General features: G+C 41.6%; 35 protein-coding genes (2 of these 35 only partly in view). 20 read left to right on the top strand and 15 right to left on the bottom strand.

The features are described from left to right. From KF820_07980 to KF820_07965, 4 genes are all read right to left on the bottom strand, one after another. On the bottom strand, window positions 1-293 hold the 5' end (the start) of the coding sequence (locus tag KF820_07980) for a pyridoxal phosphate-dependent aminotransferase (protein ID MBX3458276.1). 910 nt of this gene lie to the left of the window's left edge; 293 of the gene's 1203 nt are visible here — the first part of the coding sequence; its start codon is at window positions 291-293; the stop codon falls past the left edge of the window. A 78-nt stretch (window positions 294-371) separates the two neighbouring features. Continuing rightward, window positions 372-1526 carry an isovaleryl-CoA dehydrogenase gene (locus tag KF820_07975; protein ID MBX3458275.1) on the bottom strand — a complete coding sequence of 385 codons (1155 nt, stop codon included), beginning with the start codon at window positions 1524-1526 and terminating at the stop codon, window positions 372-374. 36 nt (window positions 1527-1562) lie between these two features. Further along, a complete protein-coding gene (locus tag KF820_07970) occupies window positions 1563-2456 on the bottom strand; it encodes a cell division protein FtsQ/DivIB (protein ID MBX3458274.1) in 894 nt (297 codons plus the stop codon). Then, on the bottom strand, window positions 2444-3355 hold the full coding sequence (locus KF820_07965; GenBank protein MBX3458273.1) for a D-alanine--D-alanine ligase: 912 nt from the start codon (window positions 3353-3355) through the stop codon (window positions 2444-2446). The genes KF820_07970 and KF820_07965 overlap by 13 nt, the downstream gene beginning before the upstream one ends. A gap of 143 nt (window positions 3356-3498) precedes the next feature. On the opposite strand from KF820_07965, the gene KF820_07960 reads away from it, so the two are divergent. Both KF820_07960 and KF820_07955 read left to right on the top strand, forming a co-directional pair. Continuing rightward, window positions 3499-4677 carry an efflux RND transporter periplasmic adaptor subunit gene (locus tag KF820_07960; protein MBX3458272.1) on the top strand — a complete coding sequence of 393 codons (1179 nt, stop codon included), beginning with the start codon at window positions 3499-3501 and terminating at the stop codon, window positions 4675-4677. 9 nt (window positions 4678-4686) lie between these two features. Next, the gene (locus KF820_07955) at window positions 4687-7899 is read left to right on the top strand and encodes a CusA/CzcA family heavy metal efflux RND transporter (protein ID MBX3458271.1); all 3213 of its coding nucleotides are present in this window, start codon (window positions 4687-4689) and stop codon (window positions 7897-7899) included. A 118-nt stretch (window positions 7900-8017) separates the two neighbouring features. On the opposite strand, the gene KF820_07950 is transcribed toward KF820_07955, so the two are convergent. After that, window positions 8018-9490 carry a phosphoenolpyruvate carboxykinase (ATP) gene (locus tag KF820_07950; GenBank protein ID MBX3458270.1) on the bottom strand — a complete coding sequence of 491 codons (1473 nt, stop codon included), beginning with the start codon at window positions 9488-9490 and terminating at the stop codon, window positions 8018-8020. A gap of 313 nt (window positions 9491-9803) precedes the next feature. Then, window positions 9804-11627 carry a hypothetical protein gene (locus KF820_07945; GenBank protein MBX3458269.1) on the bottom strand — a complete coding sequence of 608 codons (1824 nt, stop codon included), beginning with the start codon at window positions 11625-11627 and terminating at the stop codon, window positions 9804-9806. Window positions 11628-11816: 189 nt separating this feature from the next. Here KF820_07945 and mltG point away from each other — a divergent pair, with 189 nt between their 5' ends. Next, window positions 11817-12776 (top strand): endolytic transglycosylase MltG, encoded by a 960-nt coding sequence (mltG, locus tag KF820_07940; GenBank protein MBX3458268.1) that lies wholly within the window; start codon window positions 11817-11819, stop codon window positions 12774-12776. 40 nt (window positions 12777-12816) lie between these two features. On the opposite strand, the gene KF820_07935 is transcribed toward mltG, so the two are convergent. The 4 genes from KF820_07935 to KF820_07920 form a co-directional block, all read right to left on the bottom strand. Beyond that, entirely contained in the window at window positions 12817-13083 is a 267-nt protein-coding gene (locus tag KF820_07935) for a hypothetical protein (GenBank protein MBX3458267.1), read from the bottom strand. Further along, window positions 13067-13243, bottom strand: coding sequence for a zinc-finger domain-containing protein (locus KF820_07930; protein MBX3458266.1), 177 nt, complete (start codon window positions 13241-13243; stop codon window positions 13067-13069). The genes KF820_07935 and KF820_07930 overlap by 17 nt, the downstream gene beginning before the upstream one ends. 66 nt (window positions 13244-13309) lie before the next feature. Continuing rightward, complete coding sequence (locus tag KF820_07925) at window positions 13310-14137, bottom strand: phosphatidylcholine/phosphatidylserine synthase (protein MBX3458265.1); 828 nt, start codon at window positions 14135-14137, stop codon at window positions 13310-13312. A gap of 2 nt (window positions 14138-14139) precedes the next feature. Next, window positions 14140-14820 (bottom strand): phosphatidylserine decarboxylase, encoded by a 681-nt coding sequence (locus KF820_07920; GenBank protein ID MBX3458264.1) that lies wholly within the window; start codon window positions 14818-14820, stop codon window positions 14140-14142. Between the two features lie 595 nt (window positions 14821-15415). Here KF820_07920 and KF820_07915 point away from each other — a divergent pair. From KF820_07915 to KF820_07835, 17 genes are all read left to right on the top strand, one after another. After that, the gene (locus KF820_07915) at window positions 15416-17539 is read left to right on the top strand and encodes a hypothetical protein (protein ID MBX3458263.1); all 2124 of its coding nucleotides are present in this window, start codon (window positions 15416-15418) and stop codon (window positions 17537-17539) included. A gap of 111 nt (window positions 17540-17650) precedes the next feature. Then, on the top strand, window positions 17651-20311 hold the full coding sequence (locus tag KF820_07910; protein MBX3458262.1) for a valine--tRNA ligase: 2661 nt from the start codon (window positions 17651-17653) through the stop codon (window positions 20309-20311). Between the two features lie 12 nt (window positions 20312-20323). Beyond that, on the top strand, window positions 20324-22231 hold the full coding sequence (dxs, locus tag KF820_07905) for a 1-deoxy-D-xylulose-5-phosphate synthase (protein MBX3458261.1): 1908 nt from the start codon (window positions 20324-20326) through the stop codon (window positions 22229-22231). 18 nt (window positions 22232-22249) lie between these two features. Then, a complete protein-coding gene (locus KF820_07900) occupies window positions 22250-22549 on the top strand; it encodes a YggT family protein (protein ID MBX3458260.1) in 300 nt (99 codons plus the stop codon). 85 nt (window positions 22550-22634) lie between these two features. Continuing rightward, on the top strand, window positions 22635-23156 hold the full coding sequence (locus tag KF820_07895) for a hypothetical protein (protein MBX3458259.1): 522 nt from the start codon (window positions 22635-22637) through the stop codon (window positions 23154-23156). Between the two features lie 280 nt (window positions 23157-23436). Next, a complete protein-coding gene (locus KF820_07890; protein ID MBX3458258.1) occupies window positions 23437-24093 on the top strand; it encodes a hypothetical protein in 657 nt (218 codons plus the stop codon). A gap of 106 nt (window positions 24094-24199) precedes the next feature. Further along, complete coding sequence (locus KF820_07885) at window positions 24200-25351, top strand: efflux RND transporter periplasmic adaptor subunit (protein MBX3458257.1); 1152 nt, start codon at window positions 24200-24202, stop codon at window positions 25349-25351. An 8-nt stretch (window positions 25352-25359) separates the two neighbouring features. Continuing rightward, the gene (locus KF820_07880; protein ID MBX3458256.1) at window positions 25360-28413 is read left to right on the top strand and encodes an efflux RND transporter permease subunit; all 3054 of its coding nucleotides are present in this window, start codon (window positions 25360-25362) and stop codon (window positions 28411-28413) included. 125 nt (window positions 28414-28538) lie between these two features. After that, window positions 28539-30221 (top strand): methionine--tRNA ligase, encoded by a 1683-nt coding sequence (gene metG, locus KF820_07875; protein MBX3458255.1) that lies wholly within the window; start codon window positions 28539-28541, stop codon window positions 30219-30221. A 100-nt stretch (window positions 30222-30321) separates the two neighbouring features. Continuing rightward, window positions 30322-31647, top strand: a complete 1326-nt coding sequence (locus tag KF820_07870) for a hypothetical protein (protein MBX3458254.1) — start codon at window positions 30322-30324, stop codon at window positions 31645-31647. 67 nt (window positions 31648-31714) lie between these two features. Beyond that, complete coding sequence (gene miaB, locus KF820_07865) at window positions 31715-33094, top strand: tRNA (N6-isopentenyl adenosine(37)-C2)-methylthiotransferase MiaB (protein MBX3458253.1); 1380 nt, start codon at window positions 31715-31717, stop codon at window positions 33092-33094. Between the two features lie 21 nt (window positions 33095-33115). Then, on the top strand, window positions 33116-34132 hold the full coding sequence (locus KF820_07860) for a PhoH family protein (protein MBX3458252.1): 1017 nt from the start codon (window positions 33116-33118) through the stop codon (window positions 34130-34132). Beyond that, complete coding sequence (gene ybeY, locus KF820_07855) at window positions 34116-34619, top strand: rRNA maturation RNase YbeY (GenBank protein ID MBX3458251.1); 504 nt, start codon at window positions 34116-34118, stop codon at window positions 34617-34619. Before KF820_07860 ends, ybeY begins: the two co-directional genes overlap by 17 nt. Before the next feature lie 2 nt (window positions 34620-34621). Continuing rightward, window positions 34622-35506, top strand: coding sequence for an HlyC/CorC family transporter (locus tag KF820_07850; protein MBX3458250.1), 885 nt, complete (start codon window positions 34622-34624; stop codon window positions 35504-35506). 1597 nt (window positions 35507-37103) lie between these two features. Then, complete coding sequence (ppa, locus tag KF820_07845; GenBank protein MBX3458249.1) at window positions 37104-37637, top strand: inorganic diphosphatase; 534 nt, start codon at window positions 37104-37106, stop codon at window positions 37635-37637. Window positions 37638-37647: 10 nt separating this feature from the next. After that, window positions 37648-38610 (top strand): zinc ABC transporter substrate-binding protein, encoded by a 963-nt coding sequence (locus tag KF820_07840; protein ID MBX3458248.1) that lies wholly within the window; start codon window positions 37648-37650, stop codon window positions 38608-38610. Between the two features lie 9 nt (window positions 38611-38619). After that, the gene (locus KF820_07835) at window positions 38620-39588 is read left to right on the top strand and encodes an aminoglycoside phosphotransferase family protein (protein ID MBX3458247.1); all 969 of its coding nucleotides are present in this window, start codon (window positions 38620-38622) and stop codon (window positions 39586-39588) included. A gap of 271 nt (window positions 39589-39859) precedes the next feature. Here the strand turns inward: KF820_07835 and hfq are convergent, their stop codons facing one another. From hfq to pheT, 5 genes are all read right to left on the bottom strand, one after another. Continuing rightward, window positions 39860-40123, bottom strand: coding sequence for an RNA chaperone Hfq (gene hfq, locus KF820_07830; GenBank protein ID MBX3458246.1), 264 nt, complete (start codon window positions 40121-40123; stop codon window positions 39860-39862). A gap of 59 nt (window positions 40124-40182) precedes the next feature. Beyond that, window positions 40183-40848: an HAD family hydrolase gene (locus KF820_07825; protein MBX3458245.1), complete on the bottom strand. Its 666-nt coding sequence runs from the start codon at window positions 40846-40848 to the stop codon at window positions 40183-40185. Between the two features lie 12 nt (window positions 40849-40860). Next, the gene (gene gap, locus KF820_07820; GenBank protein ID MBX3458244.1) at window positions 40861-41862 is read right to left on the bottom strand and encodes a type I glyceraldehyde-3-phosphate dehydrogenase; all 1002 of its coding nucleotides are present in this window, start codon (window positions 41860-41862) and stop codon (window positions 40861-40863) included. Window positions 41863-41924: 62 nt separating this feature from the next. Then, on the bottom strand, window positions 41925-43916 hold the full coding sequence (tkt, locus tag KF820_07815; GenBank protein MBX3458243.1) for a transketolase: 1992 nt from the start codon (window positions 43914-43916) through the stop codon (window positions 41925-41927). A gap of 456 nt (window positions 43917-44372) precedes the next feature. Beyond that, window positions 44373-44658, bottom strand: partial view of a phenylalanine--tRNA ligase subunit beta gene (gene pheT / locus KF820_07810; GenBank protein MBX3458242.1) — the final stretch only. The gene runs 2087 nt beyond the window's last position; 286 of the gene's 2373 nt are visible here — the last part of the coding sequence; its start codon lies off the right edge, out of view; it ends in the stop codon at window positions 44373-44375.

The following is a 44658-nucleotide window of genomic DNA, read 5'->3' as shown; positions in this document are numbered from 1 at the left end:
GTGCCCGCCATAATTTGATCCAAATCATAGGACAAGCTATTATCTTTAGCGAGCTTTGCCTGAATCGCTTTTTTAAGAATAGGCAACCCGTCAACAGGGGTATATTTCGTCATGCCTTTGTCCAAAGCAAGCTTCGCAGCATCCTTGACGAAATCAGGAGTATCAAAGTCAGGTTCACCCGCACTAAGAGCAATTACATCAATACCCTCGGCTCTCATTTGCGCTGCTTTGGCAGTCATTGCTAGTGTTGGTGATGGTTGAATTAGAGAGAGTCGGGTTGATAAATAAGACATTTGTTCGCTCTTAGTTTTGTAAAATATTGCTTTTGTATTCTAACAGATTTTTAGATTGGTTGATAAATAATATCGACATCATCCAGCAGAAAACAGCTCACGACCGATTAACATTCTGCGAATTTCAGATGTCCCGGCGCCAATCTCATAAAGTTTAGCATCGCGGAGCAAACGGCCTGTCGGAGTTTCATTAATATACCCCATGCCACCAAAGATTTGAATGGCATCAAGGGATACTTTCGTTGCATTTTCTGCTGCAAGCAAAATAGTGGCAGCAGCATCCTGCCGTGTAACTTTTTTCTTATCGCAGGCTTTTGCAACCGCATAAACATAAGCACGACTAGAATTCAGCGTTGTATACATATCTGCAATTTTTCCTTGGATCAGCTGGAATTCACCAATTGCTTTACCGAACTGGTTACGTTCACGAACATACGGCAAGCAATAATCCAAAGCCGCCGCCATAATCCCTAAAGGACCAGCAGCCAAGACAGCGCGCTCATAGTCAAGACCACTCATCAAGACTTTGACGCCGCGATTAAGCTCACCCAAAATATTTTCTTCAGGGACAAAACAATCTTCAAAAACCAATTCACACGTATTGGATCCTCGCATCCCAAGTTTATCTAGTTTTTGAGCTGTCGAAAACCCCTTATAGCCCTTCTCCACTAAAAATGCTGTAATCCCTTTTGACCCGGCTGATGCGTCTGTTTTGGCATAAACAACCAAAGTTTCAGCATCAGGGCCATTGGTAATCCACATCTTATTACCATTCAAAACATAACCATCATCAACCTTGTCAGCCTTTAGTCGCATACTGACAACATCTGACCCTGCGCCCGGTTCACTCATAGCCAAAGCACCAACATGCTCGCCGCTAATAAGTTTAGGTAAATATTTACGTTTTTGCTCAACTGTCCCATTCAAGGAGATTTGATTAACACATAAGTTCGAATGCGCTCCGTAACTTAACCCCACAGATGCAGAAGCCCGTGAGATTTCTTCCATAGCAATAACATGTTCTAGGTATCCCATACCTGAACCACCAAACTCCTCGGAAACCGTAATACCTAGTAATCCTAATTGACCAAGCTCCGGCCATAAGTCCCGTGGAAACTCATTTGTTTCATCAATTGCTGCCGCACGTGGCGCAATCCGTTCTGCTGCAAATTGGCGAACCATATCGCGTACACTGCTCGCGATTTCACCCAAATCAAAATCAAATTCGTGCATTTTATTCCCTCATTCCTCGATCGTCAGCATCCTAACTTAGGTTGCCGTCCCTTTTTCCTTTAGGTGAATCTCACCTGCATTTGTCATTCTTAGAGATACCTGAGTCCCATGGCGCAAATCAATAGATTTAACCTGACTAAAATCAATTTTAGGATTTCCCAAAACTTTAATGAGGCGTTTCAACGCTCCTTCCGGATCTTTCTCAGGAAGTTTTGCCTCGATAGTTTTATCTACCAATAGGTTCCAACGGCGTTCACCAACCCACGTTATAGCAGCCACACGTTTTTTTAAATCAGGAACCTGATCTAGCAATGATAATAGTTTTGGCGCATGACGCGGCGCATCGCTACCTACAACAACAGGAAGATGCACATAAGCCTGAATATTTTTATCAGATATAATAACCCCATCTGCATCCACTAAATAGTGCTTTTGGCGATGCTGCCACAAGGCAATTGGAACTCGCTCTTCAATCGAAATATAAAGAGAATCTGGCAGCTTTCGTTGTACAGTTACATCTCGAACCCATGAAATTTGCTTAATATGATCTCGAATCTCATCCGGTGAAAACTTAAGGATTGAATCCCCTTTTTTCAACTGAATCTGCTCTAACAACCGCTGTGATTCAGTATTGTTACGACCGTATACATAAACTTCAGATAATGTAAAACCAACCCGCCCTGCTTTTTCAGCCACAGATGATGCAAAAGAATCCCACCAAATGCCGGGATATCCCGCCAAGATAATGTAACCAACGGTCGTGATCGCAGCAGACGCCGATGCAATAGCAAGTCGGCGTTTCAAAACTGTTGCTCCGTTCCGTAATTTTTTTGGATTCTGCCACAAAGATTGTACAGAAGTAATAAAGCTACCAAAAGATAGCTTTGTTGATTTCCGACGAACAGGGCGAGCTCGTTTTACTGGTGGCATTTGGCATTCTCCACAATCCAGTCGACAAGCTGATTAAATGACATGCCACTATGAGCAGCAATCTCTGGCAATAGCGACAACGGGGTCATTCCAGGATGCGTATTAATTTCTAACAAATAAAATTGATTTTTCTTTTCATCATACATCAGATCAGATCGAGACACTCCATGGCAGTCTAGTGCAAGATGGGCCTTTAACCCAATATCTAACGCCGTGGCATAAGCAGGTTCACTCAACGGGGCAGGCATTTTATGGACAGCTTTGCCATCAGTATATTTTGCTTCATAGTCGTAAAACCCCTGAACAGGACAAATCTCAATCGCCCCAATTGCTTTGTCTCCAACAACACCAACTTGGATTTCACGGCCATCAATAAACTCTTCGATCAAAATCATCTTGGAATCAGGCCAATTTGGATCAAAAGCAACAGGTTCACTCAAATCACGAATAATATAAACCCCTCGGCTTGATCCTTCAGCAATTGGTTTTACCACATAAGGAACAGACATCGGATGCCCCTTTTTCAGATCAGAAACGCTGATGACCTTACTAACAGGTGTTGGCAGCCCTGCACAATCAAAAATCTTGCGAGACATCATTTTATCCATACCAATGGCCGATGCCGTCACACCCGAATGTGTGTATGGAATGTGCATTGTCTCAAGAACCCCTTGAATAACACCATCTTCGCCCCCCGTTCCATGCAACGCAATAAAAGCAACGTCCGGCTTAGGGGTTAGATCTTGGGTTAATTTGATAATATCGCGGGTTACATCAACTTCCTTAACGGTATGTCCATTATCGCGCAAAGCCTTGGCTATGGCTCCACCCGATGTCAAAGATACCTCACGTTCATTGGACCATCCCCCCATAAGCACTGCGATTGTTTTTTTGGACATTTCTTCACCGATGTAATACAGATTCTGCACCTAGTTTAACATAGTCCAGTTCTGGTCTCTACCGGTTTTTAATTAAGGATATTTACAAAAAATTAAAAAAATAGACCCTAATATGAATTAATAACGCTTATGAAAATTTAATTATGTTTTTTAAAAGAAGTATTTACTCGGCAGTTGCTATAACACTTGTTATTCTTGTTTATCTTTTTTTCTCCCAGAATAATATAAATTCAGAAGAAGTTGATGAAAAACCAGCGATTAAACCCATCAACATCATTAGACTCAACGATGAAGAAATTAATCGCTTTTCAATAAAAACCCAGATCATTAAAGAAAAAGATATTAAAAACAAACTCATCATCCCAGGCGAAGTTGGATTAAATGAAAATACACTTCTCCATGTCATTTCCCCTGTTAACGGTGTCGTTCGTAAAGTTTTCTCAAACCTCGGGGACTCTGTTACCCCTCAAACAGAATTAGCAATTATTGAAAGTCGTGATATGGCTGAGGCCAAGTCTACTTATATCGCTGCATATAAGGATACAATATTAAAGAAAGATCTTGCTGAACGAGAAGAACGGTTAATGAAAAATAAAATAAAAGCCGAAACGGAATATCTTAAAACGCGTAATGCTTACGAAACATCTAAAATCGATCTGGATCAAAAACGTCAAAAATTATTAGCCTTAAACATGACAGAAGATGAAATTAACAATCTTCCCACCACAACAAAACCCCTAAACATCTATTCCATTAAATCACCGATAAAAGGTAAAATTCTTGAAAGACATATATCACTGGGTGAATTCATAACACCTGAAAATCAGGTTTTTATTATTGCTGATACAAACAAAGTCTGGATTAACCTTTCAATCCCTGCGCAAGACCTAGCTATATTGAAAAAGGGGCAAAATGTTGATATTTTCCCTAGTTCAGAATCAACACCAACAACGTCAACAATAATCTTCCTCAGTCCCGTAATTAATGAAGCAACACGTACAGGCAGAGCTATTGTTGAATTAGATAATCCGAATAACGACTGGCACCCCGGAGATTTTATCACAGCTCAAGTAACTACTGAAGAAAGTGCGAATTACATTACAATCCCAGCAACGGCATTACAAAAGATAAACGGCCAATCAATTGCCTTTATAAAAAACAAAGATGGTTTCACAGCTCAAAACATTATTATCCATGGATCAGATAAGGGTGATTTTATCAGAGTTAAATCAGGGCTAAAAATTGGTGATGAAATTGCAGTTAAAAACACATTTCTTTTAAAAGCTGAACTTGGGAAAGAAACAGCTGAACACGGACATTAGAGACATAATATGCTAGAATCGATTGTAAAGTTTGCAACTCATAACAGATACACAGTCATTGCTCTTGTTACCATGACTATCATTCTAGGGATAAACCTGGGGCAACATCTGCCAGTTGATGCAGTTCCTGATATAACGAATACCCAAGTCCAAATCAATACATTAGCTCCCGGGTTTTCACCTTTTGAAGTTGAAAATCAAGTAACATTTCCAATAGAAACGGCATTGTCTGGTATTCCCGGACTAGAAACAACAAGATCATTATCACGGAATGGATTCTCACAAGTTACAGCAATTTTCACAGACTCAACAGATATATATTTTGCACGACAACAGGTCACAGAAAAGCTTAATGAAGCTAAAGAAATACTCCCCAACAATGTAGACCCCAAAATGGGGCCAATCTCTACTGGACTTGGGGAAATATATATGTGGACATTGCAGTATGACACAGCTCAACAATCCTCTGATAGCCAAATTGGGTTCCAAAAAAACGGTGATTATATAACACCTGAAGGAACCATTCTTAAAACCACCATCGAGAAACTAAGTTATCTGCGCACTCTGCAAGACTGGTTGATTAAGCCACAAATGCGAGCTATAACCGGCATTGCTGGGATTGATTCAATAGGTGGTTATGTTAAGCAATTTCATGTCCAACCAAACCCAGAGAAATTAATCGCTCTTGGATTGAGTTTTGAAGACATAACACAAGTCATCGAACAAAACAACGTAAGCATTGGCGCAGGATACATCGAAAGAAACGGAGAATCACTTAATGTACGCTCAGATGGAAGAATTGAAAACATTCCTCAACTAGAAAACATTGTTGTTGCAACTCGTGACGGAACCCCGATTTATCTGAAAGATGTAGCAACCATAGAAATAGGTAAAGAGCTAAGAACAGGCAGCGCAAGTAAAAATGGCCAAGAAGTTGTCGTCGGTACAGCCTTAATGCTTATTGGCGCCAACAGTCGAGACGTAGCAACAGCTGCACATGAAAAATTTCAGAGTATTAAAAATAATCTTCCCACCGGTATAAAGGCCGAGGTCGTTTTAAATAGAACAAAACTTGTCAACGCAACACTGAATACAGTTGCAAAAAATTTAGCTGAAGGTGCACTTCTTGTTATTATTGTTCTTTTTTTGATGCTTAAAAACATACGCGCTGCACTGATCACTGCATCAATTATTCCCATGACAATGATCTTTACATCTATGGGAATGATTGCGACAAAAACTAGCGCGAATCTTATGAGCTTAGGTGCCCTAGATTTTGGCCTTCTCGTTGACGGAACTGTAATTATCATTGAAAATTATATTCGTCGCTTACAAAGCTACTCCCATATATTAACAACAAAAGAACGTCTCAAAGAGGTCATAGAATCAACTAAAGAAATGAGCAAACCAACTTTATTTGGGCAGATGATTTTAATTCTAGTTTACGTCCCGCTTCTTACGTTTACTGGTATTGAGGGCAAGATGTTTTATCCTATGGCAATTACCGTTATCATTGCCTTACTATCAGCCTTTGTTTTATCAATAACATTTGTTCCCGCTATGGCAGCACTTTTCATTAAATCAACATCAGCACACAATAACCACGGTTTCCTTGAAAAGCTTGATAGGTTATATTTATCTATATTAAAAAAATCGCTGCAGATCCCTAAAATAATAATCTTAGCCGCAAGTAGTTTCTTTATTATATCGTTTATTCTCTTTACACACTTAGGGCAAGAATTCATACCAACACTTGATGAGCAAGATCTTGCCGTGCATGCAGTCAGAATTCCAAGTACGTCCCTAACTCAATCACAAGATATGCAATTTAATGTTGAAAAGACTCTTAAATCATTCGATGAAGTTGATTATGTTTTCTCAAAAACAGGAACAGCAGAAGTCGCATCCGATCCTATGCCACCGAACACATCAGATACGTTTGTTATATTGAAACCCAAAGGTCAATGGCCAGACCCTACTATTTCAAAAGTTCAACTTATTGATAAGTTTGAAGAAAGACTACACTCTCTTATTGGCAACGTCTATGAATTTACACAGCCAATACAGATGCGTTTCAATGAACTTATTGCAGGAGTTAGGGCTGACATTGCCGTCAAAATATATGGCGATAATTTCGCGCAACTCAATAAAATTGCAACAGACATTGCAGAAATTTTACAAAAAACAAAAGGTGGAACTGATGTCAAAGTAGAGCAAACAACTGGGCTCCCAATGCTCAACATAAAACTGAATTATGATAAAATGGCGAGATTAGGGTTAAATGTCAGCACTGTCTTAAACACAATAAGCATTGCAATTGGCGGGAAACCATCAGGACTTGTGTTCGAGGGGGACAAACGCTTTGATATTATCGTTAAACTAAATGAATCTTATCGAGAAAATTTAGTGATGATTGATAATTTACCCATATTCCTTAAAGATCCAATCAAGAAATTAACGCCGACACTAACGAAATCAGAGGAAAAATTCACATCAATTCCACTACGAGAAATTGCGTCTGTAGTTATTGAAGACGGTCCCTACCAAATAAGCAGAGAAAACGGAAAAAGACGTATTACTGTTCAAGCAAACATCCGTGGATCTGACACGAATACCTTTGTCCAACAAGCGCAAAATAAGCTAGCTAATATTAAACTACCCACAGGATATTGGATTGAGTGGGGCGGGCAATTTAAAAATTTAGCGCAAGCAAAAGAAAGACTGTTGTGGATTATCCCACTGTGTTTTCTTGCTATCTTTTTAATTCTTTTTTCAGCGCTTAATTCAATTTTAGGTGCATCGTTTATCTTTACAGCTATTCCCCTAGCACTAACCGGCGGTGTCTTAAGTCTATTTTTACGGGGAATTCCCTTTTCGATATCAGCTGCAGTTGGTTTTATTGCCCTATCGGGTATAGCTGTTCTCAATGGATTAGTGATGGTAACGACAATAAATAAAGAGTTTCAACAAAACTCAACAACACCAATTGACGCAATAATCAAAGGAGCAACAACCCGACTTCGCCCTGTTCTTATGACAGCACTTGTTGCCTCACTTGGTTTTATTCCTATGGCTCTTGCAACCGGTACGGGAGCAGAAGTTCAAAAGCCTTTAGCAACAGTTGTCATTGGAGGATTAATCACATCCACCCTTCTAACTCTTATCATTATTCCAGTGTTGTATCTGTTATTTCCACCAAAATCAGTTAATACCAATTCTTAGAAATAGCCCTACGGCGCATTTTGTGGAACATTGGTTTTGCACACCTACTATATGTAGGCTTGCTTAGCCTCGTCCTTGAATCCATCCGCAAGGCTATTTCTGAGAATAGGTATAACGATTAACCTTTATGGTGCATAAAAAGGTCTAAAAGCTTATCCGCAGCTTCTTGGTATTTTTCTGTATTCCATACAAGCCTTGGATTCAGGGTCGATGAAGAAATATCCCCTAACGCTGTTGGTATATCCAGATTAAATGGCTGAAGTTTTTCATAATGACAGTTACGAATCTCACCGCTGGTAATTGCTGAGATAATACGACGTGTTACTTTTAATGGAAAACGTTCCCCCCCTTCTCCGTAAGAACCACCGCCCCAGCCTGTATTCACAAGATAAACCTCTGCCCCTGTCTCCTTTAGGCGTTTGACCAATAATGCAGCATATTCTTGCGGTGGGCGCGCAAAAAATGGCGCTCCAAAACAAGCAGAAAACGTTGTTTTGATTCCCTTGCCTGCCCCAAACTCTGTACTTCCTACTAAGGCTGTATACCCCGTCAAAAAATAGTCAATAACCTGATCATGATTAAGCCGCGCAACAGGTGGCAATACACCAAATAAGTCACACGTCAAAAATACAACACTATTGGGATGTCCATGCACAAGTTCAGTTGCTCGTCCCGGAATAAAATCTAACGGGTAAACAACGCGCGTGTTCTCCGTTATCGAAGCATCATCATAATCAGGCACACCATTGGCATCCAAGACAACATTTTCCATGATTGATCCCTGACGAATCGCATCCCAGATCAGCGGCTCACCTTCCTTAGACAACCGAATGCACTTAGCATAACACCCACCCTCAAAATTAAAGATGCCATCCGATGACCAGCCATGCTCATCATCGCCAATCAGTTGCCGGTCAGGATCCGCCGACAACGTTGTTTTGCCTGTTCCAGATAAACCAAAGAACAGTGTTGTCTTGCCATCAGCGCCTTTATTAGCCGCACAATGCATCGGCAAAACGTCTTGATCCGGCAAAAGAAAGTTCAAGACAGAGAACATGGCTTTTTTCATCTCGCCTGCATAATGAGTCCCACAAATAAGGACGCGCTTGTGGGTAAAATCAAGAACCACAGCAGCATGGCCATTCAAGCCGTATTTACTGGCATCAGGTGTATAATAAGTAGCATTGATTAGGTGCCATTCGGTTTTTGCCAATGGTACTTCCGGAACAATAAACAGATCCTGACAAAATAATGTATGCCAAGCAAAGTTACATTGAACATGAACCGTTGTGTGATAACTGGGGTGCGACCCCACCTGCAATCGATCTTCATAGATTGGATGAGCATAAAGAGAACTATGCGCCTCTTGCCAGATTTGCTCAAAAGTTTCAGGCGAAATCTCTTGATTCATCCCACCCCAAGCAACCTTTGATTCCGTCACTGAGTCTCGAACAATATATTTGTCTTTAGGAGATCGCCCTGTACGCTGCCCCGTCAGAACACGAAGCGCCCCATTTGAGGCTAATACACCCTCATTATTCTCTAAAGCTCTAGCAAATAAATCCTGAGAACTGATCACTTGTGGCTGCATATTGGCCTCTCCCATACAGAATATACCAATAGGATAGCAAACCCTACAAACAAGACAACAGAGATTTTTAAATTATCTACACTCATCTTAGTTGAAGGTGAAAGATAGCAGACTCTCTCTGCGAAGGGCAACCAGAAAATTGAGACCAAAGATACGCAGGTATAGTCGTTTGAGTTGATTTCCCGACAAGGAATCAGGAGCGACGTATACACCTAGCACACGAGCAACGCAGTGAGATAGTCGGGGAGTCAAATGGAATGACTAGAGAATTCCGTATCTTTAGCTAAGTTGAGTATAAATGGTTTTACCACGCTTAGCTCATATCAAAAATAAATCGGCCTGTCTCAGGATCACGTTTAATATATCCACGATATAGATTCCATTTATTAAACGTTACGAGCGACTTACGAGCAGTTTTTTCAGCTTTTGTCACATACTCCAGGCTATCTCTCAAGTTTGCTAATAGACTATCTTGATCTGGCTGAGGATACTGTGATCTATAAACAAGGTTAATCTCAATCTGAGGAGGGTCAAATACTGCTCCCACATAACTATAATTAATAAAACGAATTATTCCCGTTTCCTTTAAGAATTCCGCATACCTCGTGATATTAGAACCACCTATAGTGAGTTGTTTAAACTGTATTGCATCCAAAGAAATCCCAAAGTTTGAACTCTGTTCAGAAATTTCTTTTGGAAAAAGAATCAAGACATCTTCAGGTTTCGCGAAACAATCAACCAGAGTTATGGTATTTATGGTTCTAGAACGCATCTTAACAATATTTTTCCAATCTTCTTTCGACAATTGAACACCATTTATATTGATCTCTCTGATAATTGATTGTTTCTCACGCAGAGCAACCAAAATTGATGAAATAAACTCAGGAGTATAATGATCATCTGATGTAATATTTAATTGTCCATTAAAATTCTTAACATAGGTCACAACCTCCTGAGATGGAGCAAACTTCAGTCCCTGAGTTGCTAAGTCACCCAAGCGAATAACATCCCAATAGAGAGCCAATTCTGAGCGATGCAATGGATCTGCCCCCAAAGTCACATTTTCCTTAACTTTAATACTAGTATCAGGCCCCCCAAAATAGCGATAATAAAGGTCATAAGTTAAATGATCTAACCAATCATCCGACGCATTTTCTGGTTTTTTCAACTTATAAGTCTGCCCTTCAGATTCGCCTAGAGACAGGTCCAAAACTTTTTGGTTATTATATTTTAGAACCACTCTTTCTGTGCGCCCATTTGTTTTTGATGCAGAAGTTAAATCCCTTGAAGGAATAATATGCAAAACTTCCCCTTGCGCCGGAACAGGTCCCAGTGCCTCGAGACGCATTGCAATTTCATCTTTCTTGTTCTTTAACCACTCCAATATGTCATAGTGACCATACAGATTCTCAAGCTCTTTAAAATTAATCGTTCTAATCTTATTTAATAAGGTCGTCAGAGTTTTACGCACTTCATCTCGATTCTTAGCAGTGACTTGTTGGTTTAGAGCTGATTCCACAGTGGACATACCCTGTTTCGCAAGCTCCCGTGCTTTCATGAACATATCAAAGGATGGCGATGCCTTCACATCAACAGTGATGTATTGACGGAACGCTGGCCAACTAACGACTTGAGCACCTACCTTATAACCACGATCATCTCTAAAACCAGGAATATCAACATAGAATTGCGCCTTATCTGCGTCCCATTTGATATTAGAGTCATCTGTCTCTGGCAGACGATAGTCCGGATTTTGCAAAAGCTGAATAATCACATTCTGATATCTATTCTGAAATGCCGTAGCTCCCAACAATCTAACAAATAAATCTTTAGGTATTCCCTGACCAAAAGAATCCGCTAATTTCACAACAACTACTGAATCATCCCGTAATGTCTTTACAGCCTCAGGTTGAAATTTGGGGAAAGAATTACCATTTTCCACAAAAAATGTCTTCAAGAAACCTGAGAATGTGTTCAGCCCAAGCTCACCTTCGAACGGATGAATAACCCAATTATTTTGCTGCGCTTGCTGATGCGAGGCTGATGACGCCCCCGCCGGATCCATTGCATTCAGCGAGGTTATTGCCGTGGACGACAACAAGGTTATGAACAGGATTGATTTGATTTTGTTCTGCATGAACATGCTTCTTCATCTTGAATATTTGGTATGACTATATATCAAATTCATTAATTTTTGGTAAATAAATCATCACTCTTACTCACCTCAAAAATGAATTAAACCAAATATTCCGTGCATTTTGCTAGAGTGATCCTTATATTTAATGAACATGAGCAGAAAAATTATCACAGATATAAGGAAGTTTGTATGTTCAAGAAACTTGTAATTGTTTTGTTTTTTATTCTTTCTACAGCTATGGGCTGGCTCTTTTATGGCCCAGGCGGCGTCTATACTCAAGTGACCCATGAAAAAGACGAAGCTGTTATCATTGAAAAAGGGATGGGGATGGATGATGTTGCCGAGCTCCTTCTGTCAAAAAAACTGATCAGCAATCGCTACGCATTTTATTTAGCTGCAGCTCTTGATCGACAATGGGGCAAACTTAAGGCCGGTGAATTTTTAATTCCTAACCACGCGCGCCCTACAGAAATTGTTCGTATTTTATGCTGTGGTAAAGTTATTGTTCACAAAATTACCTTTCCTGAAGGCTCAACAGCCCACGAGATTATAGATACAATCAATAAAATAGACCTTTTGAAGGGCGAAATACTCCACGTTCCAGCCGAAGGGTTCATGCTTCCAGATACATATACGTATGTCTATGGTGATACAAAACAAAGTCTCGTCAATCGCATGGAAGCAGCAATGATTCTAGTTTTAGCTGAAACTTGGAACAAACGCAAAACCGACGTGCCCTATGAAAACTCCTTAGAGGCACTCACAATGGCCTCGATTGTTGAAAAAGAAACAGGGCGTAAAGACGAACGTAAACGCATTGCCGGTGTTTTTACGAATCGTCTGAAAAGGGGCATGCGTTTACAAGCTGACCCGACTGTTATTTACGGAATCACCCTTGGCAAAAGCAAACTCGGACGTAAAATTACAAAGAACGATTTAAAATCAGAAACGATTTATAATACGTATTTGATCGAAGGATTACCACCCCGCCCTATTTGTTGCCCCGGCAAAGCAGCCATTGAAGCTGCCCTGCAACCCATGACAACCAAAGATCTATTCTTTGTCGCCAATGGTGCAGGTGGACATAATTTTAGCTCATCCCTAGGGCAACACAATACTTTCGTTAATCAGTACCGCGCTGCGGCTTAAAGGAAAACTCACCCCCCACAAGGGGAGAGGTGAAATTGCCTTAATTATGCTCTTCGCTCCAACCAAAAGATAAATATTGCTCCCTATCATCAGGTTCCTCAGCCGGCGCAACACAGCAACAAAAACATGAAAGGATGGACAAGCAGAGATCGTCACAAATAAAACCAACAGGTGAATAGGATACTCTTGTCACATCAGGTGTAGACTTAAGCAAATAGGATTGTTCACTTACAACATCCTGAGAAAATGAGAATGCACTAGTCAACATAATAATTGGCAGATATGTCACCCTAATGATGATCGTCACCAGTCCCCTCATAGATAAAAAGCCGACTGCAATAAGGACACTCAACCTTCCCCTCTTTCCCGACGTTCAGATAGACACTGGGGTGCCCCAGACCATCAGCAGATCCATTGCCATCACAGTTAACAACTTTTGTATCAACGTACCGAATATCTTCTGTCATATAATCCCCCTATAAATGACATCTCATACTAAATCCTAAAAACAAGCACTACACTCGCTGTCGCAGTTATTTATCATGATTGGCAGACGAACTAATCTTTGTAAAAACTCGATAGCTAATCGGAATACTTAGAACATAAGCGAACATGACAACGGACAAAGTAATCCATGGTGTTGTAAATAAGGCACCAGCTAGGAATGTTAAACCGACTAAAACAAGGGGGAAGAACTTACGATCAATATTAACTTTCTTAAAAGAAAACATTGGAACGACGCTGATCGCTAAAGACCCGACAAAAAACAGAACAATAGCATTCAACCAAGCAGAGGACCACAATGACCAATCAGAAAATTCAATACTTAACATGGTCGGGATCAAAGCCAATATAGCAGACGCTGGTGCCGGGCATCCCATAAAGAAATTCTCAGATCCAGAAGCTTCACGACCTTCGATACTAATGGTATTAAAACGAGCCAGACGCAATCCCAAACACACGGCAAAGTACAAGGTAAATAACCACCCTGCTCCTTGCCATTCATGGAGAGATCGAAGGTAAATAACAATAGCCGGACTAACACCAAAGCTAATAAAATCAGATAACGAATCTAACTCTGCTCCAAATCGGCTTGTTGCATTCAACATGCGTGCAATACGCCCATCCATTGCATCGAATAACGCTGCCAGAAAGATTGCACCAACGGCAAATTCCCAACGTGATTGCAAAGCAAATCTGACCGCACTTAAGCCCATACACAATGCCATAACCGTTGTCATGTTTGGCAGGAACATAATCAAGTTAACATTAGACATCCGATCACGCGTTGCCCGAATCCGTTCGGGCAGCTTTCGTCTTAAGTTTTCAATACGTGCTGGTTTCTTTTTGCGATCAGTCATTCTTAGCTTTGAACTCCTTCACGAGCTGTTTCTTTAGATTGCATATCAGCCATAACAGTTTCACCACCAATCATGCGTTGACCAACACAGACCAACGGTACGACCCCCTTTGGCAAGTAAACATCAACGCGGCTACCGAAACGAATAAGGCCATAAAGCTCACCAATTGACATGGAGCGCCCCTCTGATGTCTGACATAGGATACGACGGGCAATTAGGCCTGCAATCTGTGTGCAAGCAATCTTAACCTTACCATTATTGATCACGATTGTCTGACGTTCATTGTCTTCGCTGGCTTTATCCAACGAAGCATTCAAGAACTTACCGGGGTGGTAAATAATTTTTTCAATGGATCCAGCAATTGGAGTACGCTGAACGTGAACATCAAAAACATTCAAGAAGATACTAACCCGAGTAAGTTTGTCTTCACCCAAACCATAATCTTTTGGCGGGACCACATCCGTAATTAAGCTGACCATACCATCCGCAGGAGAAACGATTAACCCCTCACGAGTCGGCGTTACGCGCTCTGGCATACGAAAGAAATAAACACACCACGCGGTTAGAATAAAACCAATGACACCAAGCGTATGAGACAAGGCATACAACAGCATTGAAATAATAAAGAAAATAAGAACAAACTTAACGCCATCCTTATGAATGGGAGCAAAAACTGAGGCCATGAACTATTCCTGTTATATATTAAATGTAATTACATATAAATTGCCCGATTTTGATAAAAATAGCAAGTAGGGGAAGATTCTATATCTTTATGATGAAGAACTGACTGCTCTCAAACACACCCTCATTAAGTGTTCAGATTTATCCGGAGAGACAACCTTTAACACTAAATCCTCGGGCTTTTTTCCAGTCAGCGTAAGACTCGCAACATCGCTTAAGGAAAAAAGATAAAAGCGCTAACATATTTCGTCTCATCAAAACTACGATAGACTTATGCTAACATAATCCCAACCGTTTACAACTTTTCAAAAATACGGCCTCCTGAGTGTGGGCAAAAAAATTCGAGTTTTCATAAATATTTAATGAATTTGCTGTATTCTTTTATTGAGCGTCAGTTCGACATAAGAGACATCAGGCACGCCCGTCATCCTCGGCTAGCAAAGCTAGGGTTTCACCAGAAAGCCATAGCTTTGATTGATCGGGGATCCAGCATTTTCTAATATAACCTGGATCCCCGATCAAGAAATTCTTAGCGTTTTCTGGTGAAAACTTAGATTTTCTAATCGAGGATGACGGAGTCTATCCAAGGAATAATTTATGCCAAAACTTATCTTATCACTTTTGACCATGATCTCTCTTGTCTTTGCGACTGACATGAGCCTATCCCAACACGCACAAGTGATGGGGGAGATAAAGTCACGCGCTCAAAAAGATAAAGATCAGCGATTACCAGAAATTGGCCAAATAACAGCAACTGAATATTTCTTGAGCCACATTCTGGCACCCGGATACGAAAACACAATCCCCGGAATGGTCGCTGCGTTCTTTGACAAGTACCCTGACGCCACAATAACTGACTTTGAAAAGCATCAGTTCGCACGAATGATGGAGGCAGAACGAACCTTTAACGGTTGGTACGTGTTCTATCACGCGGCTGTTGGTGAAATTGGATTGTTTTACGATGTGATCAGTGAGTACCGGGCCCGCCTTGCCATGCATCACAGTGATGATGTGACTGTCCTGCGAGCCCTGGACAATAAGTTTAAAGACATTCCAAGCGTGACTGAGTTTATGAAAAAGTTTGAGATTATACAAGAAAAGGCAGAAACTGAGGCGAGCGATCACGGTAAAATAGACGGCACAAAATACTCTGAACTGGGCTTATCCGTAAATCCATTCTTATTCGGGAATCTTGATGATGAAGGAGAATCTAGCTACATGTTTTTTAGCAAAAATAAATCAGTAAACCCCCCTCACATAGAATCTGCATTAAACGAATTTTTGGATAAAATTGGCCTGAACCTAACTTGGGCTGATTTTGAACATCTAACACAATCCTATCAGATTAACAGCGCTCGAATGTTCCAGTTTTTTATTGCACCAGACATTCTTGATGAGGTTGGATATGCCTCTGGCTCATATGGTCGCAAGTTTGATTATGAATTTAATGGTAAAATAACTCATTCGATAAAAGATCTATTGACTACCCTAAGAAACAAACAATCACAACCAGTTAATCTAGATCTCAAATTCTTACAAGCACGTCTTTTTCTAAAACCAGAAATTTTCCATGACCCTAGCAAAGTTAAGGTTCTTCAATATCAGTACAACCCTATCCCCGCAAGTACAATGAAGAAATATAAAGAAGAACTAAGAAAGATGATCGACAAGGATTTAGATCAATGGCTTTCCAAACAGATTAGTATAGATGGACTATTAGCAGGAAACGGGCCTAACAACCTTCAACGTCTCCATGGATATATTAACGGAGGGGATTCTAAATTAAGAAGTCAGGACAATTTTCTTGCTCAAGATCTCTACAACCTTTTGGATACAGATAAAATTGATGAGGCTATCGAATTTGTTAAAAACCACCCAGAGATTGACTATAAGAAACCAAGAACATTGGATCCTTACATTGAAGCACAAAGTTTAGCCCAAAAGGTTGCTCTGCTCCCCCCCTTATCAGACAAGAAATTTGAACTTATTCGTCTAATGGATAAAGATTTTGACCAGAACAATGCATGGTTTTGGGAAACGGTATTATCATCTGAACAAGGAACGAACTCTGAAGCAGAAAAACTTCTCGATATGTATACAAGCAGCAAAATAAAACTAATGCACAATGGAATTGATGAGCCCTTGTACCTTTTTGGGTTAAGTATTCCTGATGAAAAAAAACGAGCTTATTTTTTTGTAGCTCTCATTAATTACGGGAATTTGATCCCCAAAGAATTTAACAAGGCCGTTTTTGACGATATTATATTAATCAAAGGTGCTACATACCCATCCTACAAACTATTTTCCCAGAATGGTGGACTTAAAGATGACGATGGACAACCAATTGAACCCTACTCATACGGACTAAAAATCCAAGATGATTCTATTAAAAGTCTTTTTTTGGATGCGTTACTTACAGAACTTGAACCCATACCTGATGGATTAAACAAACAAGTGCTAGATGCTGCAGTTAAGGGGGCTTTTGGCTTTGGTACACTCAATTTATTAAATACTATTAAGGATACTGACGGCAAGCCAATTGAACCCTATCAATATGCACTCGGTATTTCAGACATAAAAAATCGGAGTAGTTATCTAGTTGCACTTGTAAAAGCTAAAATTCCAGTACCCCAATCATTGCGACAGGAGGTTATTAATACCCTCAGGCAGAATAAACGGCAAAGAATAGCGCAACAATTAATCGATGAGGGAACCTCCTAATACATTCATGGGACTAACAATCTCTCAAACGCCAACCGTTTACAAATTTTTAAAAATACGGTAGGGTTCAATAATATGTTTCTTGAATACTTTAAATAATAAGATTGCACCATGATTGACAAGACCTTTAATCCACAAGACGTTGAACCAAAACTCTATGAAACATGGGAAAAATCCGGCCGATTTTCTTGCAACCCAACTTCTGATAAACCAACATATACAATCATGATGCCGCCACCGAATGTGACGGGCAGCCTTCACGTGGGCCATGCCTTAACCTATACACTTCAAGATGTCTTGATTCGGTTTAAACGCATGTGTGGTTATGATGTTTTGTGGCAACCTGGTACAGACCATGCAGGTATTGCAACTCAAATGGTTGTGGAACGCAATCTCGAAAAAGAAGGAATCACACGCCATGATTTGGGCCGTGACGACTTTATTAAAAAGATTTGGGAATGGAAAGAATATTCAGGTGGTGAGATCGTTCGTCAACAACGCCGATTAGGGATCTCTCCGGATTGGGCGCGTCAACGCTTTACCATGGATGAAGATTTATGCGAAGCTGTTCGCAAAGTTTTCGTTCAACTTTATAAAGATGGACTGATTTACCGCGACAAACGATTGGTCAACTGGGACCCGAAATTCCAGACAGCAGTTTCTGACCTTGAGGTTATCCCCCAAGATACCAAAGGGAATATGTACCATGTTCGCTATCCGATCGTTGGATCTTCTGAAACAATCACGATCGCGACAACACGTCCTGAGACAATGCTGGGCGATACAGCTGTGGCCGTTCACCCAGAGGATGAGCGCTATACAGACCTCATTGGCAAAATGATTAAACTGCCTCTAACCGGGCGAGAAATTCCAATCGTTGCCGATGAGTATTGCGACCCAGAAAAAGGAACAGGTGCCGTTAAAATTACCCCTGCTCACGATTTCAATGACTTTGAAGTTGGCCGTCGCCATAATTTGCCGTTGATCAATATTATGGATACCCGCGCACACTTGAACGATAGCGTGCCAGAGAAATATCGCGGTCTTAGTGTTGCCACAGCTCGCAAAGCGATTATTGCGGATCTTGAAGAACTCGAAATCCTTGAGAAAATTGAACCGGTCATGCACGCTGTTCCTTTTGGCGAAAGATCGGGCGTAGAAATTCAACCGATGTTGACCGATCAATGGTTCTTGGATGCCCATAAGCTTGCACAACCTGCCCTAGAAGCCGTGCGTTCCGGTAAAACTCAATTTGTTCCAGAATTCTGGAATGCGACATACTTTGACTGGCTCGAGAATATCCAACCGTGGTGTATTTCTCGCCAGATTTGGTGGGGCCATCAAGTGCCGGCGTGGTTTGCCGAGGATGGGACAATCTTTGTAGCGGAAACCGAAGCAGAAGCCTATGCCGAAGCCAGATCCAAACTTGGCGCAGATGTTAAGTTGACCCGTGATACAGACGTTCTAGACACCTGGTTTTCCTCAGCCCTATGGCCATTCTCAACACTCGGCTGGCCGCAAGATGAAACGCTCCTCAAGCGCTATTATCCAACCGACGTTTTGGATACGGGCTTTGACATCATCTTTTTCTGGGTTGCTCGGATGATGATGATGGGGCTCTATTTTATCGGCGACGTTCCCTTTAAAACAGTCTATATCCATGCTCTTGTTCGCGATGAAAAAGGGGCAAAAATGTCAAAGTCTAAGGGCAACGTTATTGATCCCCTGACTTTGATCGACAAGTTTGGAACCGACGCCTTGCGCTTTACCCTATCCAGCTTAGCTGTTCCGGGTCGTGACCTAAAACTTGGTGAATCCCGTGTCGAAGGTGGCCGTAACTTTATGACAAAAATCTGGAATGCCGCTCGGTTCATGGAAATGAACAATTGTACGCGCCAAGCTGACTTTGTCCCGACAACGACAAAACTTATAGTCAATAGTTGGATCATTAGCGAAGTTGCTGAACTGGCAAGCCGCGTCTATAAATCTATCGAAACCTATCGCTTTGATGATGCAGCCAATGATTTATATCGTTTCCTTTGGGGAACATTCTGTGACTTTTACCTTGAATTCCTCAAGCCAATCTTTGCGAATGTGGATGATGCGGATGCCCTAGCCGAAGCGCGTACAACAGCAAGCTGGGTTTTAGGCGAATTCTTAAGAATTGCTAACCCAATTATGCCGTTTATCACCGAAAAACTATGGGAAGATTTTGGCGACGGTAAGATGTTACTGGAATCAGAATGGCCAACCTATGGCCGCGCACAAACTGACAGTCAATACGTAGACCGCGAAGCTGTTGAGGAAATGCAATGGCTGGTTAATCTAGTGACAGAGCTGCGTTCACGCCGAAGTGAATTCAATGTGCCACCAAGTGCACCAACCCCATTGAGTTTCTTTGAAGTCACGCAAAAGGTTGAAGATCGCATTCGTCGTCACGAAGTCATTCTTAAGAAACTTGGGAAGATTTCTGAGCTAACAATCACATCGGCGACCCCAACCTTACAAAAGGGAGAAGTTCAGTTTATCGTGGGCGAAACAACTATTGTCCTGCCACTGGCAGGCAGCATCGACATCGAAGCTGAAATGGCTCGCCTTGCAAAAGAGATTGAAGCACAGGCTAAGGAAATTTCAACCCTTGAAACTCGTCTCGGGAATGCCGATTTTATCTCTAAGGCAAAATCAGAAATTATTGATGAGTTTAAAGAACGTCTGGCAACGGCTCAGCAAACAAAGTTAAAAGTTGAACAAGCGCTAAGTCGTTTAGCATAAAGGATACCAACCGTGAACACCACACCGTTACTTGATCGCGTACAAATTCCCCGTGATATGAAATCATTGGATCGCACTCAGTTGAAAGAACTTGCATCCGACGTGCGCCATGAGACGGTCTCTGTTGTCTCAAAAACAGGGGGCCATTTGGGCGCAAGCCTTGGTGTGGTTGAGCTGACGGTTGCGCTTCATTATGTATTCGACACGCCAAAAGATAAAATTATTTGGGATGTAGGCCACCAAGCCTACCCGCATAAAATTCTGACAGGTCGCCGAGCAGACATGCCAATGTTACGTCAAAAAGACGGCCCTTCTGGCTTTACAAAACGCTCAGAGAGCGAATACGATCCCTTTGGGGCAGCTCACGCTGGGACATCCATATCAGCAGCCCTCGGCTTTGCAATAGCACGCGACTTAAACCAAGGTAACAATAACGTTATTGCCGTCATTGGTGATGGGTCCATGAGCTCTGGCATGGCCTATGAAGCGCTTAACAATGCAGGCGCTATGAAAAGCCGCCTGATTGTGATCTTAAACGATAATGATATGTCAATTGCACCACCCGTTGGTGCCATGAGCAATTACTTTTCAAAACTGATCTCATCCCGTCCCTATCAGTCCTTCAGGTCAATAGCAAAGGAAGCTGCTAGTTATCTACCGAAACCACTAGAGACCGCAGCCCGTCGCGTTGAAGAATATGCGCGTGGCATGGTTACTGGCGGCACGTGGTTTGAAGAAATGGGCTTTTTTTATGTCGGTCCAATTGACGGCCATGACCTCGACCAACTTATTCCCGTTCTGGAAAATATCCGTGATCGTAAGGAAAATGGTCCTGTCTTAATTCATGTTGTCACAAAGAAGGGGCACGGGTATGCGCCGGCTGAATCTGCAGATGATAAGTATCACGGCGTTGTCAAATTTGATGTTGATACAGGAAAACAACACAAAACAGCAGCGTCGACACCAAGTTATACAAAAGTCTTTGCAGACGCGTTAATTGAAACAGCCCGTCAAGATGATAAGGTGGTGGCTATCACTGCAGCCATGCCATCAGGTACAGGCCTTGACCTGTTCGCTAAAGAATTCCCTGACCGTTGTTTTGATGTTGGCATCGCCGAGCAACACGCAGTCACCTTTGCAGCAGGCCTTGCATGTGATGGGTTAAAACCTTTTGCCGCCATTTATTCCACATTCCTGCAACGTGGGTATGATCAGGTTGTCCATGATGTCATGTTACAAAAATTGCCTGTTCGTTTTGCCATGGATCGCGCTGGTTTTGTTGGTGCCGATGGGGCAACCCATGCGGGCTGTTATGATCTGGCCTTTTTAGGATGTCTGCCTCACATGGTCATTATGGCACCAAGCGACGAACTTGAACTCAAGCATGCAGTTGCAACCAGCCATGCGATTGATGATGCCCCTTCTGCCTTCCGTTATCCACGGGGTAATGGACTGGGATTAGATCTGACTCAGCCTGCTGAAATCTTACAAATTGGCAAAGGACGTATTATTCGCGAAGGATCTAAAGTTGCAATTCTATCTTTAGGATGCCGTCTTGAGGATAGCTTGAAGGCCGCCGTTCATCTTAAGGAACTCGGCATCACAGCCACTGTTGCTGATGCTCGTTTTGCCAAACCTGTTGATGAAGAGTTAGTCTGTCAGCTAGCAAAAAATCACGAAGTCTTATTAACGATTGAGGCTGGATCCATTGGTGGTTTTGCAGCGCAAGTAACCGACATTTTGGCGAAAAACTGGCTTTTTGATAAGGGATTAAAGTTCCGACCGATGTATATGCCAGATCAACTACTTGACCACGATGCGCCAGCAAGTCAATATAAGGATGCAGGATTATCATTTGAAGCTATCGTTTCAACTATACTGATAGCATTGGATCGCGAAAAACTGATGCTTGTAAGTTAATAGCAATGAGAGGAAAACATGGACGTTATTATTTTACCCATTCTTTACATCATCAATGTTGTTCTCAATCTTTATTGGTGGGCTGTTGTCATCTATGTGATCATTAGTTGGCTTGAAGCATTTGACGTTATCAACCGGTATAGCCCGGCTGTCTATAATATCAACTCGTTTCTGTTTCGCGTCGTTGAGCCGGTCTTAAACCCAATTCGTCGCGCCCTTCCTTCCATGGGAGGTATTGACTTATCCCCGCTAGCTTTAATCTTAGGAATCTCATTTTTCCAAATGATGATTGGTCGCTTAATGTTAAAATTCGTGTAGGGATACGATCTCAAAAATATTGACTTACCTATAAGTTCCACCCACAATACAACCTTAGAAGATAAACAAATCTAAGGTTAGTTTTATGAAAAATACATTAATTCTACTGTCTGTTGCAGCAATTGCACTTTCAGGATGCGCTAGTCCAGCAAAAACTGAAAACATGACTATCCAGAAAAATCAAATCGTTAACGTAGCCTCTAATTCTAAATTTTACAACAGCATTAGCCATGTTGTAGTTGATGGAGGAAAAGATACAAACCCATTATGGACATCGCAGGTATCTTCTGAAAGTTTTGAATCTGCACTCATCGAATCTTTGAGACAAGCAAATCTATGGTCCTATACGAAAAAATATAGCTTGCAGACCAATCTGATATCTTTGAAACAACCTATCGTTGGTTTCAATATGACAGTGAGCGCATCTGTTGACTATAAAATTAAAGACGAGACAACAGGTACAGTCATTTTTGATGAAAAAATTGATTCGGCTTATACAGCAACAGTTGGCGATGCTTTTGCTGGTTTCGAAAGACTTCGTATTGCTAATGAAGGCGCTATTCGAAATAACATTGAGCTCTTCTTAAAGAAACTCTCAGAGAAGTAAAAACTTAAAGACTTATAAAAAACCCGGGACTTCCCGGGTTTCTTGCATTTATAATCTATGGCTAGCAAAGTTAAGATTTTATTAGAAAGCCCTAGCTTTGATTGTTCGGATATCCAGTTTATTGACGATTCCATAGATTCCCGATCAAGAAATTCTGATGACCTTCTTTGAAAACCGAGAACGTTTATCCGCAGCATATAAATTATCTCATTTTCCTTATCATCGAATTTAACTATTTTCATCAGTAGAATGCCTATTCAGTATAAGAAGGAAGGAAGAGATGAAAATACCCTTAATCTTAGTGGCAATATCGATGAGTCAGGCAGTAGCAATTCCATCAGTCAACACTACACCAAGGACGCTTACTTCTGAACGCATTACACTCGACATCACCCCTGAAATGGCTTATACAATGATTGAATTATGGAAAAAAATTCAATTAGATATAGAGGAGGCAAGAAAGAAAATATCTGAAAAAAAGAAAGAAGCATCCAGCCTACGAAATATTATTACCAATATATCAAAGACCGATCATGAGTATAAAAAGCATTGGGATGAGGTGCGAAAAAATTTCAAGACCAATAAATCGCTACGAACTACAGAAGATCCTTCTTCTCTACCTCAACAAAAAACGTTAAAAGTCCAAACTATTCAACCTTCTGCTTTACCATTTAGATTAGATATTAACCAAGATCTGACAAAGTTACCTGATTTAAAACTAGCATTCCTAAAAAGAGATGTTTCTCAGGCACTTAACAACGAAGATAAATCATTAAAAAACGCACAACAGCAAGGAAAAAATATCGATATCCAACTTAAAAAACATCTGGAATACATTGATTTTTACGACAGAATTATCAGTGAAATAGATAGCAGAAAATCTGTCATCAACGAAGGAAAGAAACAAAGTAATGAACTTATTACCATAGATGAATAATGTGATGAAAGCTTTATCGTTCTTTAGTTAAAATAATCTGTTTTCCTATATTACAAAGTAGTAATTTTTGCTATGATAGAGGAAATTCCGCATAGAGGTAAAAATAATGCCTTTTCCCCTTGAAAAAGAAACCGTATCTCTCATTCGACGTGCAGTGCGTTACTTTAAGCTTTTTAAAACTCCAATCATTTGGTTCTGTATCATAATTGGTTTGGCTATTGGCTATAAATTAGTCCCTGTTGTTATTCTGTCAAATATGAAACCACCAGCGGCAGCTGTTTCTGCAATCCCGGCTCTCGAAGAAGAATGGGCCGATGAATTACGCGCCATCGGGACAATCACGGCAACAAAAGCAATAACAATTGCCCCGGAAGTTAATGGAACAGTCACAGGCATTCATTTTGAATCCGGCACCCCTATCAAAGATGGTGATAAAATTATTTCGCTGAATGATTCAGCAGAGCGTGCCGACCTTGATCGTTACTTGGCTCAGCTTGAAATTACAAAACTGACACTAGAGAGATCTAAAAAACTATCAACACAAAAAGTAGAGTCAAAGGCCGATTTTGACCAAAAAAAGGCCAATATGGATCAGGCTCAAGCTTTCGTTGATCAAGCAAAAGCAACTATTGCTAAGAAAAATATCACCGCTCCTTTTTCCGGGATACTCGGTATCCGCAAAGTTAATCTTGGGGACTATTTGCAAGCAGGAACCCCAGTCGTGACATTAACAAATGATGATCATCTGTTTGTTAACTTTACGATAGCCGAAAGATTTGCAGATAAGATAAAGACAGGGCAAACAATCTATTTCACTGTTGATGCCATGGGAAATCAAGAATTTGAAGGGAATATCACATCCATTGACCCACAAATTTCACAAGACATTCGTAATGTCTCAATTCAGGCAACAGCAGAAAATAAAGAAGGAAAACTCAAAAGTGGGATGTTTGGAACAATTCGCGTTGTCTTATCCGATAAAAAACCAACAATTACCGTGCCCGAAACAGCAATAGAATATGGTCTTTATGGTAGTTCTGTTTATATTGTTGATCAAACAGATCCAAATAATATGGTCGTTAAGAAAAGTTTCATTAAGACAGGGGCTAACCGAAAAGGACGCGTTGCAGTTTTATCAGGTCTTGCTAAAGATGATCTTGTCGTCACTGCAGGACAATTAAAACTAAATAATGGTGCTGCCGTTAATTTGAGTGATGACCCGGTACCAGCCATCCCTGAGACGACACCAAAACCATAGGACAAACCATGCGATTTACTGATATTTTTATTAAGCGCCCCGTCTTGGCCGGTGTCATAAGCACCCTTATCTTTTTAATTGGATTGAAATCCATTGCAGAAATGCAAGTTCGACAATATCCAGAGTTGACAAACACCGTTATTACCATAACAACAGCTTACCCCGGAGCAACCGCCGATTTAATGCAAGGTTTTGTGACAGACCCGGTACAAAAGTCTGTCGCAGCAGCAGAAGGTGTTGATTATGTCACGTCAGTTAGTCGACAAGGGGTGAGTGTAGTTAGTGCCTACATGCGCCTGAACTTCCCACCGGATACAGCCTTAACCGAGGTCTCGGCTAAAGTTCAAGAAATTATCAGCTCGATCCCTCGTGAAGTTGAGTCTCCGGTCATTAAGAAAACAACAGGTGAAACATACTCCCTGCTATATGCCAGTTTTTCCAGCCCGGATATGACCAATGAACAAATAACCGATTATATTAACAGACAAATTCAACCGCGCTTAGCAACTGTGTTTGGAGTTTCAGAAGTACAGATTCTCGGTGGTCAAACTTTTGCTATGCGCATTTGGTTAGACCCGCAAAAACTGGCTGCGAATAAAATTTCCAGCACGGAAGTCATGACTGCCCTACAACAGAATAATTATCAATCTGCCCCCGGCCAAACCAAAGGGTATTTTATCGTCAAAAATGTCGATGCAAACACAGGATTAACAACAGCAGACGAATTTAAGAAGATTATTTTACGGTCAAGTGGTTCAGCTGTCTTACGCCTTCAAGATATTGCCGAAATCGAACTTGCATCCCAAAGTTATGACTCTGTTGTCAAAATGAACGGTGAAAAATCTGTCTTTATCGGCGTTAAAACAACGCCCACAGCCAATCCACTGACTGTCGTCAAAGAAGTTCGGAAAACACTAACGGATTTTTCAGTGAATTTCCCGCCATCATTAAAACTCGATATCGCCTATGATGCGACGAAATTCATCCAAGCATCCATCGATGAAGTCGTAAAAACCCTCCTTGAAGCAAGCTTAATTGTTATTCTTGTTATATTTTTATTCCTTGGCAATATGCGAGCTGTCTTTATCCCGATTATTACGATCCCTCTTTCTATTGTTGGGGTATCAACATTCCTTTTGATGCTTGGGTTTAGTATCAACATTTTAACATTATTAGCTATGGTTTTAGCGATTGGCCTTGTGGTCGATGATGCTATTGTTGTTGTAGAAAACGTGTTTCGTCACCTGCAAGAAGGAAAATCCTCATTTGAAGCAGCCTTAATTGGAACACGTGAGATTGCCGTCCCTGTTATCTCAATGACCATTACCCTTGTAGCTGTCTATACGCCCATCGCGTTTATGGGGGGATTGACAGGAACTCTGTTCCGTGAGTTTGCCTTGACGCTAGCAGGTTCTGTCATCATTTCAGGAATAGTTGCACTCACTCTGTCCCCCATGATGTGTAGTAAGATCCTGAATAAGGAATCGATGAACACGAAGTTTGCTCATAAAGTCGAAACCTATTTCGACAATATAGCCAAAGCCTATGAACAACGGCTAACCAAAATTATTGCTAACCGAAAGTTTATTGTCTTTAGCTTTGGAGTCATTATGATTTTGACGATGCTATTCATCCCGCATATCTCAAAGGAGCTGGCTCCTGAAGAAGATCAGGGGATTGTCATGATGGCAACAAAAGGTCCACAATATGCCAACATTGATTTTATGAGTTTTTATGCGGATCAAGCAATCTCTAAATTACAAGACTATCCGGAAAAAGAGCTTATCTTTTCTATTGCGGGTATGGATACAGTTAACTCAGGATTCAGCGGGTTAATTGTAAAACCTTGGAGTGAACGGGAGCGTTCTACCCATAAACTCCAACAAGAAATCCAAAATGATCTGGGGACATTAACCGGTGTTCGTGGATTCGTCTTCCAACCGGCCCCTCTGCCAGGGAACTCTGGCGGGATGCCTGTTCAGTTTGTGGTTACAAGCCTAAGTGACTATACGATGATTTATAAACTCGTCGAAGACATGAAAATAGCTGCCCTCAAAAGCGGTTTATTTATTGTCACAGACAGTGATTTATCCTATGACAACCCCGCTATAAAACTAACAATTGACCGAGACAAAGCCAACGACCTTGGGATTAATATGCAAACCTTAGGGACAACATTGGCTATCTATATGGGGGGAAATTATGTTAACCGCTTTAATTTATTAGGGCGCAGTTATCAAGTCATTCCACAAACGCCGAGAAGTGAACGACTATCCGCAGACAGTCTGATGGATTTTTATGTCCCCACAAGATCTGGCCAACAAATTCCCCTATCAACCATTGCAACAACAAAAACTATTGTTGAACCCAACCAGTTAACTCAATTTAACCAGATAAATTCAGCAACGTTCCAAGCTGTTCCGATGCCTTGGGTTAAATTAGGTGATGCGATCACTTTTCTTGAAGATTATGCAAAGAAAAACTTCCCCCAAGGAGTTACCTACGACTTCTTGAGCCAATCCAGACAATATATCCAAGAAGGTAATGCGCTCATGCAAACGTTCTTGTTTGCCTTAATCATTATCTTCCTTGTTTTGGCGGCTCAGTTTGAAAGTCTGCGCGACCCATTCATTGTAATGTTAAGTGTACCTATGTCGATTTTTGGCGCAGTCTTGATTCTTTTTATCGGCTTTAGCACTATGAATATATACTCACAGATCGGTCTTGTCACCCTGATTGGTTTGATCACAAAACATGGCATTCTGATTGTTGAATTCGCCAATCAAATCCGTGAAGAAGAAGAATTATCAAAACGCGAAGCGGTTATTAAATCAGCGATGATTCGATTGCGCCCAATTTTAATGACAACAGCCGCGATGGTCGTTGGCCTTGTACCGTTAATTATGGCAAGCGGTGCCGGTTCTGCCAGCCGATTCAGCATCGGTATTACCATTGTCGCCGGCATGTTAATCGGTACATTTTTTACCATCTTTGTTGTTCCGACCTTTTATGTTTTGATCTCTGCAGATAAACGAGTTCTCCCACCTGAAGTCAATGCGTAGGGGGATTTCCTTCGCAGGAGAGAGGTAATTCACGCAAAGCCAATGTTCTGCAAAATTCCCCTACCGATCGGTTGTCTGATCTGCTATATTTCTAAGCAAACACTTGAACTATATAGACTGAAAATATGACAAAAAAACATCTTATTACCAGTGCCCTCCCCTATATTAACGGTATCAAACATCTTGGAAACCTGGTTGGATCCATGCTTCCCGGCGATGTTTATGCCCGTTATTTAAGGCAACATGGCGAGGATGTTTTGTATATTTGTGGGACAGATGAACATGGAACACCCGCAGAAATTGCCGCCGAGGCCGCTGGTAAATCCGTTCAGGATTATTGTGCCCAAATGTTTGAGGTTCAAAAGGATATCTATAAGCGGTTTGGGATTTCTTTTGATTATTTCGGACGATCATCCTCTCCGTCTAATCACAAACTCACCCAAGATCTATTCTTGGAAATGCAAAAGAATGGATATATTGAAGAGCGTGAAATTCAACAATATTATTCTCATGCTGATCATCGCTTTTTACCTGACCGCTATGTTGAGGGAACCTGCCCGAGTTGTGGTTATACAAAAGCCAGAGGTGATCAATGTGACGGGTGCGGCCGCTTGTTGGAACCCACAGATTTGAAAGATCCCTACTCTGCAATTTCCGGCAGTAAAGACATTGAGCTCAAATCAACAAAACATATCTTCTTACTTCTTGATAAACTGAATGCTCCGTTAGAAGCTTGGGTTGCAGAGCGTCCTGAATGGCCCGACGGCGTCAAAGGAATTGCAAAAAAATGGCTCAAAGAAGGCCTGCAACCCCGTTGTATTACCCGCGATCTAAAATGGGGTGTTCCTGTCCCTCTAGAAGGATACGACGAAAAAGTATTTTATGTTTGGTTTGATGCACCCAACGGTTATATCAGCATCACCCAAGACTGGGCTACGGCCATTGGCCAACCTGATGCGTGGCAAGATTGGTGGAAAAACCCAGACAAAGTTCATTACGTTCAGTTTATGGCCAAAGACAACGTCCCGTTCCACAGCATCTTTTGGCCAGCCATGCTGATGGCAACCCAACAAAACTGGAAACAAGTGGATTACATTAAAGGCGTTAACTGGCTCAATTATGATAAGGGGAAGTTCTCTACCAGCCAAAAGCGTGGTATTTTCACAGATGCAGCCTTAGATCTGTACCCGGCTGATTACTGGCGGTATTACCTGATGGCGAACTGCCCGGAAAGCGATGACGCAGACTTTACTTTTAGTCACTTTGCTGCCATCATTAACAAAGATCTCGCGGATATTTTGGGGAACTTTGCAAATCGAAGCTTCTCTCTTATCCATAAATATTTCGATGGTAAAGTTCCAACAACTCTAGACAATCACCTCGATCAAGATTTAATGGCAAAACTCAAACATCTGGTCGGAGAATACGAATCCGCCCATAAAGAGATGCGTTTCCGACAAGCAATGGGGCACCTGCGCGCTATCTGGGTTGTTGCCAACGAATACATTACCGTCAATGAACCTTGGAAAACAGCAAAGGATAATCTAGAGGCTGCAGGCGTTTGCTTAACCCATTGTGTTTACTTATTGCGCCTGTTTGCTATTCTAGGGCACCCTGTCATGCCGACATTGTCTCAACAGATCCTGGGGCTATTGAACGATACGACAGATTTATCCAGTACCCCGTTCAATGCAGGCTTAGATTTTACAGGATACGTTGCTGGTCATGCGCTGGCTGAACCAATGCGCCTGATTGAAAAGATTGATGAGGCAAAAGTGGAAGAACTCACCGCACAGTATGCGGGGTGAGTTCGCCTCCCCTCCCTCTAAATTAACTTGCCAAAATATGTTGAATAATTGAGTAAAATATTAAATCATTTGTATACTACTCTAAAAATCAAGATATACCATGAAATTCATTTTTAACTCTTACCTTCTTACCGAAATTCTTTTTGCTGCACAGCAACCTACGATCCCTTATAAAAATGATCTCAGCATGGTGATTTCATCCGAAGGAGATTTCGAGGGATATAATATCGACCAGCAAATTAATAGAATATTGCAATTATTTCCTCCACGAGGCCTGATCATTGGCCGCGGCAATGCCCAAGGCATGGCTGATCCATCCGAGCCATTTAATAATGTCAGATACAATTGGTCCTATTTAGATCCCTACGCTATTGCACATAATCTTCAAAATCCAGATCCCTATTTAATCATGGACTTTGCGGCTCGAAGTCCAGTCGCCCTCAAAATATTCAATCAGCTAGAATCATGTTTTGATTTAATTGTTATCGACAGGAAAACAGTTCAATTCTTTGCGCACATAAATGAAATAATATACCAATGCCTTGGGCTCCTGAGTCCAAATGGACAGCTTGTAGTGCCAATTGAGGATAATATGTCTGCTGATGTGCTGACCAACCCTGAGTTTAGCTCACTTATTAATGTTGAATATCTTGAAACTATCTGGCCTTTTAAAGGACAAAATGCACCCAGAAACTATGGATTAGATATGTCAAACATCCAGAAATCAGTCGGCTATGCAATAATAAGTTTCAAAAGCCTTAAACCATCAAGAATAATTGAGAAAAAACTTAATGAAATTTTCAGAACAAACAAAGGTTATATCCCAAAACTTTTGAAGATTTTTTTTATGGTAAACAATGGCACACTAAGTGAGCCCAATCTCTCGCACAGCCATGAATTTTTTGGTTCTATGGCGCAAATATACTCCGCAAATAACGTTGATGAATTACAAGATGTCATCCAAATACAGGTCAGAAACCAAGAGAACTTAAGCGACCTAGAACTTGGTTTTATGAATTTGATAATTGGTGAGAAATTACGAAGTTTTGGGGAGTTAAATGCAGCAAAAGATTACTATACAAGAGCCGCAGAAAAAAAACAAACATGGTCAGTTTACCGGTTAAAAAACGATCCAAATGTTGACTCTAGCCTGGACACACTCTTTGGCATACTTAGTTCTGAACGACTGTCTGTTATAGTCAATGATAATTTAATGGATAGCGATCATTCTCTCAAAGATATTTTAGTCAAATATGCATTTCCTGGCATTGCCCCTCTTCAAAGAAGCATTCCAGCCGTTGCAAGTATGACAATTTCAATCTTACAGAGCAAATTACCTGAGTTTAGAAGTCAATCAATATCAACTCTCGGGAATGCAACGAATCATATAAACAAACTTTTGCAAATGGACAAAACAGAAAACTAACAAAGTCATTGCATCGTTTTGCGTTTCCCCATAAACTGTTGAAAAACTAGTTTTCTCGGAAATAATAATGCAAAAGCTTTTTATCAAAACTTACGGCTGTCAGATGAACGTTTACGATTCAGAGAGAATGGCTGATATCTTGACGCCGATGGGGTATGCCTTGACAGAAACGCCACACGATGCGGATCTTGCAATTTTGAACACCTGCCATATTCGTGAAAAAGCTGAGCAAAAAATGTATTCTGACTTGGGACGATTACGCGATCGCAGGGACGAACGACGTCAAGATAATAACGACATGATTATTGCTGTTGGTGGATGTGTTGCCCAAGCAGAAGGCGCTGAAATTATGCGCAATGCCCCGTATGTGGATATTGTGTTTGGTCCCCAAGCTTATCATCGTCTGCCTGAAATGGTGGCTCGTGCAAAACGCACCAAGGATATGAAAGAAGGCAAAACCGGAAAGGGTGTTGGCGTCATTGACACAGATTTTCCGGCTGAAAGCAAGTTTGATACCCTACCCAACACAGAAGTGAACCGTGCCGCTAGTTTTCTGACCATTCAAGAAGGGTGCGATAAATTCTGTACCTACTGTGTTGTGCCATACACCCGGGGTGCTGAATTCTCTCGCCCCGCCAAAGAAGTCATCGACGAAGCCCGCCACTTGGCCAAAATGGGGACACGGGAAATCACCCTCTTGGGGCAAAATGTTAACGCGTATCACGGCGCTCCCCTGATGGGCGATAAAGACTGGAACCTAGCACGACTCATTCATGAAATTGCAGAAATTGACGGGATTGAGAGAATTCGCTATACAACCTCTCACCCAAGCGATATGGATCAAGAATTGATTGATGCCCACCGTGATGTTCCTCAGTTGATGCCCTATCTGCATCTTCCCGTCCAAGCCGGATCAAATCGCGTTTTAGAAGGCATGAACCGCAAACATACCCGCGAGAGCTATCTAGAGATTCTGGAACGCTTGCGCATTGCGCGCCCTGATATCGCGCTCTCTTCGGATTTCATTGTCGGATTCCCGGGTGAATCAGATAAGGATTTCGAACAAACACTCGACTTGGTTAAGCAGGTGCGTTATGCCCAAGCATATTCATTCATGTATAGCATCCGCCCCGGAACTCCTGCTGGATTAATGGAATTGCAAATCCCGGATGAAGTTAAATCCGAACGTCTGCAACAGTTACAAGCCGTCCTGAATGAACATCAATTTGATTTTAACAAGGCCTGCGTCGGTCAAAAGATGAGAATGTTAATAGAACGTAAAGGACGTCATGAAAACCAGCTCAGTGGCCGTTCACCTTATATGCAATCGGTTACCATGGAAGGAAATGAACGCTTGATCGGACAAATAGTTGACGTAGTCGTTGAATCAGGTCATGCTAATGGTATAAGGGCAAGAATTCTGACGGACGAGCAAGTTCTTGTCTAGGCTCTAACAGATCGAGGCTATATGACGAAAGAGAATCTTCATAAATTCCACTTGGAATTTACCGACAATGCTCTATTATCAGCCCTAGTCGGTCCACACGACCGCCACTTAACCCGAATCGAACAGCGCCTTGGTGTTTCCTTGGCTCTGCGTGGAAATCATATTTCCATCAGTGGGGCAGAGCCAGAGGCGTCCTATGCAAAAGCTGCTATCCAATACCTTCACTCCCAATTAATCAAGGGATTTACCGTGGATACGGAAGAGGTCGAAGCAGCCGTTCGCATGGCAACCGCTACCGTCCCACTGTCTGCGGATGATCAAATCCTGCAGGGAGATGAAAGCATGTCGATTGCCACCAAGCGTCGCATGGTTTTCCCAAGATCAAATCACCAAGCAGAATATATGCAAGCCTTAAAAACCCATGACTTAGTCTTTGGATTAGGCCCCGCCGGTACAGGTAAAACATATCTGGCCGCAGCAATTGGTGTCTCACTCCTTTTGTCAGGAACAGTTGAAAGAATCATCTTATCACGACCAGCAGTTGAAGCGGGTGAACGTCTTGGTTTCTTACCAGGAGATATGCGTGAAAAGGTTGATCCGTACCTTCGTCCCCTGTATGACGCTTTGTATGATATGCTCCCGGGGGATCAGGTTCAGAAACGCCTGGCCAGCGGAGAAATCGAAGTCGCCCCCCTCGCCTTTATGCGCGGGCGCACATTATCGAATGCCTTTGTGATCTTGGACGAAGCACAGAACACAACATCGGCGCAGATGAAAATGTTCTTAACTCGCCTTGGTAACAATTCACGCATGGTCATCACGGGTGACCTAACTCAGATTGACCTACCCGGTGGTATAACGTCCGGATTATGGGAAGCTGTACGCATTCTTCGCGGTGTCGAGGGGATTAAATTTGTTGAATTTGATGAAAAAGATGTGGTAAGACATCATTTAGTATCAAGTATTGTGAAAGCCTATGCCGCAGATGTGATGCATAACACACCGGCCGATTTTAAACCTCATGCCCGATCGAAGTAAAACCAAAGTTGTCCCAGTCATTATCCATGGATCTGACCAATGGAAACGCTTGGATATTGACTGGGACTCAATTTTAAGCGAAATCACACGTGTTGTTTTAGCGGAATTTGATTTTGATCGTGATGTCGAGGTTAACATTAAACTGACGAATGATTCCGAAATTCAAATATTGAACCGTGAATTCCGCGGCAAAGACAAGCCAACCAACGTGCTATCCTTTCCCGGGATGACCGACGAAGACCTTGATTATTTGCCCGATGATGCCCATTTTCATCTTGGTGATATCGCTTTGGCGTTTGAGACAATTCAACACGAAGCAAAAGACCAAGAGAAAACCCTGCAAAACCATGTCCTGCATTTAACTGTTCATGGTCTTTTGCACTTACTAGGCTTTGATCACGAAACTGATGATGAAGCCCAAGAAATGGAAACGTTAGAAGTTGACATTCTTGCAAAACAATCTATACCTAATCCATACAAGGAGTAAATATGCCAAGCTCACCAGAACCAGAACCGTCGCTGTTATCTGTTTTTAACAATTCAATTAAAAAGTTTTTTAAGGGCAGAAAAAAAGCAGCAGATTCATCTGAATCAAGCAATCTGCGCGAAACACTTGAAGAACTCATTGAAGAGCACATTGAGGATGGCGGCCAGCCAATCCCGTCTGATGAACGTGAACTTTTAGGTAACCTTGTTAATTTTACCGAACTAACGGCTGCTGACGTCATGATTCCGCGCGTTGATATCGTAGCCTTGACCCTTGATTCAACAGAAGAAGACCTACTTGCAACATTTACACGCACGCGCATGCAACGGATTCCGGTATATCGCCATACCCTTGACGAGATCTTAGGCGTATTGCACGTTCAGGATGTTCTAGCATGGAAAGCATCAGGCAAAAAACTCAATATCAAAAATATGATGAAAGAAGTCTTATTCATTTCGCCGGCAATGCGCGCCTTGGACTTGATGTATAGCTTACGTCAAAATGGGTCGCGTCTTGCCATCGTCGTTGATGAATTCGGCGGGGTTGATGGTCTAGTATCCTTGACAACAATCGTTGAGAAAATCGTTGGGAACATCCACGATGATCAAGTTGAAATGGAAGACGAACTTCATAAAAAGCCTGACGGATCCATCGTTGCAGACGGTCGATTTGCCTTGGAAGAGATAGAAGAGTCCATGGGACTTGACCTGATGGTCGAAGACCTCGAAGATGAAATTGAGACCATCGGTGGTCTTGTTAGCTCTTTGGCTGGTCGGGTTCCAGTGCGGGGGGAATTGATCCATCACCCAAAACTTCCAGTTCAGTTTGAGGTTGTTGAGGCTGATCCAAGGAAAGTAAAGCGGGTGAAGATAAGGATTGCTGGATAAGAGGATGAGTACCAGACGACAAATCAGGAATTGAATCAGTTTGGCTGGGCAATAGACTCAACGGTAATGCCTTCGTTTTTACGGGATCGGAATCTGGCTTTAAATCTTTAGGTTTATCACCAGTTAGTCTCTCTGCCAACCGTGAGAAATCCTTGTGGCGTCGGCTAATTTCACTAATTGCAGCGCTAGACAATCCCTTAAAGTTAGAGGGCGTTGTATCATCCGTTGTCATAAGAGCTGTATCCATAAGCGGACTAATCCGCAAGTAATGCATTGGACCAGCACCTGATTTATGAAGTGTATAGATAATTTCATGGTCTGCTTGGCCATCCAAAACACCGGATAAAAGCTCATCCGCCCAGCCTTTTACCCCAATAGTTTGGTAGAAGCTCAGTGATTTAGCATCGACACAATGCCCGCAACCTAATGAGAGTAAGCTAACACGTGTTGGCTCAACGCCAAAATGCTCAGCAGCAACCGCAATCCCTAAAGACGCTGGGTTGTTTTTAACAATACCAGCATCACAAAAAATCCCCTTCAAAACCATTACTGGTGTAAAAAATGTCGGAGCCGCAACACAGGCACGGACGGCCTCGTGCACAAAAATACCATGATCCAAAGCGTGATCACCAAATGAATAAAAGGGGTGAATTACACGTTGATGCAAATCATATGCTGTTAAGACAACAGGAATCCCCAAATCTGACAACAAATTATTTTTGAAATACTTGCGAAGAACACTATTAATCCCTGTATCCGGATATTTCGGTCCATTCCATCCTGACAGCCACCCATTCCCTGAAAATATTGTCTTTCCATCGACCAAGTACAAACTAGCCAGTTCTTCCGGAGAAAAATAAGGTGAGTCAATACTATCCTTATAGGGCAACAAAGAATAATCTGGCTGAATTGGAATGGTGCTATCCGTTTTTTTAGTACCCAACCCCGCTGCAATCAAAGTTCCCGTTGATGTTGCAACGATCATATCGAACAACTCATGAACAGGCTTACCCGTAATATGCGTCAAATGCGATAAGAATACACACGTTATTAACCCCCGAATACCACCACCATCCAAGGACAAGATCCGAAAAGGTTTTTCTTGAGTTTTTGATTGATATAAATAGGAATAATCACTAAATTCAGCTGCAAGGTCTCGCCATATCTGTGAAACAATCTCAGGTTCAGAATGACTCACTTCGCACTGAACACCATCAGATTTTAAAAATTTAAGAAGATGTGTCAACTCCGGGGGAATTGAGTTAGGGTCAAGAGTTAGCGTAATAGAAACTGGTTCTACCTCTGGCTGAGCTAAGAGCGGATGGATATCAACCGGCTCTCCTATTGACTCTGCTGCATATACATTAAAAAAAACAGGCAAGAATAATAATCCAAGTATTCTCATACTTCCCCCTATGAACACTCAAAACCATAAAGTAATATTATTATCTTCCAAACTACTTTAAGTTTAAGTTAATTACTCAGTCATAAATTATGATTGTAAAATTTAACTAAATTTGTCAATAAAAAGAAGCTCGTGCTCCACACTAAATATGCTATAATCAAAAAAAATAAACTCGAGAACGACAGGAAATAAATGAAAGTAGACCTAATCCCAGTTGGTAAAAACCCACCGCATGAAGTTAACGTTATCATTGAGGTCCCGGCAGGTGTTGACCCTGTAAAATATGAAATGGACAAAGAATCAGGGGCTATCTTCGTTGATCGCATGCTGCACACAGCCATGCACTATCCATGCAACTATGGTTTTATCCCAAACACACTGTCAGATGATGGAGACCCAGTTGACGTTCTTGTGTACTGCGAAGAAAAACTGATACCAGGTTGTGTTATTGCTGCGCGCCCAATTGGCGTCTTAATTATGGAAGACGAAGCCGGACAAGATGAAAAATTACTTGCTGTCCCAACAAAAAAAATCAGTCCTATGACTGCACATATCGAAAGCCATACAGATATCCCTGAACTCAAGCTGGAACAAATCGCCCATTTCTTTGCGCATTATAAAGATCTTGAGAAAAACAAGTGGGCAAAGGTTGTTGGCTGGGAAGGCAAAGACCGCGCTGAAAAAGTTATTATAGACGCAATCAACCTAGCACAAACGAAGAAATAATGAGGAAACCATGCGCTTTATTTTAATTCTATCCTGCATAATCTCACTTGCTTTTGCTAAGGGGGTTAATCATAAAGCGCATCATGAAACCCAACCTAAAGTCGTTGTGACAATCGCCCCGATACATTCGCTTGTTGCTGGCGTCATGGAAGGAATTGCAGAACCAGAGCTTTTGATTGAAGCTAAGCAATCCGCCCATGGGTACAGCCTAAAGCCCTCAGAAGCCACAAAGCTGAATAATGCCAATGTGATTGTTTGGGTTGGCCCAGAGTACGAGACGACATTCAAAGGGTCGATTGACGCAACAAAAGCAAAATATAAAATAGCAATGACACAAACAGACGGTGTGAACCTTTTGCCCTTAAGGACATTTAAGGATCAGCCAGAAACGTGTTGCCCTATTGACTTACCAATCGGTTGTGATTGCGATCATCACAAGGATCATCATCATGAAATATCAGGAAAAGATGGCCATTTATGGCTTGCTGTACCAAATGCTAAAGCTCTTGTCACGAAAATTACCCAGATTCTGTCGGAACTTGATCAGCGGCACGCGGCGGATTATTTGGCAAATTCTAAAAAGGTTATAGCAAAATTGAATCAGCTAAATGCTGACATTTTCACTGAAATGAAATCAGTAAAAGGAAAACAATATCTAACCTACCATGATTTTACGCAATATTTTGATACCAGCTATGGCACGAAATGCGTCGGAGCTATTCGCATCCACGCCGACCGAGAACCAACGGCTCAAGACATTAAACGTGTCAATGAATTTGCAAATACGGGTGCTGTTGCCATATTCTCAGAACCCCAATTTGAAACCAAAATACTAACAAAAATCAGCAAGGAATCGGGGGTTACCTATGCCCAAATTGATGCGCTAGGCGTTGGCCTCACCCCAGGACAAGATTTATACTTTGAGATGATGCGCCGCCTGATGAATGATATGAAAAAGGCACTGGAAAACTAGAAAATCATCATGTTTAAAACAGACTGGGAAAAAACTAGTAGTCATCATAAAATTGCTGAGAGTGTCATTGAAAAAATGATACAAGCTAGCTATCCTCATAAAAAGCTATTGTCTCATGAATTAATCGCTGGCGGTTGTGCCAATCTTAATTATAAAGTTACTTTTGCCCATGAGGCAGATCCTGTATTACTCAGAATCTATCTACGCGATGCAAATGCTGCACTCATTGAAGAAAAACTAGGGTCTGCCCTTAAAAACATAATCCCGTTACCCCAAACGTACCATATTAATAAGATCGAGGGATATTGCTTTGCAATTACACAATTTATGCCAGGAATTCCCCTCAGAGATCTGCTCCTAAGGAACGAATCTTATAATCTTTACGAAATCATGTACGATGTTGGGATAATCTTATCTAAGATAGCAACGTTAACCCCAACCGAACCGGATATCTTCTTTACAGAGTTGAACCATGCCCAAGGCATCCCTGATGAAAGTATCAAACAATTTTCATTAGAAATGCTGAATCATCCTCAGGTTGCAAAATATTTAAGTATGGAAATGAGGTCATCGTTAAACCGCTGTATCCAATTATTACCAGATCATGCAATAATTAAAAAAAATTTAGTTCATGCTGATTTTGACCCTGCGAATATTCTAGTAAAGCAATATGGCGATAAATGGAAAATCAGTGCAGTTCTCGACTGGGAGTTCGCGTATGCAGGATCATGGACAGATGATGTAGCCACAATGTTACGATATGGCCACAAAATGTCAGGAACATTTAAAACGGGCTTTTTAACAGGCCTAACCGACGGTGGCATTGAAATCCCGAATGATCTAGATTTACGGATCCACCAATACAATATTGCTGCCCTACTTGATGCAATTCCTCGCCACCCGCTTGATCAGCGCCCAAAGATATATAGAGATATTTTAGAATTATTAAAACACATCTTGTCTGAGCTCTATAGTTAGTCAAGTTGATAGCGTATGGGTAAATTACCAATAATATAGGATGTTCAATCCCTATATTTTATGAGGGAGTCCCCACTAGCAGTTAAAGATCCCTCTTTTTTAGATATAGGCATTCTATCTAGCTGTCATTCCTAATCCCCGATAAATTGAGTTTCCGACAAAGCACACAAAGCAAAATGTTATAGTCAGTAGAACATGAGCAATCTGACACTGTCGGAAAGTCAACCGGGAAAACTACAGACCTATCCTCAAAAAAAAAGACTAGTAAAAACTAGTCAACAATTTCTTCGGAGGAGTGGCTGCCGGTGCCTTCAAATAATTGAATCGGCCCTTGGGGCATAACTGTAGATATTGCGTGCTTGTATACAAGCTGAGAATGACCATCGCGACGCAACAACATGGAAAAGCTATCAAACCAAGTTACAACACCTTGTAACTTAACACCATTGATTAGAAAAACTGTCAAAGGTGTTTTATTCTTGCGAACATGGTTCAAAAAAACATCTTGAACATTAACGGGCTTGTCTGTCGCCACTTTAGATCTCCGTAATTTATTTAAATTTTATTCACCTTAAAGAATACGATGATTTTTTTCTATTGCCAAGGGGCATTTCGAACTTTTTTAATATTTTTTTTCAGATCCCCACAATTTTCAACAGCATAAGGATAATGATATGCCTCGGCATGAGCAAAACCAATGGGTACAGGCAAACATCCTGAATTCTTTGCACACTCCCAATCAACAGTTGCATCGCCGACAAACCACACATCAGAACTAGGCTGAACCCCTAATTGGGACAAGGCCAACAAAGCCGGGTCAGCATGGGGCTTGTCCCGATCAGCATCCCCGGACCCAATCATCGCACCAAACCGGCCTTCCCAACCTAAGTGAAGAACTTCATTCCGAAGTGTTTCCCCGACTTTATTACTAACAAGCGCGATCTGTACACCACATTCAGCAAGACAATCTAACAAGGACAAGGCATCATCAAATGGCTTTAACTGATTAATATGATTCTGATGATAAAAATCACGGTAAATTCCCAAAGCTTCTTTCCAACGCTCTCCAAACATCAAAGGCAAAGAATCCCGAGCTGATAACTGGGTTTTCTTTTTTACATCCTCGGGTGTCCAAGGATCCATATTAAAATGGACTAAGGCGTGATTAATGGATGAGATAATCAATGGCATTGTATCAACCAAGGTATTATCCCAATCAAAAAGAATCGCTTTAGGTAAAGTCAGTTCTGTATAAGGCATACCATCTCTCTATTATATCATCTTAGCAACGAGTTGAGCCAAATCCCCCATGCGATTAGAAAAGCCCCATTCATTATCGTACCAAGAAACAACACGACAGAACTTATCCCCCACAACCTGAGTTTGAGTTGCATCAAAGTTAGAGCTATAAGCAACATGGTTGTAATCAATAGAAACCAACGGTTCCACATTATAAGACAAAACATGTGAACCCGTCGCCGTTTTTGCCATGATGTCATTAATCTCAGCAACTGAGGTTGCCTTCTTTGGAACAAATGTCAAATCAATCATAGAAACATTAGCAGTTGGAACGCGTACAGCACAGCCGTCCAGTTTACCTTGCAGTTCCGGCAATACTAACCCCAGTGCTTTTGCTGCCCCCGTGGTCGACGGAATCATAGACATGGCAGCTGCTCTTGCTCGGTGCATATCGCTATGCAATGTATCGACAAGACGTTGATCCCCTGTATAGGCATGAATGGTTGTCATATACCCAACATCAATTCCAACCGTATCGTTTAAAGCCTTAGCAACAGGGGCTAAACAGTTTGTCGTACAGGAACCACAAGAAATAACATCATGAGATGCTTGCAAAACATCATGGTTCACACCGATAACGATAGTGGCATCCGCCCCCTTAGATGGGGCCGATACAATAATTTTCTTAGCCCCGGCTGTCAAATGTTTTGCAGCCTTATCACGATCCGTGAAACGACCGCTGCATTCTAAAACGATATCAATATCCATTTCTTTCCACGGTAGTTTCTCAGGATCCGCCTCAGCAATGACTTTCATAGCACCGAGGCCAACATCTATGGTATCAACCGTTGTTGTGACTGCACCGTCAAATCGGCCATGAATTGAATCATATTTAAACAAATGCGCATTGGCATCAATCGACCCTAAATCGTTAATGGCAACGACTTGAAATTCTGAACGCGGATTTTCAACCAAAGCTCGTAATACCATACGGCCAATACGACCAAATCCATTTATTGCAACACGTTTTGTCATTTTTACCTCTGATTATAAAACTAATCCAACATTTCCAAGCACAAAATAAAATTAGGCTTGCCTTACTTAATCCTTTTTAGAATTTCAGGTACAATTTTGCCTACCGTTAGCCCGAATTTATCATACAGTTGAGGCGCCGGAGCTGATGCGCCAAATGTATCAATGCCAAAAATATGCCCCTTATCACCAACGTATTTATACCAGCTATAGGAACTGGCAGCTTCAATAACAAAACGAGGAGCCTTACCCAAAACCTGTTGACGATAGTCACCACTTTGTTCATCAAATAATCGCGTACATGGCATAGAGACAACCGTAGCTTGGATGTTTTGCACTGCTAAAGCTTCCGCCACATCAACCGCGAGCCCGACTTCTGATCCCGTCGCAATAAGGGTTACATCACGTTGAGTTGCATCTCCCCAAACAATATACCCACCTTTTGCGGATCGATTTTCCTGAACATCCGTCAAGCGAACTTGACGTACATTTTGTCGGGTCAAAGCCAAAACACTTGGGCGATCCTTCGATTGCAAAGCAATCTGCCAGCACTCAGCGGTCTCAATACCATCAGCCGGTCGAAACACGTTTAGATTTGGCATTGCCCTAAGGGAGGCTAAATGTTCAATTGGTTGATGGGTCGGACCATCTTCACCTAACCCAATGGAATCATGAGTCAAGACATAAACAACAGGTTGGTGCATCAATGCTGATAAACGCAAGGATGGGCGTAAATAATCACTAAAGATCAAGAAAGTTCCACCATAAGGTCGAAAACCACCGTAAAGGGATAATCCGTTCATAATCGCTGCCATCCCATGTTCACGAACACCGTAGTGGATATAATTCCCGGCATAGTTTTCACGATCGATAATCCGTTGCGGCTTTGCCTTTGTATTATTCGACCCCGTCAGATCAGCAGATCCGCCAATCAGTTCCGGCATCAAGGGAGCAATGCGCTCTAATACATCCTGAGATAACTGACGTGTCGCCTTGGAAACTGGCATATCAATATAGCTCAAAATCACGGATTTTAGAGCCTCATTCACACTTGGAGATAATGTCTTAGACATGCGACGATTAATTTCTTTTGAGTCGGCGTGGGCATTATATCGTTTGATCCACGCTGTAGCAATACTGTCCCCTCGTTGCCCAGCAGCACGCCATCTTTCTAAAATCTCATACGGAATTTCAAATGGTTCATAGCTCCACCCCAAGGCTTCACGCATCCCTTGGATTTCATTACTTCCCAACGGTGAGCCATGGCTCGACGATGTACCAACCTTAGTCGGCGTCCCTTCAGCAATACGCGTTTTGCATCGAACAAGAACAGGACGATTCGCCTGTTGAGCACGGGAAAGGGCTGCATGTATTTCAGCAAAGTCATGACCGTTGACCGTAAGAACCTCCCAATGACAAGATTCAAAGCGACGTTGTGTATCGTCAGAGAAAGCTAGGTCTGTATCTCCATCAATTGATATGCTGTTGTCATCATACAAAACGACTAGGTTTTTTAGACGCCAGTGTCCCGCTAAAGAAATGGCTTCCTGAGCAATTCCTTCCATCAAATCGCCGTCACTAGCCAGCACATAAGTTTTATGATCAAATAAATCTGGGAATTCGGCATTCATAATCCGTTCCGCCAAGGCAAAACCGACCGCACTGCTGATCCCCTGCCCTAATGGTCCTGTTGTTATTTCAATACCCGCAGCATAACCATATTCAGGATGTCCGGCTGTCTTGGCATTCAACTGGCGAAAGTTCTTAATCTCATCCAGCGTAATATCTTTATAGCCCGTCAAATATAGCAGGGAATATAACAACATTGAGCCATGCCCCGCACTTAAAATAAAGCGATCCCGATTCAGCCAATCCGGATTTTCTGGACTAAACTTTAAAAAATCGTGGAACAGAACGGTAGCAACATCTGCCATTCCTAAAGGCATTCCGGGATGGCCGGATTTGGCTTTTTCAACAGCATCAGCTGATAGAAATCGGATAGCATTTGCCAGAGTTGAATAATTGAGATTTTGTTGTCGTTTTTCTGCTGTTAGCACGTTTGCGAAACCCTTGTAAATTCTTATTCTTATAGAGTATCGCGAAGGCGTTATAGGGTCAATCAGAGAGTTGACCCTATACCAACTTACACCTTAAAAATAAACGAGTGAAACAAGCACCTAAAGAATTTAAACTTCATTATTCCGCGCTAGTTCAAAAATGGCACCATAGCATGCTATTTTAACGTCAATTCGCCATAAGAACCATCAGAACACACACCATCTCCGGCTAACAAAGCTAGGGTTTCGCTAGAAAACCTTAGCTTTGATTGATTGGAGATCTATGTTTCTTTATGGTTGCCTGATTCCCGATTAAGAAATTCTTAACGGTTTTCTTTGAAAACCGAGAATTTCTAGCCGGGAATGACGCATTCTATTGCTTGATAGACCTTCTTATATCGAACTCACGTTATATATAAATAAGTCATTACCTTTCAAGTTCTTTAATCTTTAAATCTAGGCTCTAAGCTCACCGCCGGTTGTCTTGTGGACTTGCTCAATAATCTTATTCATCAAACCATGAATTTCTTCATCGGTCAGCGTTGCATTTGTCGGCTCAAACCGTACTTCCACGGCCACAGATTTCTTAGCTGCATCCATTTTATCGCCGGCATACACGTCAAAAACTGTCACTGATGAAATAAGCTTACGGTCAACTTTACTAATCGCCGTTGTAATTTTCTCAGCCGGTAAATCCCGATCAACCACAAATGCAAAATCTTTAGTGACAGGCTGCAAATTC

The sequence above is a fragment of the Candidatus Paracaedibacteraceae bacterium genome (assembly GCA_019636055.1).
Classification (GTDB): Bacteria; Pseudomonadota; Alphaproteobacteria; order Paracaedibacterales; family Paracaedibacteraceae; genus Paracaedibacter.
Note: the sequence above shows the minus strand (reverse complement) of the source record. Positions and strands in the feature narration are given on the sequence as shown.

Coding starts and splice junctions, on each gene's coding strand:
- KF820_07840 (MBX3458248.1), top strand. CDS start 37,648: ATGCGCTTTATTTTAATTCTATCCTGCATAATCTCACTTGCTTTTGCT.
- miaB (MBX3458253.1), top strand. CDS start 31,715: ATGCAAAAGCTTTTTATCAAAACTTACGGCTGTCAGATGAACGTTTAC.
- KF820_07900 (MBX3458260.1), top strand. CDS start 22,250: ATGGACGTTATTATTTTACCCATTCTTTACATCATCAATGTTGTTCTC.
- KF820_07890 (MBX3458258.1), top strand. CDS start 23,437: ATGAAAATACCCTTAATCTTAGTGGCAATATCGATGAGTCAGGCAGTA.
- KF820_07960 (MBX3458272.1), top strand. CDS start 3,499: ATGTTTTTTAAAAGAAGTATTTACTCGGCAGTTGCTATAACACTTGTT.
- KF820_07825 (MBX3458245.1), bottom strand. CDS start 40,848: ATGCCTTATACAGAACTGACTTTACCTAAAGCGATTCTTTTTGATTGG.
- ybeY (MBX3458251.1), top strand. CDS start 34,116: ATGCCCGATCGAAGTAAAACCAAAGTTGTCCCAGTCATTATCCATGGA.
- KF820_07915 (MBX3458263.1), top strand. CDS start 15,416: ATGCCAAAACTTATCTTATCACTTTTGACCATGATCTCTCTTGTCTTT.
- KF820_07955 (MBX3458271.1), top strand. CDS start 4,687: ATGCTAGAATCGATTGTAAAGTTTGCAACTCATAACAGATACACAGTC.
- KF820_07850 (MBX3458250.1), top strand. CDS start 34,622: ATGCCAAGCTCACCAGAACCAGAACCGTCGCTGTTATCTGTTTTTAAC.
- KF820_07930 (MBX3458266.1), bottom strand. CDS start 13,243: ATGACAGAAGATATTCGGTACGTTGATACAAAAGTTGTTAACTGTGAT.
- KF820_07970 (MBX3458274.1), bottom strand. CDS start 2,456: ATGCCACCAGTAAAACGAGCTCGCCCTGTTCGTCGGAAATCAACAAAG.
- KF820_07975 (MBX3458275.1), bottom strand. CDS start 1,526: ATGCACGAATTTGATTTTGATTTGGGTGAAATCGCGAGCAGTGTACGC.
- KF820_07835 (MBX3458247.1), top strand. CDS start 38,620: ATGTTTAAAACAGACTGGGAAAAAACTAGTAGTCATCATAAAATTGCT.
- KF820_07880 (MBX3458256.1), top strand. CDS start 25,360: ATGCGATTTACTGATATTTTTATTAAGCGCCCCGTCTTGGCCGGTGTC.
- KF820_07870 (MBX3458254.1), top strand. CDS start 30,322: ATGAAATTCATTTTTAACTCTTACCTTCTTACCGAAATTCTTTTTGCT.
- KF820_07895 (MBX3458259.1), top strand. CDS start 22,635: ATGAAAAATACATTAATTCTACTGTCTGTTGCAGCAATTGCACTTTCA.
- KF820_07920 (MBX3458264.1), bottom strand. CDS start 14,820: ATGGCCTCAGTTTTTGCTCCCATTCATAAGGATGGCGTTAAGTTTGTT.
- KF820_07860 (MBX3458252.1), top strand. CDS start 33,116: ATGACGAAAGAGAATCTTCATAAATTCCACTTGGAATTTACCGACAAT.
- KF820_07910 (MBX3458262.1), top strand. CDS start 17,651: ATGATTGACAAGACCTTTAATCCACAAGACGTTGAACCAAAACTCTAT.
- KF820_07885 (MBX3458257.1), top strand. CDS start 24,200: ATGCCTTTTCCCCTTGAAAAAGAAACCGTATCTCTCATTCGACGTGCA.
- KF820_07950 (MBX3458270.1), bottom strand. CDS start 9,490: ATGCAGCCACAAGTGATCAGTTCTCAGGATTTATTTGCTAGAGCTTTA.
- KF820_07925 (MBX3458265.1), bottom strand. CDS start 14,137: ATGACTGATCGCAAAAAGAAACCAGCACGTATTGAAAACTTAAGACGA.
- KF820_07965 (MBX3458273.1), bottom strand. CDS start 3,355: ATGTCCAAAAAAACAATCGCAGTGCTTATGGGGGGATGGTCCAATGAA.
- mltG (MBX3458268.1), top strand. CDS start 11,817: ATGTTCAAGAAACTTGTAATTGTTTTGTTTTTTATTCTTTCTACAGCT.
- KF820_07945 (MBX3458269.1), bottom strand. CDS start 11,627: ATGCAGAACAAAATCAAATCAATCCTGTTCATAACCTTGTTGTCGTCC.
- ppa (MBX3458249.1), top strand. CDS start 37,104: ATGAAAGTAGACCTAATCCCAGTTGGTAAAAACCCACCGCATGAAGTT.
- gap (MBX3458244.1), bottom strand. CDS start 41,862: ATGACAAAACGTGTTGCAATAAATGGATTTGGTCGTATTGGCCGTATG.
- metG (MBX3458255.1), top strand. CDS start 28,539: ATGACAAAAAAACATCTTATTACCAGTGCCCTCCCCTATATTAACGGT.